Here is a 57,671-nt window from a genome sequence, read left to right on the forward strand (position 1 = left end):
ACTTCAGCATCGCCAGTGGATCGTAAAGCTAGCGTACTGAAATCATTCCCCGAATTAATGAGAATGATTGAACTTGCAGACAATTCAGCACTGTCTGCCGTTAATGCAGTACCTGCAGTCTGGCTTAATAAGCCCTCACTGGTAAGCATAAGAGAATTCACATCGACATTTCCAAGCGTGGTATCACCAGTGTCTCTTATCACCGCTGCGCCTGAGGATTGTAATGCCAACACGTCAAAGTCGTTGTCAACATTTTCCAGTGTAATTGAAGTGCCGGTCAGGCTCGCATTACTTATATCCAACGCGGTACCTGCTATTTGCGAAATTCCCGAACCCGAACTGGCAAAAAGGTTGTCCGCAACCATATTGCCTAGTCTGATTCGCCCCCCAGCAGTCAGCGATGCGTTGCCGGTTGACACCGCGGTTCCCTCTATCTGATCAATTGCACCACCACTCGATAAAGTCAGGTTTGCAACATTGGTATTGCCCAGATCAACGCGGTCAACATCATTGAGTGTCGCATTACCAGCAGAGTTAAGCGATAGGGAATCAAAATCGTTGTTATCATTGCCAAGCGTTATAGAACTTGCCGTGATATCTGTGTTGCCAGTGAGAACGGCGGTGCCATCTGACTGACTTAGCTCTCCCCCAATATCGACCATCAAATTAGCACTGCTAATGTTGTTAAGTACGAGTGACTCACTCGTATTGAGCATCAATGTCCCATTTTCTCCAGTTACTGATAAAGACGAAGGAAGAGAAATATCAGACCCTGAATACAATGAAATCATATCTGTAGCAGAGACATCGTTCGCGATTTCAATTCTGCCAAGAAGAGTGGTAATAGCTAACTCACTTCCTATATCAACTGCTCCATCTAGCGTGACCCTTCCGGAAGCATCCAATTCGGCAGCGTTGGCGGTTATACCTGAATCTGCACCCTGTAAAATTGACCCGCCAAGAACATTAATATCAAGTGAACCATTAGCGACATTTAGTTGAGTAAGATTGAGCGTATTGCTTGACGTAATCGACAATAACCCGCCACTTCCTGTTACCGTTAATGAAGCAGGAAGTGAAATACCTGCGCCGGAATTCAGGGTTAAGCTGTCGGCGACTGTCACGTCATTAATCAACCTTATATTTCCAGCCCCTGTGCTGATAGCAAGGCCTTGTTCAGCATTGAGTGTTCCATCAAGCGTTGCCCGGCCTGAAGCATTGAGTGTCATATTGGCAGCTGACAGCACAGACTCTGTTCCTTGAAGAATAGAGCCCCCCGTCACATTGATATCGAGCGCACCGCCGCCAGCACTGAGGTTTGAGTTGTTTACATTTAGCGTGTTTGATGAGGTGATGGATAAGGTCCCATCCTCACCTGTGACAGAAAGATTAGCCGGCAGCCCAATACGTTGAGCTGTGATACTCAGACTATTAGAGGTAGTCAGGTCGTCTATGATCCTTGCGGCACCCTGTGTAGCTTCAATAGAGATCGACTCTGACGCATTTATGCCATCGCCATCGCCTTTCCTTACTTCCACATCGCCAGACATACTGGTCAGCGCCAGGGAGTCAACCGTCACTGTATTACCCAGAAAAATTTTATTGTCCGCGGTAATTTGTAAAGATGACGCTTCAATAACGCCTTCATTATTGACTGCCAAGGCCGCAATATCTGCCGCTGCGCGTGAATCGATAACCGCAAGCAGAGACGACTGGTTGCGCGATTCGATTGTTCCTTGGTTATCTATCGTTGCATTGTCGTCGAGTGCTGAATTCTCAGTGACACCTATCTCAAACAGGCTGTCAGATAACTGAACCGTCGCTTCATTGCCACTAAAGAAATTTAGTTTTGCTACCGATACACCATCAGCTCCAATCCGCAAAGTTCCGGCATTACTTATGCCATTACCTATGAAGGTCAAATTTTTATCAACTAGAAACTCTACCTGGTCTGAATCGACAATTATGCTGCCCGCGTCATTACCATTTTCTAGCAACACTTGATCGCCATTAACCAGGTTTGTAGCGAATGTCTCTCTATCCATAGTGGCGTCTGGAGTGAGTGTGGATACAAAAATCCCTCCTACGTCAACCATCGCGCTTGAACCAAACACGACGCCATTATGGTTAAACAGGTACACATTTCCATTCGCCAGCAAATCACCAAAGATATAAGAAATGTTATTGCCAGTTACGAAGTTGAACGTTGCAGCATTATTATTTAGCGTCGTGCCGTCGCTCAAAAAATGATTGAACTGAACGGTGTTGCCCGTATCAATACTGAAGTCTTCCCAGTTAAGGATGGCAAGCTCCACTGTTTGATTAATGACCAAGCTGTTTGCAAATGAGTCATCGATATTAACACCATCAGGCACGACGAAATTCGCTTCCAATTCGGGAAGTGCCACCTGAGGGTTTGCCAATGCAATATTACTTGCTATCGCAGCTGCGAATACAACACCTACGCTTTTCGCGATGCGTGACTTAGGCGTTGATAGAACATTACTGTTAAGTTGATTCTGTGAAAGTCTCATAAAAATCTCCAATATCCTTTTTTTCAACGCCCTAGAAATTAATCCGAAGTGAAGCAAACACTTGCGGATCATCACGACCGACAGCTTCTCTACCGCCGGAATCTGAACCTAGCGTTTCCTCTCCATTATCCACCCCTGAAGCTTTGGCTACAGACATTGAGAATGTCAGGTAATCATCAAAGGTATAGTTAAACGCTAATCCATAGCCCCCGAGGTTGACATGGGAAACGTCAGGAATCTGTGAATTTCCATTATTATTGGCATAGCCATGATCATAGAAGAGGCCGGCAGAAAATCGGCTGGTGACTTGTAAGATCAAATCTGCCGAAGCGACGCTTGCAGAATCCGCAACATAGGCGCCTACAGGATAGGCTCTCACTGTAGTTGGACCGCCAAGCGAAAGCTGTTGCACTGGAACCAACACTGCGTCACTGTACTGTCCTTGAACACGCAATTTTGCTCGTAATGGCGCCGCTAGCCTGACGTCATACGTAAGGTCATAGACAAAACGAACTGGATTAGAATCTTGCGTACCTAAACGGGTTCGACGAACTTCAGGTTGAGTAGGGTCGTATCCTTCAGCGGTTGGGTCGTTGTTCGCATTTTTGTCCCATCCCAACAATGTTGGCAGTGCGACAAGAAGGCCGTCATTTACTTCCCATACCGCGCCAATTGAACCATAAAATACATCACCGGCCTCAGTGAACCTGGTAAATTGATATGAAAGATCGAATTCCGCTAACTCATCACGATTAAGCAGTATCGGGGTATTACCCTCTCTGTCGCCAACATATGATTCTGCGGTTATCGCACTGAAGCCGTAGGACCAGGTCCCCTGCAAGCGTCTGTTGACAGTTTGGTAATAGTTACCAAAAACTCGTGTTTTGGTGCTCTCACCGGTAAAACCCAGTCTGGCCAGTTCAATATCATCCACATCACCTAGTTCATAGTCTGATTTGAACCATTCTATCCCTAATCCATGTTTTAAATTGGGCGTCAATGCCTCCCAATTAAATCCGCCGATACAACACTGAGATGAACGATCATTTTCACCATCTGGTTTCTCATTAAATACGATATCGGTGATGAGCCTGTCTCTGCCTCCAAAGACATTATTAAATTGTGTTCTAAGACCCGCTCTAATTTTCCCAGCAAATTGAGAGCCGTAGTTATCAACAAACGCGAAACCTTCAACAGATTGCTCATCTGTCACTTCGAGAACAAGATTCGCCTCGCCGAGGGACGTACCAGGTCGGAATACACCGATAGATGACACGCCTGGGAGCTGGTTTTGAACTCTTAACAAGGCAGATTCGGCTGGTTCGCGCTGGATCACCTTGCCCTTTTGTTCCTCAAACACTACTTCAAAGTCATCAGCATCATACATTTTGCTGTTCAAGGATGTGACATCACCCAGTTTGCCCCGAAGCACTGCCAAGGTCACTTCACCACCACTGACCTGTTGCGCAGGAATAACGACGCGCGTCAATAGCTCCCCTCTATCACGAAACACCGCAGTCATTTTGTCTGCAAGTGCCTGCAAGCTCTCGAATGAAAAACGATTATTGCTTTTCGACTGCGCATCAGACGCTATCGATGACAGTTCTGAATCAGTTAGCGGCGCTTGCTCTGTTTCGGAAATGATTTCCGTGAATCTAAAACGATTAACAGTAATAGTTGCCGAGTCACCAGCGCTTTGTCGCTCACTCACTGCAGGAATATCGTAGTTCAGCGCTCTTTGCGATGCCTGCTGGGAAGTATATGCATCAGTTGCTTTGACTTGAGAAAGTGCTGCACCACTAAAGGTGGCAGAGGCAAGGATCGTTGAAACCAGTAAAGTGCATCTTTTGAAGTGTGTTCCGGGAAGTTTCATCACTATTCCATTGTTTATGAATTTAAAGGTTTTTTTGCATTTTGAGTTTAGGCCTTTTTTTAACCATTGTTCAAGAATTTAAGGTAGTAATTTAAAATTTCGTTAACATTTATGTAAATCAATGCGTTTCAGATGTAAAAATACACCAACAACATAAGAGACGTTTCAACGTTCTGTGTTAACTAACTGCCTAATGCACGCTATACTATCGCATTCGATATGATTGGATTGGAACTGAGGGCAAAGGCTTGACGCTATCGCTAACCTGGACACGTTTTAGAGATGGACAACCGCTATTTGAGCAGCGACAGTCTTTTTCAAGCAACGTTACCCTTGGAAGGGCATCTGACAACGGGTTTGTAGTACACGACCCAGAGAAATACTCATCACGTTACCACGCCCGCATTTTATTTGAGGGCGGCGCCTATGTGCTGGAAGACACCTCTGCAGCCGGCACACTGGTTAATGGACAGTATCATCTGTCGAATGGACAGCGCATAGAATTACAATCCGGTGACGAGATAGAAATCGGAGAGTGCATTATAACCGTTGAGTTTGCACAATCTAATCCAGCAACAGATTTCACGTCTCCTCAAACCACTTCAAGGCCGGACATTACTGAAACACCAGCAGCGACCATGTACCCATCTATGGGACATGCGCCTGCGCAAGCTCAGAGTGACGATGCCTTTGATATCGATGACTTTTTTGCCTCGGACGAACCCGCTAGCCCACAAGGCAACAGTGTAGGTAATTATACAGTAGGCGATGCATATCAACCCCCTACAGCCCAACCGAACCCGGTACACGAAGATATTGATGATATTTTTTCAGGTATCGCAGGCGGCGCTCAAGCAACGACAGCTCAACCCGCTGGGCAACCTCAGACATCGCGACACGTTATTGATCGCGGCGCATCTGCACAACATTCATCTGCGCAGAATCCTCACGACATTCATCAGGACACCGCAGCACTGAGAGCGTTTTTGGCTGAGTTAGGTCTTGAGCCTTCTCAGCTTATTGGCCAGTCAAAAACCGACGTGATGCGCATTGCGGGCATTGTATTACGTACACTGACAGAAGGCATGATGGGTGTACTCAGTGCCAGAGATTCGGTCAAAATCCAATTTGATATGGATCGCACGCAGATTAAAAACTCGAAGAATAACCCTCTGAAGTTCTCCTCATCACCTCAAGAGGCAATGAGTAAGATGTTGACCCAGGAGCCTGGATATATGGATCCGGTCACCTCTGCGCTTGAAGCGGTCAATGATGCCAAGGCCCATGAAATGGCCATGGTGAGCGGCTTAAATGCGGCAATCGAAAATACCATTGCCGCATTCGATCCAAAGAAACTGAAAAAGGAATTGGACTTAGGCTTTTCAATTAGCAAAAGTTCGAAACTATGGGAAGGATACTGTGAAAAGTACGAACGTATAGGTAAGAGCGTGCGGTCAAACTCGAACAATCTTTTCACAGAGCACTTTAGAGAGAGCTATCAGACACAGATCGAAATGCTTGCTAAAAATGGAAGAAACTACAAGGGCGACTAATTCTCCGTCGCCTTTTACTCACCACATACCGCGTCAATCGCTGATGAAATAGCATTTGCAGTATACATACCTGTATCAGCGAGCGAAGTTATCTTATCTCTGTTTTCAGAAAGCTGCCGAACCGCAAACTCTGGATAGCTTCGTTTTTTAAAAGACAGCTCTTCTTCTAACTGAGGGGGCTGAACACCCACCGCATCAAACAGCGGCATGCCGTTCTGTGCTATGACATCCTCATAATAAATAAGTGTAGCGTCACTGGAAGTAAACTTCTTACAAAACCATCGATAGATGGCCAATTGTCTATCTAAGACGTTTCCGATACTTTTCAATTGAGACGCTAGCGACTTATCTACCCGTTCACCCGCTGGTATATGGCCTTTATTTACGGGCAAATCAACTGTCCACCAGGACAGCAAGACATCAACCGGGTTTCTGACGAGAAAGACCATCGGTAGATGTGCAATTAATTGGGAAGACAACGCGGCAAAGAAGGCATTCTGTTTAACGACCAACGTAAAATCTTCATCAATTCGCTTGTCTATATTAATAGTACCACGCTCAACACGTGAACGACGAAGCCCTTCTTGGTACTGCTCTCCAACTGGATTATCAACGGACAAGCCTTGTGTAGCACCACTGTTTACCGTTTGTCCTGAGACTATATTCGAACGTAATTGATAAATCTCATCCAATACGTTTGAAAGCAGTTCTATTGGCTCACTAACAACTCTGTAATCACTCGGGTTAATTGGCTCGTGCAAGGCAACCGTATTGGCCGCCTGATTAAGCAGATGGCAGGATAATGTCGTACCAGAGCGAGGAATTCCGGACAGAAGAATTGTCTGTCCGGATTGTGCATGATTAGTTTTCATTCACGGTAAGAATATTGGTCACCGGCGGTGCGGGGTTGCCCAGCTCCAGTATTTGAACTGCAGCAGAGAGATCACCTCGTTTTGCATCAACAAAAATGCGGGCACTGACACGTGTTGGCACACCTTCATTAATAACAACCAGTTCGTCAGCATTGATTTTTAATGTACTGTTAGCGGGGATAACACCAGAGGCCTTAGGACCTTCAGAATATTCGCCCTGCACGGACTCTTCACTCAAGAAAACAGTACGGTATTCGATATCATACCCAGCATGATTAACCAGGATAATTCGCTGACGGTAGCCGTCGAAGCTGGTGATATATGGCAAATCAATTGATGCAGCATCGTATCGAATGGTGCCAAATAACGCATCTTCCAGAGTGATATCAACACCGAGATCTAATTGAAAAATGTTCCGGGTCAATGCGACATCGTTACTCTCAGCTCTTATACAAAACACAGGGTAGTCGCTTAAATCATCGATACTAACAGCTTTCTCACTCACCGCTTCATAACTGGCTATTATGACACCTTCAGAGCTACAGTTATTATCCACGCTTAAAAACGCATCAACCGTAGAAAAATCGCCCTTTATCGATGCTGTTGCCTGACTAGTATCTACATCAGGGATTAGGTCCCTGAAATCTGAGATGATACCGGAGTCACCGGGACGTCTGACATCGTCGTTAACCAATTGTGAGAGTAATACCTTTGCCATTGACGCCAATGTTTCTGTTGCATCACCTAACGCGAAAATACTCGGAGCACGAAAAGTCGGGTTAAAGCGCAAAAAGTTTTGCTCGAAGCCCGCAGTATGAGTGAATGCACGGGTATAGTTTTTCCCATTCGTAGGCACTACTTCAGCCAGTATATCAGTAGAGCGTGTGAGAATTGATCCTTCATTTACCGCATCAAATGCCCGGTCGTAGAGACGGTATTCAAGTTCAAGCGGTTCGCTAATATCTTCAATAAAAAAGCTATCTATATCTACTGTGACTTCGGTTGTGCCAGGTAGCAACACAATAGAATTTATTTCAATGATGGCGAATGTATCGTCAATATTGCCACCACTTACAAGGTAACTTCGGTAATCAGGGTTGGGTACAAGCCCGTCTGCTGTCAGAGATGATGCGAATCGACCATTTGTGAGATCAAAGCGAATGTATCGTGCATCTTCTGAAACAGAAAATCCGACTGGAAAGCGGATCTGTAATTCGTCGCTGGCGCTGGTAATTTGAAGCGCACCATCTTCGTCCAGATCTGTGCTTTCTATCGCCTCAAGTGCGTAACGTAAAGGCTCACTTTCATTTAGCTGGAAGGGGGCAGCGTTAGCCCATGAGCATATTGTAATCAGTATTAGCGCAAGAGTTCTCATTTTTATAGCTCTTATTATTTTTTATTACTCAAAAAAAAGCCCCTGCAGGCAGGGGCTTTACGATAAGAGTATTCGCTACTCTCAGCTATTAGTCGTGGTCAGTAACCACTGGATGACGGTAGCTAGTGATTGAGTTAGCGTTAAGTACAACAGTGTCGGTGCCACCATTTTCTAGGTTGATAGTCTGAGTCGCTGCAGAGATGCTGCCATCAGTACCTTCAACTTCGATAGTTGCAGAAACACGTGTACGACCAGTCAGATCCACCACGTCAACAGCGCGCAGTGCTACCATTTCACCGGCAGGAACAACACCAGTTGCACCAGCAAGCGGAGTGATAGTCGTTGCAGCTTCACCAACGAATGTCATGGTGTATGCCGCATCTGTAGTACCGCGGTTAATGATATAGATACGCTGGTTGTAGTCAGCGAACGTGGTCAGGTAAGGCACTTCGATAGTAGTGGTGTCATAAATGATTTCACCCATACCGTCGGTCAGCGCGTCATCAACCAATGTGATGTCATACTGGCTCTTCATGATTGTCTCGGTGCCGTCAACGGTCACACACAGGTACCAGTCCTGAGCAACGATTGCTGTGTCAGCAACTGCAGTCAGCGTAGCAGTATCCATAGCTGTGTTGATAGTTGGAGTCAATACAGTGCCTGAACCGTCACACGCAGCAGCGGTTTCGAATGTCCAAGTACCGAATGAGAAGTCACCAGTAAACACTACGTTCTGAGAGTCATCTAGGATGTCAGTATTGATTACTAACGTACCGTCCGGCTCGAAGAAGTTAGTTGCTGGAGTGAAGTCACTCGCATCAAGTGAACCAGTCGCACCAGTAGTAGTTGTTGCAACGCCAGTGTCAGGCTCAAACTGCGTGAAACCGGATGCAACAGTAGCAACCAATGTATTTTCATCAGTGAAGTTAGTGATGTTCGATGCGTTAAGAACAGTCAACAGGCCGTCGCCGCGAGTGTACAGAGAAGCGGTTTCGTTAACAGAATCCGCTGCTGTTTCGTACAGATTGTAGGTTACGTTAGAAACTGAACCTACGCTGTATGGAGCCATGCGGTATGTACCAGCGCTCAGGTCAACGCGATCTGTTGGCGCCAAGTCACCACCACCGCTTACTGCTGCCACTTCGAAGATAACGTAGTCGTCGCCAACTGCACCACCTTGTGAAATTGTTGCAGTGTAGTCAGTACCAACCACCAGAGCGGTACCAACCGAATCGGTCATCGTAAGAACTGGTACCGCGCCGAAAGTCGCACCGTCCAAGTCTACGCGTACGTACTTAGACGTACCTTCACCGATTGTAAAACCAAGCGCAGAGTTAACGTCGATGTCACTGCCACCAACGCCACTCAGGTTCGTCACGATCAGGTTTCCTGATACGATATCAGTCCCATCAATCGTTTCATTCGCGATTTGAATCGGACCGGTAGCACCGGTGTTCAGATTCACATCAGCGAGTGCTGCTTGAGTGAATGCAGCAGCTACCGCAGCCGCAATTATTTTTTTGTTTAACATTTAAAACTCCTGCAAGAGTAACTATAGTTTCTTGATTGTCATGGCACATTGCCACCAAGTCCTTGGTGACCACGCACCAGACTACCTGCAATAAGCTACATTAGAAGGTAGCGCAATTCAACTTTTTATTATGGTTTTATCAGTATTAACACGAACTTACCCGTGAACACTTCGCGAGATCTTTTAGCACGTCCATAGATGCTATGCAAGGATAGAGTAGATAAAGAGCTACGCGAATGCAAGTTAGAGGAAAATTATACGCGATTTGACGTCAATTAGCGGTTTTTAGGGGTCAATTAGAATACCTAATTACTATTGTGTATACGTTGGGAGCAAAGTGAATGGAGGGAGGTTTCCTTCACCTACTTTTACCATTACCTCGTTATTACTTATCGCTGACTCAATATTGATAGAAAAATAACTACCGTTAATTACGCCAAAATAAGGTTCAGGCACACCACTGAGGGATGGTTCCAATGCAAGAGCGTCATTCAGCGTCAATATAGCAAGCCCTCTCTCTCTTCGCTGCTGCATCTGTTCGTAAGAGTTTGGCCACAGTACTTTCCACAAAAAAAGAGGTACTGCGTTCAGGTTTAATGTTTGATCACGATTAATACTGCATTGCTTAGCCATTTCTGGATGCATTGCAACGATTTCTTGCCAACTGGCGACTTTATTAAGCTCGCTACAGGACTGCAGTAAAAAATTAGCAATGTAGCCCAAGTCTCCGCGTTCGTAAAAAACCTTTTCTGCCCCAACTGGCGATCGCCAGTCATCATCATCCCCGTAGTCAATTAGAGTATCTTTGAGCGTGCGCAGCTGCATATCTGTCAATCCCAGCCCTTGAAGCCACTTTAATACCCAGAAAGCACGACTGTTATTTACCGGAATGAGTCCTGATTGATTCTGCATGCTAAACGTTAGATTGTTTTCTTGAACTTCAGTTCCGTCCATCGGGAGTTCATCACCCACGACCCTGTGAACAAAAAAACCGTCGAGTCTCTCAGCACCCTTGGCAAGTTCACCGCGCGAAACTCCTGCAGGCGTAATTCGTTGGGTGGAAACCAGGTATATGAGTTCATTCAACTTGGCATCAATAGCGGCTTGCTGTTGTATATTACCTTTCGCTGTCTCAGCCAATGTCAGTCTTTCCTGCATCACTGCCGTGGTTGCACTGATAAGCAGGGTCAAGATGACCGCTATTACTAATACAGCAATAAGCACCATGCCTTGTTGTTTTTTCTTGGGCGCATGCATATTCAAAACTCGTACTGACCAAAGCGGGCTAATTCGGGAGGCACTTCTGCCTTCTCGGGCCTCAATACTTTCGCCAACGTCCACACTTCACCGCCAATGGCAACTATTCTTACAGCAGACGGCACTTTGCCCTGATTATCAGTAAACCTATTCGACCAACCTTTACCAGACGCCAGATATTCAAACTCGTAGCGGCCATCGAGCCGCATAATTTCGCGGATATCAGGATTCGTTTCAGTGCTGAACACCAGGCGTGTTTGACCGCCTGTTTGCTGTAACTGCCATTCGATTTTGTGTGGCACACCCAAATTATCGTCAGGGGATGACAAGCTGATAAAGGAAAAGCGGGTTGGCTCTCCTTCTACATAAACTCGATTGGGATGGTACAGCACCGCTTTACTTACACTTTCGCTAAACCAGTGCCGCGGCAGCGCCGATTGATTCATCAGCATATCGCGCGTACCTAGACGGGCGAAATTATCCCAGGTGGTAGATAGTCCCTGAGCCATCAATGCGCTGGCCAGACCGGTAATAACCAATACCACCAGCACTTCCACCAACGTGAACCCACGACTTTTCATAAGCCGAACTCCGACAGCTCCTGCGGAACATAGTTGGGGTCTCGCCATTGTCGGACCGTTTTGGTTTGGATATCGGTGATCAATGTATTCTGGTCATAGACGTTAATAGAGATATCGAACAAGGCCACTATCCAGGCCGGCTGTCTGCGATAATATTCATCGGTTGAAATGCGTGCCACATCTGCCCGCCACTCGAGTCGCAGATCATCTATCGTCATCTGCCCCTGACGCACGTCTTTGAGATTCACCAGAGCCAGTCTATTTTTGAATTGTTCGTATATACCGGGCATTGCCACACTGCGTTCAATGCTCGTCGTACTTTTCGTTGCTGTGCCAAACCACTCCCACACGGCAGTGAAGAATAACGACAATATGACCAGTGCGACCAGTGCTTCAATCAGCGTAAAGCCGCGTGAAAAATAGGGATTACGCATCAGCTGTCTAGTTGCTCAGCGAGCTCACAGAAAGGCGGGAGCACGTCGAGCCGTGCTGTGCCTGCACCTTGTTGAATGGACACTTCCCCGCCAAGACAATAACCGTTTTTCAATACTCGGACAGGCGTCACGATACTCACCCCGGTATTCTGCATGTCGAGTTGTTGTATAGAGGTGATGCGCACTTCACTGTTATTGAAATGGGCCTGCATAGGTAGCTGCATCAATTTACTTTGCAGCTCACGCTTGATAGCCGTTCTTTCGCGAGCATCAATCCACTGGAACAGGCCGGGCGCGGCGAGTGAGGCGGCGAGCCCGATGATGACCAGTACAACCAGAATCTCAACTAGCGTGAACCCGCTAACTGCCCTGCTGCGGCACATAACCTACGTCTGCGTTTAACTCATCCCCACCAGAGGTGCCATCGGCGCCCATGCTATACAGATAAAACCCCTGAGGAGCCTTGCTGTCTCTGCGATATTGGTAAGGATTATTCCACGGGTCCAGCGGAAGATCTTCATCCAGGTACGGGCCATCCCAGAACTGAGCATTACCTCCGGGAGGGCTCTGTAGATGGGAAAGCTCATTAGGATAAGAACCAACGTCCAATCGGTAGGTTTGTAATGCCATTTTGAGCATTTTTATCTGCGTTTCCGCCGTTCTGACTTTAGAACTGTCAACTTTGCCGAAAAACTGCGGCCCAACCAAACCAGCCAGCAAACCGAGTATAACCAGCACCACAAGTAGCTCTATCATGGTGAAACCACGATTTTTTTTGTAACCACGACCTGAATTCATAACGCTCCCAATTAATGATTAATCTTTTTAGATAGCAATATCTGTTGATGCGGTAATCGCCAGTACGATGCCGAGTATCATGATCCCTATCATCACACCGACAATGAGAATTGCGATAGGTTCAAGCAACGTCAACACCTGCTTCATACGCCTTTTGCACGCTGCATCATGCAGCTTGGAGACAGCATGTAGCATTTCAGCCAATTGTCCGGTTTTATCGCCAACCGCGATGAGGTTGAGCGAGGTAGGCGGAACCAGTCTGGCGCGCTCCATCGCATCGGTAAACGTCGATCCCGACTCGATATCGGCGATCATCGCCAGCCCGCGCTGTGTGCGAGTCCGGTACCCTGAACTGTGTGCAGCGAGTTTCAGCGCGGCGATAAGGTCAACCCGTGATGACAGCATTGCTGCACTCAGTGCTGACCAGCGTGCTGCGTCCTGCTCAGCCAGCCAGGGGCCAATCACCGGCAGCGACAGGGCAAACTCCATGGCTACCTTTCGAAACTGTTTGTTGGCGATGAGTCCGGCAACCAGACCGACTAACGCCAGCACAACGAGACCGACCCACTGCGGATTTTCATTCGCCATTTTACCGGCGGAGAGCACAACATATGCCAGCGTAGGCAACTCTTTACCTTCATCTAACATATGACTGAACTTTGGTACGACGGCGAAAAAGATGATCAACATGGCAACAATACCGCCGCCTATCAGCACCAAAGGATAAGTCAACGCGCTACGCACATCGCTTTTGACCGATTCCTCATACGACATTTGCTCAGCTGCGTTGGTCAGCGCCACATCAAGTCTTCCTGTGAGTTCACCGGCTTTCACCAGATGCGGCACATACTCCGGAAAAGGCAAATCACTTTCCCCCATTGCCTCGGATAATGACTCACCACCCTCTATACGACTGGTGATCGCCTTAAAGCCTTGCGCCAGTTTTGGATGCTCTTTATTTTGCGCCAGCGCTCTGGTTGCATCGATAAGCGACACACCAGATGAGGTCAGGGTTGCCAACTCCTGTATGGGCATGACCAAGTCGGACTCTTTGACTCTTCGTCCTTTCAGGCTTTGCGATTTTGGTGCAGTTAACGAAAAGACCTCAACACGCCGCTCCTTGAGGGTACGCATGGCATCTCCCTCGCTGACCGCCTCTATTTCACCCTGAATCACCTGCGACGTGCTCATATCGACGCCGTGATATTCAAACTTCACGATGACTCCTCATCGCTGCCTGCTACGCGCAGCACTTCCTCAACCGTCGTCAATCCTTTTGCCGCTTTTTTCAGGCCATCTTCCAACAGACTTCGATACCCCATACGTCGTGCTGCCTGGCGAATATCAGCGACTGGCGCCTGTTGGGTGATCAGTGAACGCAGTTCCCCGTCCACCGCAATCAGTTCGTAGATACCCATGCGCCCTCGATAGCCCTTACCATGGCAGTGATGGCAACCCACGGCTTTTTTCCATGTTCCCTGCGGGAGTTCCACATCAAGATACTCTGGCGCAGGTGCGTCTTCGGCACAGTGTCTACATAACTTTCTGACCAGCCGCTGTGCTTGCACCCCCTGAATAGTTGCGGCAATAAGATAAGGCTCGACGCCTATATCGGCCAAACGGGGAAACACTGAGCAGGCATCATTGGTGTGTAACGTCGATAGTACCAGGTGCCCTGTAAGTGATGACTGTACTGCGATATCCGCCGTTTCTTTATCTCGGATCTCACCGACCATGATGATATCCGGGTCCTGACGAAGAAAGGTACGTAATGCTTTTGCAAAGGTATAACCGATGTCCGCGCGAGCCTGAACCTGTGTGATACCGTCGAGCTTGAACTCAACCGGGTCTTCGACCGTCAGGATCTTTTCATCGCCCGTTTTCACATCACCAAGCAACGCATACAGGGTTGTAGATTTACCCGAACCGGTTGGCCCTGTGACCAACACAATACCATTGCTCAGTTTGCCCCAGTCTCGCATCAACTTTAGATGGTCATCTTCCATACCTAGCGATGCGAGTGATAAATCGTCGCGTTTTTTAGGTAGCAGTCGCATCACGATTGACTCGCCATGCACATCAGGCGCTGTGGATACACGCACATCAAACGCCTGATCGCCGGAGCCAGTCGAAAAGCGACCGTCTTGCGGTAAACGCCGCTCGGCAATATCCAATTGCGACATTAACTTAATGCGTGAGGCGATAGCAGGAAAACGAGTCATCGGCTGTTGCATGAATTCAACCATCTTGCCGTCAACCCGAAACCGCACCACCATATTTTTCGCGCCTGCTTCGATGTGAATGTCTGACGACTCACTTTGAATAGCGCGTTCGATAATACTATTAACCAGGTTGACGACCGGGGCTTCCTCGGCAAGTGCGGCAATATCCAGAGAATGCGAACCGAACAGATCAGACACTGCGCGCTCTCTGACGACATCATCGCTAACGGTGGCCGCCATAGCCGGTGTCAAAAGATGCAACGCCATGTTTTTTTCTGATGCTGCAGTTTGCATCACCGACAGCCCCAGATGGTCGAGAATATCCGCCACATAAACATGAAAGGTATCACCTTCCAACGCACAAAACAGTCCTCTGGTAATGCACCAATCGGCATTCAACCCGCAGTCTTCATATGTTTTCAGTACTTTGTCTGCGTGCGGACAGGCACTGACTTTGTCAATAAGTGGTATGCTGCAGGCCTGCGCCAGCATTTCAAATACAGTTTCCTCACCCAGCATACCAAGTCGGATGACTGCGCTATGCAGGGCACAATCCAGCTCTTTTGCGGTGTTCTCAATAACGTCCAACTGTTCTGGCACCAATCGTTGCGAGTCTGCCAGCCTGGTCATAAATTGCTGATTTAATGCGTCCCGATTTATCGCGTTATCCCCCACATCAGGTGAAATTTTTGCCTACATTATTACCGGCTTACTGAATAAAACATGAACGTGTTAACTCGATGATTAACCTCGTTAAAAGTTTCGGGTATATTACCGCACTAAATGACGAAGACGAAGTGAAAATAGGTTGGCGTCCACACACATTTCAACAGGGTATGCAGCGCTCGAACGGGCCAAGCGGTCGATTGAACGCCTTATCTGGCCGGATGAAGCGAAAATCGACACTCAGACCGAGACGTTCTTCATTTTCCGTCCGTTCCCAAAGGGGCTAAGTGCACAAAACAGGGATGACTGGGTGGCATTACAGGTTCGAACCAATGCGCCTTTCATTAACTGCAGCCACTACTGTTTTGTTAGCACACTGGGAGCACACATCTGGTATGCAACCAATACGCTAAATGGGCTCCCGGAAACCGCAGCTGTCAACAGCCAAAAGGATGGTGAGTGCTACATCAAAGGTCAAACGCAGTGCTATAGAACAAAATGGCAAAAAGGCGTTATGACTGAATGCACGCGGCTAGACACACTGCCGGAAAACGCCACGGCTGTGCATAGTGACAAGACGCTGCATAACGCCTGGGGGCTACAGCACAAGTTGGACGTCTTGATGCGCAAACCCACTTTTTGGACGAGTACTGTTGGCGTTGGTTTTGTCTGCGCGCTGTTATGGGCAACGGTAGGGCATATCACAATCACGATACAGTCTGCCAATACTGAGAGCGCCCGCAGCACGTTGGAGAACACCGTTGGAGAGTTGCTGGATAAACAGGCATCCTTGAGGCAATACCAACAGCAAGTCACTGAGTTGCAAAATTGGAAAGGTGCACAGGGCTTTTTCCCAGATGCTTATGGATTGATCGCGACCAGCCTGAATGAATACGGAAACTGGAATGCGAGACGCATCACCTGGCAGGACAAAACGCTGACCCTAGAAGTCCAGAAACCCAATCTTGATATCACGACGTTGGTCACCCAGCTAGAGAACACCGCGGGTATACAAAGCATTTCTATTCGACCGCATAATGAAGCCGATACCTGGGTGCTGGAGGCAACCTTCATATGACATCACTTTATGAAAAACTGCAGCACAGCAATCTTGGACGGGAGCTTAATGCCAATAAGCGTTTACAGTGGCTAATTGCTCTTGTCGCCATTTTGGTCATGTTGTCGTTTGGCAAGCGGGCCGTGGACTCGGTTGCACCTGCACAGAATGAACTGGCCATGGAACTCAACCTGTTGGCCAGATTACAACACTCTGCCGCCCAACCCTTTGATGATGAGCAACTGACCTCAGCGCAAATCCTCGCACAGCAAGCCAGACAGCGCATTGATGTAGCACCATCAGCCAGCACGGCTGAAGCACAAGCATTAGCGTTAACTGAGTTTACCTTTAAACCGCTTATTGAGCGCAGTCGCATTACCCTGCTTGGCTCACAGGAGCTAAATTTTGCCGGGCAGCGGTTTTTCCAGGTACGTATGGAAATGAATGGTCAGCTGGATGAATTGAGACTCATTGCGCTCCTCAAACTTATCGACAGAGACATGCCGGGCACCCGTCTCTCTTCGTTGCAATACGCCCCTAAAGCGTCGAACACCATCAATGCCGTTGTTGATATGCTGTTTGTCAGGAGCGGCGATGAATAAAATTGTACAAATTTTGCTGGTATTGTTTGTAGTGACTGCCATTACATCCGGTTTGAGTCATTTACAATCCGCCGACATCGACCCGAATGAGCGAAGCCAGGATGACCAGCAGCGCACAGCATTGGCACCTAATGACTGGGTTGCCGCGCTGGAAGCGCTGCCACAGTATAAGAAACCGGCTCCTCCACCAAGGAAGCCACAAAACACGGCGCAGCAAAATGCAAAGCCCAAGCCTCAACCAAAACCGCCCAGACAGCCTACCATTGACGATAGTGTGTTAATTGGCATCGTCTACGATCAGCCCAGACAGGCCATATTAGTCAATAAGAAAAAAGGTTCGCAGCCCTTCTATCTCAGCGAAGGTGAAGGATGGCTAACCGATTGGCGATTGGCGCAAATCCAGATAGATAGGTTGGTCTGGGTGAATGACATGAGCGGCGATAAACACATTCAGTTGATGTTCGGTAAATCATGAACGTTTTACATACTAGGAACGATATGCAGAAGCTATCACTACGAGTTAATTCAGCATCCAGTATCTGTCGGACACTGATGATAGGGTTAATGGTTAGCGGCCTTTCGAGCTGCGCAACCGTGTCAGATAAGCAGGACGCGAAAGAATTTAATGACGACACATTCTTTACGCCATTGCGAGCACCAAAAGATATCAGTAATGGCGAGCAAACGTTGATTGAAGGCGAAGAAGAGCAGCAGGTTTCAAGCGGACTGCAGATTATGGACGCCCCGCGCCTTACATTACCTGACACTGACGGCGACACCGGCAGTGTGTTTCGCCCGGTGTTGCAGGATAAGCCGGTTAGTCGTTTAAGCTTTAATAACCTCCCGGTCCCGGCTTTTATTAATGAAGTGTTTGGCAATCAATTAGGCATCAACTTCATCGTTGAGCCAGGTCTGCAAAATGCACCCGATTTAGTGACTATGCGCATCGATAATCGGGTTAACGCGGCTCAACTGTACGATTTAGCTGTTGCTACCTTAAGAAATTACGGCGTTACCACCAAAATCAGTGACAACGTGTTGCGTTTTGCGTTTGCGCCAGAGAGTCAGCGTACGGATATCCCCCTGCTTATCAGCGGCAGAGCATTGCCTGAAGTCCCCAGCAACAGCCGTCCTATTTTTTATATTTACCCACTTTCTGCGGTCACAACGCCTCAGGTAAGAGGCGTGCTGACGCAGATGTTCCCTCGCAATGAATTGCAAATTCAGGAAGAAATGAATAGCAACAGCCTGATTTTTATTGGGCCTCAGAATCTGGTTGCGCAGGCCGTTGCCGCTGCGAAGATGGTTGATATACCGAGCATGAAGGGCAGCTATTCGCGAGTATTGAGACCTTCTATTAGTTCAGTATCTGAACTGGCGACCAACCTTGAGCAGGTGCTGATAGCCGAAGGGTACTCCGTGCGTGGCGCACAGGGCGCCGCTGCCGTGCGCTTACTTCCTCTGGACTCCGTGGATCAATTAGTCGTATTTGCGCGCTCCAAAGAGGTGCTTGACCACGTGATTGGCTGGGCCAAAGTCATTGAAACTGAACGTCACAGTAAGGTAGAACAAGGTCTGTTCAGCTATCAGGTACAAAGCACACAGGCCCGACACGTAGTGGAGGTACTAAATAGTCTGGGCGTTGCCGATGTGGCATTTAGCTCAGGCGGTGACAGCGATAGTCAGGGCTCTGGTAATCGCCGCCCTGCACCAGCCAGAAGTGGCGGTGGTAATGGTAAAGGCCGTTATGCCGTTGATGAGCAGCTTAACACCATCCTGTTCAGTGGTTCGGGCAAAGACTGGCTGCAGGTATTGCCTGTTATTAAGAGTCTTGACCGGCCCGCGCCATCGGTATTGGTTGAAGTGATTTTGGCAGAAGTATCACTCAACGATGATGAAGCAAGCGGCGTTGAATGGCTGGCCAACTCTTCATTGGGACGCTTTGACGTGACTAGCACCACACAAGGCGGTCTCGGGCTGGGCGCGTCAGGCTTTAATCTGTTCCTTGATACTGCCGGACAAACCCGCGCCGCATTGAATCTGTTTTACAACAGTAACCGGGCGGAAATCCGTTCACGTCCACGATTAATGGTGAAAAGCGGCGGTGAAGCATCTATTGACGTAGGTGATGAAATTCCGATTATTACCTCAAATAGCCAGTCTACACAGAATACCAATGCGCCAGTGATCCAGAACATTTCCTATCGTCGCACCGGTGTAATCATGGAGATAAAACCCACCGTGCACGCGTCAGGGTTTGTGGATATTGAGATCAATCAGGAGCTCAGTGAAGCCACCGGCACCGAATCGAGCAGCATAGACTCACCCACCATATCGAATCGTCGTATCAGTACGACGGTAACACTGCGGGATGGAGGCTCTGTGTTACTTGGTGGATTAATAAGAGAGACCAAGGCAGACGGTACTCAGGGTGTGCCCTTATTAGGCAAGCTTCCGGGTGTGGGCAAACTGTTCAGCACAGATACAAATGAGTCACGACGCACTGAATTGATGGTCATGATCATTCCTTATGTATTAAGTTCACCATCTGAAGCCGAGGACCTGACTGAGGAATTGCGTCGTGCTCGCGCAGAATTCCTTAACAGTAATTTCTGATGTTAGTGTGCCAGTTTAAGCATCTCGCTTAATTGCTTATTAATTGCCCTGTCTGGTCTCTCAGACAGGGCCCATCTCTCTCGAATCACCCTCTTTTCTGATGCAAAGCGCTGCGCTTTAAGACGATTATTATCTTCGCCGCGGCTCAGACTTTCATGATGAATCAGGTGTGCTGAAGCACAATACACATTGATTTTTTCCAGTGCTTCCACTTTAAGACACAAGTCAACATCGTTAAATGCGACGGCCAGTGACGCTTCGTCGAATCCTCCCACCTCGTTAAAGAGTGATGTCTTTACCATCATGCAGGCAGCAGTGACAGCGTGAAACCGACGATTATGAATAAGGGAATGCATATATCCTTTGTGGTCTCCGGGCATCAGTTTGTGCCAGTGACTCGCCACAGCATTTTGGTCAATTACGACACCGGCATGTTGGATACGTCCATCTGGGTAAAATAACTTAGCCCCCACACAGCCGGTCTCTGAGCGACATGCCAGAGATAGCATATCAGTCAGCCAGCCCGGCGACAGGACCTCAGTATCATTGTTCAGAAACAACAGGTAATCACCACTAGCGTGCTCAACCGCGCGGTTGTTCATCGCCGAATAGTTGAACTCCCCATGGTAATCAATGACATGCACTCGAGCGTCCTGTTGCAGCAGTGTGAAATATTGCAGTGATTCGGCCTTAACTGAATCATGGTTAATAACGATCACTTCATAGTTTGTATATGAAGTGTGCGCAAACACTGAATCCAGACAACGTCTTAGGACCTCCGCTTCATCTCTAGTGGGTATGATGATACTAACGAGGGGCTGAGTGTCTGGCATTGACTGGCAAATCCCATAATTGTCGACATGACTTTCATTGTCGATAACACCATCATCGACAAGATGAAACCCGATATATTCCACATGTTGAATGCGCTCATCACGAAACTTTGGTTTAAAACTAAGTAGCAGGTTTTCAGGGCTGATAATTTCACTGTTTTTAAGCAAACTCAGGTCAAAGAAAACCGCTTCACGGATGTATTCAGTTCCAAGATAGAAGTCCAGATCCCACCCTGGTTTGAGTACCGGGTTTATTCGTTGGCCATCAACAGCCACTTCATCATGATCAAAGTAAATCACTTTCGCTGCGCTATTTATGTGCGCTGCGTCAGCCAGGTATAAGGCGGTAAAATTACCCAGTCGCGCCCCCGACGACAGCGTACAAAGCCAGGCACCTGATTTTGGCGTGTTCGAATCAACAATGGCCTGTAATTGTTTATGGGAAAGAAGGCGCAAACCTTTGTTTCGCAAATTGGAACTACGCTCTATCAACAGCCTAATTGACAACAGTGACTGCTCTTCCACTATGACATGGCATCCCTCGGGTAATGACGTCAACGTACTTTCAACGCGATAGTCAACATTGCGTAGCCACACATATAGCTCAATCATTCGACCATTAGAGGGAGGTGGTACCCTGCTTTTTTCTATCTGTCTAACCCATTGCTGATACGTATGATTACGAAAGTCACTATCGGTAAAAAACCGGATATCCGTGGCATGTTGCAGGTGTCGTCGATACCAGCCTAGCAAACTATCAGAACGCTTCAGACGCTGTCGTAGAGACAGAGGCATCAAGCGCACTATACGTCTAAGGAGAGAGATACCCTTATGCACTTAGCTATTTTTCCTATCGTTACTGACATCGTGCTTCGGGCTTGCTGTTTGGTTATAAAACATAGTGTTTAAGGATGACCTTTAGTATATTTAATTTTCGTTGTTATTTTCAGTGAGTTGAATTCTACAACTTTACAATGCAGTGATGCATTCAATCATCTAACGACCGCAAATCAAAATAATAAAACGGACACTGTCCGAGTATAAGACGTCAAGGGCAAACTATGACAACAACTACAACATCACACGACGCAAAAGCCGACGATACAGGCTTCTTTGGTCATCCCGCAGGCCTGAAAACCCTGTTTTATACGGAAATGTGGGAACGCATGAGCTATTACGGCATGCGTGCTCTGCTGGTCCTGTTCATGACAGCCAGCCTGCAGGAAGAAGGATTGGCCTTCACTGTAGCAACGGCCACTGCCATTTATGGTTTATACACCGGTGCGGTCTACTTTATGGGCCTGCCTGGCGGCTGGATGGCCGATCGCCTCATTGGGGGGCAGCGAGCAGTATGGTACGGCGGCATCATTATCATGTGTGGTCATATCGTATTGGCTATCCCCAGCACCAAGACATTTTTTATCGGCCTGATACTGGTCGTATTAGGGACAGGTCTGTTAAAACCCAACATCGGTGCGATGGTCGGCATGTTATACAGTCCTGAAGACAGCCGCCGTGATAGTGGCTATACGCTTTATTACATGGGGATTAACATCGGTTCAGTCATTGGATACACCGTCTGTGGCTGGCTGCAAGTCAATATGGGCTATCACTGGGCATTTGGCGCGGCGGCCGTTGGTATGGCGATAGGGTTGGTTCAGTATCATATTACTCGCCCCAAACTGCATGGTGCTGCCGCTGAGCCTACGGTGGCTCTTTCACCCAAAGCGGCCAGACTGAGCTGGACCGTTATCGTAGCCTTTTTAGTTGGCCTGGCCATTATCACCTATGCGATCAGCAGCGGTGCGCTGGTTATTGATGCAGTCGCATTGGCTAAATACGTTGCCATGTTCTTTACGTTTGTTTTTCTGGCCTACTATGCAGCCGTGTTTTGGTTTGGCAATCTGACTGGCAATGAGAAACGCCGTCTTGGTGCGCTGTTTCTGGTATGTATTGCCTCTATCTGCTTCTGGGCAGGATTTGAACAGGCCGGCTCTTCACTTAATTTATTTGGTCGCGACTATACAGACCGCATGCTAGGCACCTTCGAGATCCCACCAGCCTGGTTTCAGTCTGCCAATTCGTTCTTCATCATCATCTTATCGCCTTTCTTCGCTGCGCTGTGGATCAACCTGGGCAAGCGAATGATGGATCCTAGCTATGGCGTTAAATGTGCATTGGGCCTGATCATCATGGCAACCGGTTTTATTGTGATGTTCTTCGCTGCACAGCTTGCTGCCAGCGGTCTGAAGGTCGCCCCCTACTGGTTGGTAATGACCTATTTCCTGCACACCGTCGGAGAGCTTTGCCTGAGTCCTGTAGCCTTAAGTGCGGTCAGTAAACTGTCTCCCAAACGCTTTGCCGGTCAGATGATGGGCGTGTTTGTGTTGACTTATTCTATCGGTAATGTGGTTGCGGGACTGCTTGCGGGTAACTTTGACCCAAGCCGACTTGATGAGATGCCTGGCCTGTATTTACAGATCAGTCTGTTTACCATTGCGATTGGTATTGTCGTGGGTTTATTCACCTTCAGAACCAAACTCTGGGAAAAGCTCCCCGCTGACGATAAAAAAGAGCAAGCCGCGTAACTTTTTTAACGTCACTAATTCGCATACACTAACGCCCTCACTGTAGGGCGTTTTTTATGAAGTTTTATTTTTCCACCAAATCTATCCCGGGTATCGGGCATCTGCCGCTCACACAGCGAATGACCCATCTGGAACAGGCCGCCAAAAAGCTTAGCATTCCGGAAAAGACGCTACTCAATGTGTTGAAGCTGCTGGTAATTGTGCCAGTGTTCGCATTAGTGCTACGTGTAGGACAGGATTGGACTGTATTGCTTTGGGCTTTAGCCATATTCCTACTGTATCCACTGCTGGTAAAGCCGATGCAGTATTCCCTCAGTGCGAAATACCTCGAAGACGTTAATGAAGACGACAATCAGTAAAGGAAACACCATGTCTACCATTTTAGTTACAGGTGGCGCCGGATATATTGGCAGCCACACCGTTCTGCAGTTGCTGGAAACAGGCAACGAGGTTGTGGTGCTGGATAATTTAAGCAACGCCTCTCAGGAATCGCTAGTCAGAGTAGCAGAATTAACAGGCAGAGAAGCCATATTCGTAAAGGGTGATATCCGTGATGAGGCCTGTCTGGCATCGATTTTCAGCACCTATAACATTGACGCTGTTATTCATTTTGCCGGTCTTAAAGCGGTTGGGGAGTCGGTCGAGCAGCCTCTGCGCTACTACGAGAACAACGTGTTTGGCACGGTTCAGTTATGTAAGGCAATGGATAAGGCAAACGTAAAGTCACTGGTCTTCAGTTCGTCTGCCACCGTGTATGGCGATCCGGTCGCGTTGCCACTGCGTGAAGATATGCCCACCGGGCAGCCGACAAATCCGTACGGCCAGTCCAAATTAATGGTGGAACTTATTCTAAAAGACCTGCATCACGCTGATGCACAATGGAATATTGCCCTGCTACGCTATTTCAATCCCGTAGGCGCCCATCCCTCAGGCCGAATAGGCGAAGACCCGAATGGCATACCCAATAACCTGATGCCTTTTGTTTCGCAGGTGGCAACGGGAAAACGTGAGCAGTTAAACGTATGGGGCGACGACTACGATACGCCAGATGGAACCGGCGTAAGAGATTATATTCACGTAGAAGATTTAGCCGATGGCCATTTAAAAGCGCTGGACAAGCTCACTCACAATCCAGGCTTAGTGACCTACAATCTGGGTACGGGACAGGGTTACAGCGTATTGGATATGGTCAAAGCGTTTGAGCAGGAGTCGGGTAAAGCAGTGCCTTATACTATCGCACCTCGGCGTGCTGGTGATGTGGCCAGTTGCTATGCTGATGCAAGCAAAGCTGAGCGGGAATTGGGCTGGAAGGCCACGCGGGGTATTGTTGATATGTGTCGCGACGCCTGGCGCTGGCAGTCGCAAAACCCTGATGGCTACAAGCAGTGAAACGCAAATAAGAAACGGGAACCTGGGTTCCCGTTTCTTAATCGATGTCCTCTAAAAACTCTTCGAAAGCCGCTTCATCAAACTCTTCTTCCTCGTCACTGATTTCGCCGTCTTTTACTTTAAACTCAAGATTTTGGAAATAGGCACTTCGCACAAACGCGTACGCATCTGGCGAGTTACGCAATGCTGCGTCCTGTGATAACACAGCAGCGCGCGACTCGAGTGCGCCAATGGCTACCCTTGCAATGTTAAATGGCGTGTTCAGAATGGTTAACGGCCAGTAAAGGTTGTCGACGACATCGCCGCTAAAGCTGCGCACATCTGATGGTCCAAGAGCCGGTAGCATCACGTACGTACCTGTATCAGCCCCCCATACTCCCAGCACTTCGCCAAACGCCTCTTCCTGACGCTCAATTCCGATCGCACCAGCCACATCGAACAGCCCAAATACGCCAACCGTTGAATTCAATATAAAGCGAGCAAGGCTATCAAGTCCTTGTGATGGTTTACCCTGTAACATGTTATTAATGGTATTTGAGGGTTCGTTCAGGTTATCAATCGCATTTCGCAATCCGCTGCGCACAAAATCGGGCGTCACGGTGGTATAGCCTATGGTCAATGGTCTGAGAATATACTGATCGAGAATGTCATAGTTAATGTCCCACATTAAGCGGTTAACAGACTCTATTTTATCTCTGGGATCACCGCCCTCGTCAGCAAACTGTTGCTTATTCGCCTCGGCTTGCTGCTGAGCAGTGTGATTAGACGCACAGCCACTCGCTAACATCAATAGCAGCAATAAACTTCCTGTTCTGATAATACTCACAATATTTCCTCGTTTATGGTGATAGATTGCTGACTCACTTCTCCAATTATGACCTCGGCTTCAGCCATCCCTTGTAGCTCACCTGTCGCAATATCAACGTTTTGATCCATGGAGACGCGTGCAACAAGCCTGGCTCGCTGCAATTGTGATACGCGGAATGTTGGCATCATGGCATCTGCATCGGTCAGCAACACTGTTGTGGGCAGCGATCCAAGTGCTGTTTTCACCACCGCTGCGGGCATCCGCGCTTCACTCATGGCATCTTGAGCAAAAACAAATAACGTTGCCTGTGGCGGAAGTTTCTCCTTCAACGTGGCGTCAATATCGACCACCACTTCAAAACCTGTCTGTGGAGAGGCAGCATTGCCGTTTTCATCCGGATACAAGCGATTACGAAGTGATACCAACATAGGATCGCTTGCCGGTAGCTTATCTTTCACTTGGGCAAAGTATTGTCGTGCCACATCCAGATTGCCAGTCTCGACACTGGCCACAACCAACATTAACTTGGCGTTGTCATTTTCCGGATCAATATTCAGCAATGTATTCAGCACAGTGACGGCACGACGCTGTGAGGCCTTATCACCGGTCATCACCAACGCCTGACCAAGACTACCGAGCACACCGGTATTATTGGGTTGGATAGTCAGAGCTTTATCGAAAGCCTGAATGGTTTGCTCCATCTGCCTGACGGATAAATACAATCTTCCCAGCAACATCCATCCTGTTGCATCCTGCCTGCCCTGCCTCTCGTCGTCATGCAAACGCTTTCGCAGCGCCAGTGCAAAATCTTGAATATCAGACGGCTGAATAGACGGGTCTGGATTCATTACGATACGCTCGCTGAGCTCTGTCAGTCGATCCTGCGCGTTATGCAATGTTGCGAGACCTTCCAACTGATTTGAATACCAGTATACGCCGGCGCCGACTATCAGCGCTAACAAACCGCCAGAAGTTAGCACCAATGAGGGCGACGTGCTCGCTGCACGAGCATTGTTTTGTTCATCGACCAGCGCCAGCTTGAGCTCTTTGATCGCCTGCGCTTTATCCTCAGCGCTGATAAGCCCTTGCTGCTGTTCTTTTTCCAACTCGTCCAACCGCTGGCGCACAATCTGTGTATTGCTCATGACATCCTGTGACTGACGTCCACCTTGCCGTAACCACGGCAACGCCACAACAAGCAGCAGAGCGGCTAGCATGGCTACCGCCAACAACCAAAAAACCAACATTATTCTTTCTCCAACAGCTTGTCGGCCTTGGCGAGACGCTCAGCCTCATCGACCAATGGAGGTTGTGACTTCCTGCGCGCAATGACCAACGCAGCGAATAACACAAAGATCACAGGTAACGCCCACAGCCACACGGTTGCGGCAGTAACCGGGGGTTGATAGTAAACAAAATCCCCGTAGCGGTCTTTCATGTAGTCTATCACTTGCTCCCGGCTATAACCTTGTTTCAGCAGCTGCGCGACTTTGCGTCGCATATCATGAGCAATCATCGCATCAGAATCAGCAATATTCTGGTTCTGGCACATCGGACAGCGAAGTTCAGCAGTAAGGTCTAAAAACAGCATACGTTGTTGTGGGGTCTCAAACTGATAGTTATCTTCAGCCGCAAACGTTTGCAAACTTAAGGTCAACAACAAACCGCATAAACCCAATAACAGCATTAAGCGAATGTTCATGGCATACCTACCTGAATATCACTGCTGAGTTGCTGATACATGGGTGCGAATTTACTTCGCCACACGCGGGAATTAAGGTCGCCAATATGGTGAACACGAACGACCCCGTTGTGGTCAATCAAGAAGGTTTCAGGCGCGCCTGTGACGCCCAAATCAAGCGATAAATCGCGATACACGTCATAAATATTGAATTGATATGGATTGCCTAAATCGCTGAGCATGTCGGTGACTTCCTGCTGCACCTCAGACAGCGTTTTATCACCAAAATCCGGGTCCAGATCCTGGTCATAATATAAACCCACAATGCGCACACCCTGCTCGCGCAGCGATGTTAGATAAGGTAGCTCCACCGCGCAGGTCACACACCACACGCCCCACACGTTTAATAAGGTCACCTGACCATTAAACACATCCGGGGTATATGTAGTTTGCGGCGCCATCAAATCTGGTAAGGAAAAATCCGGAACCGGATTATCCAGCACCATCGATTGCCGCTCACGAGGATTGGAATACAAACCTTGATACAAAAACACGGCAATCAACATAAACAAGCCCAGCGGCAGAATAAAAAGGCCCAGCTTTTTCATTATGCTTGCCTCGCTTCAGTAGCGTGATCTGTAGGATGACGCTGAGATTTTGCCTGCTTGAGCGCCTTGGCCATGCGATAGCGTTTGTCGCACATTGAACACACACCGCCGATAGCCATAATGGCTGCTCCAAGCCAAATCCATACGACGAAAGGTTTATAATAAACGCGTACCGCCCAGGCACCATCATCCAGCGGTTCGCCTAGCGCAACAAACAGATCGCGAATGAGGGTTGAATGGATCCCCGCCTCCGTCATGGTGGTGCGCTGTACCGGATAGAAGCGTTTCTCAGGCTCCAAATGGGCAACAAATTCACCATTGCGGTAGACATCAAAAATGCCCCTGTCAGCAGAGTAGTTAGGGCCTTGCACGTCGACAACCTTATCAAACTGTATCTGATAGCCTGCTATGTCTATCTGGTCACCGGCGAGCATTCTGACATCACGCTCCTGTTCGTAATTGCTGACCAGGGTGATACCAATAAGACAGACGGCAAATCCCACGTGCCCAAGCACCATACCCCAGTGACTGGGCGTAAGCTTTCGCAATTTCACGAAAACAGGCTGCTCATCAGGCATTGCGTTCACCCGCTGCATGACTTCTTGCATCGTAGTGATGAAGATCCAAACGCTCATCACCAGACCCAATGCAGCCAAGTAAGTGGGACTTTCATAATTGAAATTCAGCAGCACGCCAGCAGATAAACTTAAGCCGAACGCAGTTAGCATATGCGCTTTCAGGTCACTGGCTTTCTGGCGTTTCCAACGGGTAAGCGGACCAATCCCTAAAAACAGTACAAACGGCACGATCAAATAGGTAAACATCTGATTAAAAAATGGCGCGCCGACAGAGATGGTCCCCATCCCTAATTCTTTATGTACCAGTGGTAACAGCGTGCCAAGCAGTACAACAATCGTCGCTGCACACAAGAAAATGTTATTGCCCATTAACATTACTTCGCGCGACATAAGCTCATAGCGTCCGGCACTGTGAAGCTGAGGGGCACGGATGGCGTAAAGGGTCAACGACCCCCCTATCACCACCAACAGGATAGCCAGAATGAACAGCCCCCTGGTCGGGTCAGATGCGAAGGAATGCACCGATACCAAAATACCGGAGCGTACCAGGAAGGTCCCCAGCAAACTGAGTGAAAAAGCCGCAATCGCCAGTAACACCGTCCATGACTTAAAGACTTTACGTTTCTCCGTGACTGCCAGACTGTGCATTAATGCAGTGCCTACCAGCCATGGCATAAATGACGCATTCTCGACAGGGTCCCAGAACCACCAGCCGCCCCAGCCCAATTCGTAATAGGCCCACCAACTGCCAAGCGCAATGCCTAAGGTTAAAAAACCCCAGGCAGCAATTGTCCAGGGTCTTGACCAGCGCGCCCAGGTTGAATCCAGCTGTCCGGAAATCAGGGCCGCAATAGCAAAAGCGAATGCCACTGAAAAACCAACATACCCCATGTAAAGCATAGGCGGATGAATGATCATGCCGAAATCCTGCAACAGTGGATTCAGGTCACGACCATCAACGGGATAAAACGGTAACAGCGATTCAAATGGGTTGGATGCCAGCAGCATAAACAGATAAAAGCCCATTGCCACTAAGCCTAGGATAGACACTACTCTGGCAACCATCTGTAAAGGGATCCCTTTGGAAAAGATGGCCACCGCCACTGTCCACACTGAGAATATCAGCACCCACAACAAAAACGAGCCTTCGTGACCTCCCCATACGGCGGTGATCTTATAGTAAATAGGCAGCTTGCTGTTGGAGTGATGAGCCACGTAGGCGACACTAAAATCATCTACTACAAAAGAATAGGTCAGACACAGGTAGGCAATCAGCGTAAACATAAAAAGCCCGATTGCCAGCGGTTTGGCCAGCAGCATCATATTTTGATGCTGGCGATGCGCACCCCACATGGGATACACCGCCATCAGAATAGACAGCACCAATGCAATGGTGAGTGATAGGTTACCTAGTTCCGGGATCACAATTAATAACTCGCGTCGCCAGGTTTAACATGTTTAATACCCTTAAGCTGCTCAGCCAGTTCGGGCGGCATGTACTCCTCGTCATGCTTGGCGAGTACTTCGTCAGCCACAATATGATTGGCGGCTTGTAATACACCTGTGGCGACAATGCCTTGCCCTTCACGAAACAAATCGGGCAGGATGCCGTTGTAGCTAACGGTCACAACGGGGCCGGTGTCCACCAAATCAAAACTGACTGCCAGACTTTCCTGATCGCGCTGAACCGTGCCCGGTACAACCAGACCACCGACGCGCAAGCGTTGACCGACCACTGGCACTGCGCCGTTTTTCCCATCGACGATTTCAGACGGCGTATAGAAAAGGTCAATATTCTGATTAAGCGCATAAAGCATGAGTCCTACTGCAGAGCCAATAACCAGCACCACTGCAGACACCGCTAATAAACGTTTTTGACGTCTTGGATTCATATTTACCTAACTTGATGATGTATTTGAATGCCTTGCATCGCGAATGCGCTGACGGCGTCCTTGTTCACGCTTAACCTGTTGCTCGAGATAGCGACGAGCCAGAACTGACTCGATTGCAATCGCTCCCATCGCAATCCCTGTGACAAGAAAGGAAGACCAAACGAAAAATGCATAGCCGCCCATATTCCAAAATGCGGCCCAACTGTCAAACTGCACGATGGTTGTCTCCCTGCTGCTGCGACTCGCTTAATAGTTTGATCACCCAGGGGCGATGAAGTTCGCGGCGAAGAATTTCATTTTTTAATCTGACCGCACTCACTGCGGCGATGAATAATGCGAAACCGACCAAGTTGATTAACAGAGGCCATAGCATTTCAGGTGCGATAGAAGGTTTCGCAAATTTGGTGATAGTGGCGCCCTGGTGCAGAGTATTCCACCACTCGACTGAATAATGAATGATCGGTAGATTAATCACGCCTACCAGCGCCATAACACCTGAAGCTTTGCCAGCCTGCTGTTTATCGTCAAACGATTTGTACAACGCGATGACGCCAAGATATAAAAACAATAAGATAAGCTGCGAGGTTAGACGGGCATCCCACACCCACCAGGTACCCCACATAGGCTTACCCCAGGCTGCACCAGTAAAAAGAGAAATGAACGTCATTACCGCGCCAACCGGCGCAATGGCGATCATCGTCATGAAGGCCGTACGCCACTGCCACACCAGTCCAACGAACGCCGCAATGGCCATCGCCAGATACGCCCCCATGCTCATCAGCGCGCTAGGAACATGAATATAGATGATCCGGAAAGAATCACCCTGCTGGTAGTCCGAAGGAGCAAACATGAGTCCCCACACTGTGCCGACAATCAATGTCAGTAGCGCTCCCCATACAAACCAGGGAAGCAACGTATTACACAGTGCGTAAGCTCGCTCAGTTTTAGCGTATGGATGTAACCACGACCACATCAGTTTTGACTCACTCGTAATGCATAGGCTATGGCGAAAGGTGCCAAACCAAGTGCGAACAACAACATGGCGCCAATAATAGCAAGTTGCGCCGTGTAGGGTAATTGCATCGCCGCCGAATCTACCGCCGACGTGGCAAAAATAAGTAACGGAATAAACATCGGCAACAACAGTAACGCCAATAATACGCCGCCCCGATTCAACCCTACCGTTAATCCTACGGCAATTGCACCAACAAGGCTCAAAAGCGGCGTGCCCAATATCAGTGTTGCCAATAATGCCCAGAACATAGGGACGGTAAGATTCAAAAACAAGGCGAGCAGTGGCAGCATCAGCAGCAGAGGCAAAATTGCCGTAAGCCAGTGAACGGCGACTTTAACCAATGCGACAAGGGGTAAGGGAATATCTGAGAGAATAAGCTGTTCCAGTGAGCCGTCGTGAAAATCGTCGCGGAATAGTCTGTCCATACCCAATAAGGACGAAAGTATTGCAGCAACCCAAATTACGCCTGGGCCGACCTTTTGCAGCGTTTCCGGTCCTGGACCGATACCTAAAGGAAACAACGTGATCACCAGGACAAAAAACATCAGAGGCTGCATTAACTCTGCGCGCTGCCGAAACGCTAGCGCCAAATCCCGCCTGAACATTGATACGATTGCTAAGCTCAAATTCTATACTCCAGCATGATTTCAGCATCGCAAACAATGTACGTTGGTGGCTGATGAGAGGTCATCAACACCGCCCCACCATCTTTAACGTGATGAGAGATTTTACGTTCCAATAATTCAACACCATGTGCATCTAGCGCAGTAAAAGGCTCATCTAGCACCCACAAAGAGGCGTGAGGTTTTAACCAAAGTCGCGATAATGCAACTCTGCGCAACTGTCCTGCCGACAACTGATTGCAAGGCACATCCTCCAGACCAACCAGGCCGAGTGTGGCCAGTACCTGCCAAACTTCCTGCTCTGAGACAGAAACGCCGTGCTGCTGGCACCAGTAAGAAAGATTTTCTGTGGCATTGAGGGTGCCGTTAATCCCTGGCTTATGTCCGAAGTAGATACTGTCAGCAGCAAATTCCGACCGCACCTGTTTTAGCGGCGTTCCACGGTACAGTACATCACCGCCATCTTGAGCTGATAATCCCACCAGAATACGCAGCAAACTGGTTTTCCCGGCGCCATTAGGACCGCGCAAATAGACGCATTCCCCGGCACGTAGTGACAGCGACAAATCCTCGAATAATACCCGGTCACGCTTGATACACGTCAGGGACTGACCTGACAAAACGGGGATTTCAGATGACAAAGGCTTCCCTTTATAACGGCTTACACAAAACGCGCTGCATATTAGCACAGCAAAGTGAGATCTGACATTGCTTGTAGGAATCGCTTAGCTTCCATATTTTTAGCAGACAATGCTCGACTCCGCGCTCACAGTGCCGATAATAACAGCATGGCCGAGATCCCAAGTTCACCTCAGTTGACGTTACAACAAGCGTTGCAAACGCTGGCGTCAGCTTCCAGTACGTCGCCACTGCAAAAAATGGCGGTGCAGGTCGTTGTGAATCATTTAAGCGGTAAACAGCTAGGATTGCGGATTGGCAATACTAAAATTGACCTCCCAATCAATTCTGGCGCAGATCTTACTTCGTTGCGAAGTACACAGTCATACCAGGGAGTGTTGACGGTTAGCTCACCGCCACCTCCACCCAATCCGTCACAACTTACAGCAAACGCCACGCAGAGTGGCATGCCTGCCAAAGTTATTTTGGAGCTTTTTGAAGCCACGCCTTCCTCTCGCCCGGTGCCACTTAATCAGCAGCAGATTGCATCGTTAATGCAGTACATCGCCAGTGCGTCTGATAATCCGGTTAAACAACTCTTACCATTGCGTACCGAAGCTAAAGTGGTAAGTGAAAGGATGCAGTCTGTATCCCTGCGCATTGAATCTGTTGCTGGAAAAGCGATTACGCCACCTGTTGATGTGACAGTAAAAACACCGTCAATGGCAGGTCGCACGAGTAAACCTGAGGGTAATGCCACGATTTCTGGTTCCTCATCATCCAATGCAATAAAGCCAACACCTACATCGTCTTACCCAGACCCGACTGTTCCGTCGCTAAGAAAGGGTGATATGGTGCAACTGATCATTCAATCCGCCAAAGGCCAATGGCAGCATCGTATTGTCAGCAAAGCAGAGACACCGCTTAAAGAAAGTAATCCAAAAGAACCAGGTAATGTCAGCAAAGACGGGAAAAGTAATGCAGACAAGCCGTTAAACACAAGCCTAGCCACCAGTAGGCCCGTGCAACTTGCACCACGTGATGTTGCCGCGATAATAGGCAAGGCTATGTCACATACGTCTCCCGCCAACCATGCGCAGATCACATTTCCCTTAAAAGATTTACCTCCAGCGTTAAAAAATGCATTTTACAACAATACGGCGTTTCAACGTTTGGTGAAACCAGAAAGCAATGTTGTCACCCTACAGCTCAGTCGGACGCCATCGCTTGTTACCTCAACGGCGAACAAAGTCGCGACGATTCCATTACCAGATAATAACGTCGCCAAGGTGCTCAATGCTGCAAATCTGTCGCTAGCATCCGGTAAAGCTGTTGCACCACCATCTATGAATACGCCCTTGATTACCCAGTATAATGCTGGTTTACTCGATAAAGTCAGCCTTAACTCAATCAATCATAAACCGCCTTCACAGGCAACCACGTCTGTCGAAGCATCCGCCGTTGGTTTACTGAAAAATGCGCTACAAAATCAGCAAGGGACAGACAAGATAGAGACACTGCAGCGTTTTTTAAAAGCTGAGCACGTGTCTGGTGCACAGTTATTGTCTCAAATTACAAACCTTCAGACGGCTACTGCAGACATGAATGTGTCCCGTGACGCCAGTCACATACTAAAAGATCTGGCCGAACTACTACCTAATCCACAAAAGGTCAGTGCCGATAGTATCCGAAGCCTATTGCAAACGCCCGGTTTGGTTACGTCACCGACACAGATATTACAGCCTTCAACTCCGAGTCAGTGGTTAAATGGTTTGTTGACGATGGTAAATATCGCATTGCAGAGCAGACAGTCTCGTGGGCAAGCTGACACCATTGAAAGACTGGCAACGCTATTGTCTTCAGCTAGCAAGCCAGAAAGTGTAGCTGGAACCAGCCGTCCAAATGTTGCTATAGATCTAGGCTCACAAGATCAGCGCGCTCAGTTAGTGCGAGCGCTGAGTCAGTTACTCAATGGACATCTGTCACATAAATTACGCAGTGCCGAGCAAGTTTCTCAAGGGGTAGAATCATTTTACTATGCTCTACCCCACTTCACCGGACAGAAATTCAAAGATGTAGAACTGCTGATAAAACGTGAGCCTGAAAAGGAGTCGGACAATAAGCGGTCAGGGAGTGAGCGTAAGTCATGGAATCTGACACTCAAATTATCCGTTGGTGAACTTGGTGAAATGCTAGCAAAAGCAACCGTTACTCAAGAACAGATAGAGCTTAATTTATACACAAGCAACACCGGGCTGCGAGATACGGCACTTAACTTTCTACCTATGTTAAAAAGGCGATTGGAACATCATGGTCTTGCTGTGGTAACTGCGCAATGTCAGCTCGGAAAAATTCCATCACACTTACAGCAACATCCCTATCAGATATTCGAGACATTAGCATGAGCGATAAGCCGCAAAAACCTAAAAGTGCAGTGGGTATCAAATACGATTCTGGCTCAGACAATGCGCCGACGATCATTGCCAAAGGATTTGGAGAGCTTGCTGAAGAGATCGTTGCCCTTGCCGATCAGCACGGTGTACTTATTCATGAAGATCCTTATTTAAGTGAGTTTCTAGCTCGTATGGACCTGGGACAGGAAATACCCGATTCCCTCTATCATGTTATCGCAGAGCTCATTGCGTTTTCTTATGTGCTACAGGGCAAGTTTCCAGACAGCTGGAATAACATGCATAAACATGTTGATGACAACGTTTAATAGTAAGTACAGACACATAAAAAAGCCCACCTGCTGACAATCCAGTGGTGGGCTAAGAAGCCGGCTAGGGAATAGGTCGGCTATGTGCTAAATAGCGAATAGACGTTGCTACTTAAAGTGGTGACTCAGCTTCCGCTGGCGCGTCATCTTGCGCTTTCTTGGTAAGCAGCAGTTCTGCGCGTATCTTCTGTTCCAGGTCTTGAGCAATTTCTGGATTATCTTTCAGATACTTCACTACATTTGCTTTACCCTGACCAATACGATCACCGTTATAGCTGTACCAGGCGCCTGCTTTTTCGACTAATTTTTGTTTAACGCCAAGGTCGATAAGTTCGGCTTCTTTACTGATACCAGCGCCATACATGATTTGGAACTCAGCCTGTTTAAACGGAGGTGCCACCTTATTCTTAACAACCTTAACCCGAGTCTCGTTACCTACCACTTCGTCGCCTTCCTTTATCGAACCAATACGACGAATATCGAGACGAACTGAAGAGTAGAATTTCAGTGCGTTACCACCGGTTGTGGTTTCTGGCGAGCCGAACATCACGCCAATTTTCATGCGGATCTGGTTGATAAAGACACACAGCGTGTTAGAACGCTTCACGTTGGCGGTCAGTTTACGCAGAGCCTGTGACATCAGACGCGCCTGCAGTCCGACGTGAGAGTCACCCATTTCACCCTCAATTTCCGCTTTAGGCGTCAAGGCTGCAACCGAGTCAACAATAACCACATCGACCGCACCGGAGCGCACCAGCATGTCACAAATTTCCAGCGCCTGCTCACCGGTATCTGGCTGAGATACCAATAATTCATCGATATTCACACCGAGCTTTTCGGCATAGACCGGATCCAATGCGTGTTCTGCGTCAACGAACGCACAGGTCTTTCTAGCACGCTGCGCTTCAGCGATAACCTGCAGGGTTAAGGTTGTTTTACCTGATGATTCCGGACCATAAATTTCCACAATACGACCGCATGGCAAACCACCGATTCCCAACGCAATATCAATCGTTAACGAGCCTGTAGATATAGCCTCAACGTCCATTGCCTGGTTGTCACCCAGACGCATAATTGACCCTTTACCGAATTGCTTTTCGATTTGCCCTAATGCGGCAGACAGAGCGCGGGATTTGTTTTCGTCCATCTCGGAACCTCTTGATACGTTTTTTGCCAATTTTGCTAACCGGGGTTAACCAGACCACAACTTAGCGCTGGTTAGTTGTCTAATGTGATGTGAAGTATACTGTATAATTATACAGTTACAAGTACAGTTTTTCTGATTTCGGATTTTAATCGCGATGATTAGTAGAGACCAGCGTCAAGAAGGGATCACACTCAAAAGATGTTGTAGCGCAAAGCGAATAGTCTGTTCGCGAACCAGGTGCCGGTCACCATCAAAATGCTGTTTGAGCGTCGTGAGTGTACCATCGACCTGGAAACCAAACCATACTGTGCCAACCGGTTTATCATCACTGCCGCCATCTGGTCCGGCAACACCACTCACCGCGACGCCAACCTCTGCATTAGCGGCTTGGCAGACACCGCTGACCATTTTTTCGACAGTGTGTTTAGAGACTGCCCCGTGAGTTTGCAAAATGTGCGGGGAGACAGACAGCAGATTTTGCTTGGCATCATTACTGTAGGTCACGAACGCCTGCCGGAACCATTGTGAACTTCCAGAGCGACTTGTGATCGCGTATGCTATGCCTCCGCCGGTACAGGATTCAGCAGTAGTGACTGTCCATCCTTTGGCGCAGAGCTTGTCGCCCAACAGTGACGCCAGCTCGATAATGTCATTCGATAACATCGTTAATCATCATAACTAAAAACACAATTATGCCGTCGAACCAAAAGGCCGGGCAAGTCAGCCAATCAGAAAATTTATCTCAGCATACGCCAATGATGCGCCAGTATCTGGCAATTAAAGCGGAGCATCCCGACATCCTGCTGTTTTATCGGATGGGCGACTTTTACGAATTATTTTATGACGATGCAAAACGCGCTGCACAGCTGTTGGATATTTCCCTAACCGCAAGAGGAAAATCTGGCGGGGATCCGATCCCCATGGCCGGTGTTCCCTATCATGCCGTAGAGAATTATCTTGCCCGTCTGGTCAAACTTGGAGAATCCGTGGCGATTTGTGAGCAGGTTGGCGACCCGGCAACCAGTAAAGGCCCCGTGGAACGCAAGGTGCAGCGTATCATTACACCGGGTACGGTTACCGATGAGGCACTGCTGGAAGAACGACAAGATAATTTACTTGCCGCTATCTACTGTGAAAATTCCAAATTTGGATACGCGACACTGGATCTTACCAGCGGTCGTTTTTTTGTCAGTCAGCTGGATTCCGAGACAGCGTTAAGCGCAGAGCTGCAAAGAACGCAGCCCGCAGAATTACTCTATCCAGATGACTTTAGCAACCACTCGCTCATTGAGCGCTGTGAGGGGTTGCGTCGTCGTCCCCCTTGGGAATTCGAGCGAGATACCTGCACTCGTTTGCTATGTCAGCAGTTCGGGACCCAGGATCTTTCCGGCTTTGGTATTGATGCCAACTCTCTTGGACTTTGTGCTGCTGGCTGCGTCCTACAGTATGTCAAAGACACTCAGCGTTCTTCATTACCGCATATCCGCTCGATTAAGCAACATCGATTAAATGACAGCGTCATTCTGGATGCAGCGACACGCCGTAATCTGGAATTAACGCAGAATTTACAAGGCGGAACAGATAATACGCTGGCGGCCGTGTTGGATAATACCAGCACGGCAATGGGCAGTAGATTACTGAAGCGCTGGTTACATCGCCCTATCACCGACAGACAGCAGTTGTTAGCAAGACAGCAAATGATAGGTGCTCTGCAGCAATCAGACTATCCGGAAGTACAAAGGCTATTAAAACAAATTGGCGACATTGAACGGGTCTTCGCCCGTCTGGCTCTGCGCTCTGCAAGACCCAGAGACTTCGCCAGAATGCGCGAAGCATTCACCCTGCTACCCGATATCCTCACGCATTTATCTGCTCTGAACTGCTTCGAACTGGCCGGGCTGGCCAGCCAGATAGGTCAGTTTCCCGAACTGGCGACATTGTTACAAAATGCCGTCATCGACAACCCTCCGGTAGTGATACGCGATGGCGGTGTGATCGCACCGGGCTACAGCGAGGAGCTCGACGAGCTTCGCGCGCTGTCCAAAGGCGCAACTGACTATGTCGACCAGTTAGAACTGCGCGAGCGAGAGCGTACAGGTATTCCAACACTTAAAGTCGGTTTTAATAAAGTACACGGATTTTACATCGAAGTTAGCCGCAGCTATTCAGCGCAGGTACCAGCAGACTATGTGCGCCGACAAACGCTTAAAAACAATGAACGTTTCATCCTGCCCGAATTAAAGGACTATGAAGACAAAGTACTGACCAGTCAATCGCGCGCTCTGGCGCTGGAAAAGAAACTGTTCGACGAACTGTTTGATTTACTCCTGCCGTCATTAGCGCAACTGGTAGCCAGCGCAGAAGCATTGGCGACACTGGATGTATTAACCAATTTGGCAGAGCGAGCAGAAACACTCAACTTGCATTGTCCGACGCTAACGGATGAAGTGGGGATCCATTACGACCAGGGACGCCACCTTGTGGTAGAGGCTATGTCCAAAACACCGTTTATCGCCAACCCGCTGGCGATGGATGAAAGTCGTCGCATGTTGATCATTACCGGTCCAAACATGGGCGGTAAATCAACCTATATGCGACAAACTGCGTTGATCACACTACTGGCCTACATTGGCAGCTATGTGCCTGCTGAGCGGGCCAGTATTGGCCCAATAGACCGCATATTCACTCGCATAGGTGCATCTGACGACCTGGCCTCAGGACGCTCCACCTTTATGGTAGAGATGACCGAGACAGCCAACATCCTCAACAATGCCACACCACAGAGTTTGGTGTTGATGGATGAAATCGGTCGTGGTACCAGTACTTATGATGGACTGTCATTGGCCTGGGCCTGTGCAGAATATCTGGCCACTCGACTGCATTCACTCACGTTATTTGCTACGCACTATTTTGAAATGACTGCGATGGCGCAACAACACACCACGCTGTGTAACGTGCATCTTGACGCCGTCGAATACGGCGATGAAATTCGTTTTATGCATGCAGTACAGGAAGGCGCAGCAAACCGCAGTTTCGGCTTGCAGGTAGCACAGCTGGCAGGCGTACCTAAAGTTGTCATTAGCGCCGCCAAGAAAAAGCTCGTTATGCTTGAAAACAATACATCCACGACGCCCGTTGACGACGTCAACAATGAACAAATAGACATGTTGGAAGAGCTTGACGAATTGCGTCAGGCGGTGGATAACCTTCAACCTGACGATATGACTCCCAAGCAGGCGCTGGCCGCGCTTTACCAGCTGAAAGACTTGCTGTAGTTAATTTTCCTGGGCGTTTTGCAGATGGCGGTTTAGGGCCGCCTCTATGCTTGTCGCTGTGACCGGCTTGACCAGAAATCCTACTGCTCCCTTATCCAGAGCGTTGCGGATATTGACCTCCGAACTGCTGCCTGAACACATAATGATTTTACTGGAGGGACTGGCCTTCAGTAACGACTCCAGTAAATCGATACCGTTCACTCCGAGCAGGTTGATGTCCAGTAAGATCATGTCATAGTGCGTGCTTGCGACCCTTTGCATTGTCTGCTCAGCGTCTGATGCCGTATCAACATGATGATAGCCCAGCCTTTGCAACAACGTACGAATGAACGTCGTAATCGCATCAACGTCATCAACCACCAAAATTTTATGCGCTTTTTTCATAACTACCAGCGAGCTGCATCACACCTATATCATCGAAATCGATGACCAGTCGCATTATTTATCACAACTTATTTGCCCACACCAGTGAAAGGTTAATTGTCTAGAAGGTCTGCATTCAGTATACTATTGCGCCGTCTAGAGCCAATTTCTGCATTGGTCTTAGCACCCGTATCTGTTCAAACCCTAAGCCTTAGGTTTCACATGACAAAATATATTTTCGTCACAGGTGGTGTTGTATCATCACTCGGGAAAGGTATTGCTGCCGCTTCTCTTGCCGCTATCCTCGAAGCACGTGGTCTGAAGGTCACCATGCTTAAGCTGGACCCTTACATCAACGTTGACCCGGGCACCATGAGCCCGATTCAGCACGGTGAAGTTTTTGTCACCGATGACGGCGCAGAGACAGACCTGGACCTGGGGCACTATGAACGCTTTATCCGCACCCGGATGACCAAGGGCAACAACTTTACTACCGGGCGTGTTTACGAAGAAGTACTCAAGCGTGAACGACGCGGCGATTATCTTGGCGCGACGATTCAGGTCATTCCACATATCACCAATGAAATAAAGCGCCGCGTTCTGGAAGGCGCAGAAGGCGCAGATATCGCCATTGTTGAAATTGGCGGTACGGTAGGTGACATTGAATCACAGCCATTCCTCGAAGCCATTCGTCAGTTAGGCACCGAGTTGGGCCGGGACCGTTCAATGTTTATGCATCTGACGCTGGTACCCTACATGGCGGCATCAGGTGAAATCAAAACTAAACCTACGCAACACTCCGTCAAAGAACTGCGATCTATCGGTATTCAGCCTGACATTCTGGTGTGTCGCTCGGAAAAAGCGTTACCCACGAATGAGCGAAACAAGATTGCCTTGTTTACTAACGTGGCAGACAAAGCGGTCATTTCACTTAAAGATGTTGACAGCATTTATCGCATTCCGGCAGCACTGAAAGCCCAGGGAATGGACCAACTGGTCGTAGAGCGGTTCAAACTGGAGTGTCCGGAGGCAGACTTAACCGAATGGGAGCAGGTGCTTTACGCCGAATCCAATCCTACTGGCGAAGTCACCATTGGCATGGTAGGTAAATACGTCGAGCTGCCGGATGCCTATAAATCGGTCAACGAAGCATTGAAACATGCCGGACTCAAGAACCGTCTCTCTGTTAACATCCGCTACATCGATTCTCAGGATATCGAAAGCAAGGGAGAGGGGCTGCTTGAAGAGCTTGACGCGATTCTGGTGCCGGGTGGCTTCGGTGAACGCGGAATTGAAGGTAAAATCCAGGCGGTCAAATATGCCCGTGAAAATAATATCCCCTATCTGGGCATTTGTCTGGGCATGCAGGTCGCATTTATTGAGTACGCGCGCAACGTCGCCGGTATGCAAGGCGCCAACAGCACCGAATTCGACCCTGACTCTCCTTTCCCGGTGGTAGGCCTTATCACCGAGTGGGAAGACGCCAGCGGCAGTAAAGAAACCCGCACAGAAGAATCGGATTTGGGCGGTACCATGCGACTTGGCAGTCAGCTCTGCCATCTTATTGAAGGCACCAAGGTACACGCCACCTACGGTGATGTAGAAATATATGAACGTCACCGTCATCGTTATGAAGTGAACAACAATTTGCGCGACCAGGTAGAAAAAGCTGGCCTGGTGGTCAGTGGCCTGTCCACTGATAAAAAGCTGGTAGAAGTGATTGAACTACCGGATCATCCATGGTTTATAGCAGGTCAGTTTCACCCGGAATTCACTTCAACACCGCGGGATGGGCACCCTCTGTTCACTGGATTTGTGCGCGCAGCGGGTGAATATCATAAGAGCAACAATTAAGCATCTGTCCTGCACTGACACTACGCGACCGTTATTTTAGGCCGCGCCAACTGGCGCGGCATCAAACAGAAACTTAGAAGGCAAACATTATGGCAAAGATCACTCGTATTATTGGTCGTGAAATACTCGACTCCCGTGGGAACCCTACCGTAGAAGCAGACGTCATTCTTGATACCGGCGTAATGGGCCGAGCCTGCGCGCCATCTGGCGCCTCGACTGGCTCTAGAGAGGCCCTTGAGTTAAGAGACGGAGACAAACAGCGTTACCTCGGTAAAGGCGTCCAAAAAGCAGTCGCGGCTGTAAATGACAAAATCCAGCAGGCGCTGTTAGGTATGGAAGCGGGTGAGCAGGCGGCGATTGATCGTGTCATGATCGAACTTGACGGCACAGAGAACAAAGAAAATCTGGGTGCCAACGCCATCCTGGCGGTATCTCTTGCCGTCGCCAAAGCCGCTGCCAACGATAAAAAAATCCCTCTGTACCAGCATATTGCAGACTTGAACGGCACACCGGGACAATATTCAATGCCGGTGCCCATGATGAACATTATCAACGGCGGTGAACATGCCGACAACAATGTCGATATACAAGAGTTCATGGTCCAGCCAGTCGGTGCATCAAGCTTCAAAGAAGCGTTGCGCATGGGCGCTGAAATCTTCCATAGCCTGAAAAAAGTACTCAGTGCTAAAGGCCTGAATACTGCGGTAGGTGATGAGGGTGGCTTTGCGCCGAACTTGAGCTCCAACGAAGAGGCGCTTGAAGTGATCGTCGAAGCAGTGCAGAAAGCGGGTTATGAAATGGATAAAGACATTACCCTGGCATTGGACTGTGCGGCCTCTGAGTTTTATAAAGATGGCAAGTATGACCTTAAAGGCGAAGGCAAGGTGTTTGACTCCGAAGGCTTTGGTGACTTTTTGGCTGAGCTGGCAGACAAATATCCGATTGTTTCTATCGAAGACGGCCTGGATGAAAGTGACTGGGACGGTTGGGCCAGCCTGACAAATAAAATCGGTGACCGCGTGCAGTTGGTCGGTGACGACCTCTTCGTCACCAATACCAAGATCCTAAAGCGCGGTATTGATAACGGCATTGGTAATTCAATCCTGATCAAGTTTAACCAGATAGGCTCACTTACTGAGACCCTTGAGGCGATCAGAATGGCTAAAGATGCGGGCTTTACTGCCGTTATTTCACACCGCAGTGGTGAAACAGAAGACGCCACCATTGCCGACCTCGCCGTGGGCACTGCAGCAGGCCAGATAAAAACCGGCTCATTATGTCGTTCAGACCGTGTTGCCAAGTATAATCAGCTGCTGCGTATTGAAGAGCAGTTGGCCAGCAAGGCAACCTATAAGGGTCGTCAGGAAATAAAAGGGCAATAAAACGCTGGCGGGCTCTTTAAGAGCCCGTTATGCTCGCACTATGCGCGATCTCATGTCTCAACAGCAAGTCGATATTTTTGCCGATGACGGGCAGATGCTGCGGTTTGCTGAACTCTGTAACGCGCTTTATGAGCGTGAGTTACTGACATTAGCGAATGCCTCAACATCCAGTGCCGAGCGCCTTAAAAGACGCCTTAGTGGTCTTTCCTACCACATAAAACGCGCCGCTGAATATTTACTACATCACAATGCGCCCTTGCAGGTTGATATTCACAACGGCAGCTGGCAGGCCAAACAGGCCGCCAACTGTCCCGGTTTAAAAGACGGCAGTGAAAAAACCCGGGAATGGTTTCAGCGTTATGCAAAAATGGGGATGCCTGTCGTCATCTATAAACAGGAGTTGGGCGAATCCGCCCTGCTGCTGGACTCCATTGATCGTATTGACACCGACAACGACCGTGTACACGTCAACCAATACGGCTGGTTTTACATGGATGGACGCGATGCTGACAGCGAGAAGCGTGGACCCCACAGTGAATACAGGCTATTGAAGCCATCCAAAAGTGTCTTTACCGGCGCCTGCTGCGGACACTGCTGGAACCATCGTGGACGGACGTCGCCGCGAGCCTTGAGCCTGCGCGAGCTGTTGCTTTCCACTACGGTCAACTGGAAGAATTTTCGTTGATTTAAAGAACGATATTCTTTTCCGATATAAAGACCCGGGTAAACATAGGTTGACGCACGCGGTTTAAAGGCGTTTAATGCAATGAACCAGCAAGCTTAGAATTAATTATGCGTACGATGCTTATTACTCTACTCCTCCTTATGGCAGCAAGACTGCACGGTTAGGTTGTAAGCAACGAGCAACCAGACACAAAAACCCGTGCCCAGCACGGGTTTTTTCGTTTAGGGAGATGAAAAAATGTCTGATTACGTAAAGATTTTCGATACCACGTTACGTGATGGTGAACAGGCTTTGCCAGCCAGTCTGACCGTCAAAGAGAAGCTGCAAATAGCGCTGGCTCTGGAGCGTCTTGGCGTAGACATAATAGAGGCGGGGTTCCCAGTATCGTCTCCGGGAGATTTCAATTCCGTGCGCACCATTGCATCCGAGGTAAAAAATGCCATCGTTTGCGGACTTTCAAGAGCGGTGGACGCTGATATTGATGCCTGCGGGGAAGCCCTTGGTGTGGCACAACAATTCCGTATTCATACGTTTATAGCGACCTCTGATATTCACGTGAATGCCAAATTACGCAAAAGTCAGGACGATATTGTCGAGATGGCAGTGGCGGCGGTTAAACGTGCGCGCCGCTACACTGATGATGTCGAGTTCTCCTGTGAGGATGCAGGACGTACTCACATCGATTATCTGTGTCGCATGGTGGAAGCCGCCATCAATGCCGGGGCCACTACCGTTAACATCCCCGATACCGTCGGTTACACAACACCCACCGAGTTCGGCGGTATTATCAAGAATCTGTTCAATCGCGTACCCAATATCGACAAAGCCACCATTTCAGTACACTGTCACAACGACCTGGGACTGGCTGTGGCTAACTCACTGGCTGCCGCAGAAAATGGTGCCAGACAGGTAGAATGTACCGTCAACGGCATCGGTGAACGGGCTGGCAACAGCTCACTGGAAGAAATTGCCATGATCCTGAAGACCCGGGAGCAATTGCTGGGCCTGTCATGCGGTATTAATAGTGAGGAAATTTCCCGCACATCGAAATTGGTCAGCCAGCTGTGTAATATGCCGGTGCAAGCCAATAAAGCTATTGTCGGCGCCAATGCATTTAGCCACTCATCAGGCATCCATCAGGATGGCGTGTTAAAAGCGCAGAATACCTACGAAATCATGACGCCAGAGAGTGTTGGTATCAATAAGAACAACCTTAATCTGACATCCAGATCGGGACGTCATGTGATCAAACACCGTCTTCTGGAACTGGGATACAAAGAGTCAGATTTTGATCTGGAAACCGTCTATCAATCATTTCTTAAGCTGGCAGATAAAAAAGGTCAGGTGTTCGATTATGACCTTGAAGCGTTGCTGTTTTTCTCACAGCAAAAACATGAACATGCACACTATGTTTTAAAATATCTGCATGCCAATTCTGGTAAGGAAATCATTCCCAGTGCAACGGTGACGTTACAGGTTGGTGACGAGGAATTTACCGAGTCAGCAATAGGCAACGGCCCCGTTGATGCTGCCTACAATGCAATACAAAGGGTGTTGGGTCACAAGGAAGTCGAAATCGTCGATTTCTCACTTGATTCTACCGGAGAGGGCGCAGATTCTCTGGCACAGGTAAGTGTTATTGCAGAATATAAAGGTCGCCGCTTCCACGGCATTGGCCTGGCGACAGATATCGTAGAATCAGGCGTTAAAGCGCTGATCTATGTGTTAAATAATACCTATCTGGCGGACCAGATAGACTTACAAAAACAACAAGTACGAATTGCAGGAGTATAAAGGTAGTGAGTACACATAACATTGCGGTGCTGGCGGGCGATGGAATTGGCCCCGAAGTCATGGCCGAAGCAAAAAAGGTACTTGATGTCGTCCAACAACGATTCGATTTGAGTCTTCATCTGACGGAGTATCCGGTCGGTGGTTTTGCCATTGACCATCATGGCGAAGCGTTACCTGCGGCTACCCTAAAAGGATGTGAGCAGGCTGATGCCATTTTGTTTGGCTCAATCGGTGGCCCTAAATGGGATGCGTTGCCGCTGGAGAAGCGTCCCGAGCGCGCTGCATTGCTGACGCTGCGTAGCCATTTTGACCTCTTCAGCAATCTGCGACCTGCTCGCATCTATCCAGGCCTTGAGTCTCTCTCACCACTTCGCACAGACATATCACGAGCCGGCTTCGATGTGCTGGTGGTGCGGGAGTTAACCAGTGGTATCTATTTCGGTCAACCTAAAGGATTAGAAGGCGAAGGCGAGCAACAAAACGCGTTTGATACTATGCGATATTCAAAAGCAGAGATCCGGCGCATTGCTATCAGTGCGTTTGAAGCAGCAAGCCTGCGCAGGGGCAAAGTCACCTCGGTCGACAAGGCCAATGTATTGGTCACCAGTCGACTGTGGCGAGAAGTCACTGAAGAGGTCGCTAAAGACTATCCTCACGTCGAGCTTGAACATATCTATATTGACAACGCCACGATGCAACTTATCCGTGAACCGGGCCAGTTTGATGTGCTACTTTGCTCAAACCTGTTCGGCGACATCATTTCAGATGAATGTGCCATGTTGACCGGTTCAATGGGGCTGTTACCCTCCGCCAGTATCAATCAGGCCGGATTTGGCCTGTATGAGCCAGCGGGCGGCTCTGCACCAGATATCGCGGGCAAAGGCGTGGCGAACCCCATAGCGCAAATTCTCTCGGCAGCCATGTTATTGCGTTACAGTCTGAATCAGCACGCCGCGGCAGACTGCATTGAGCAGGCCGTGATCAAAACGCTTGCCGATGACGTATATACCGGTGAACTTTTGCCCCCAGAAAAACGACACCTCGCTAAATCCACCAGCGAAGTGGGTGATGCTATTGCCAGTCACGCCGCCTCCAGCGGCTCAGAGTCTTAACAATTAAGGAACGCGTATACATGGCAAAAACGTTATATGAAAAGGTCTGGCAGGCTCATGTCATAGACCAGATAGGTGAAGACAGCCTGATTTATATCGACCGTCATCTTATTCATGAGGTCACCTCACCTCAGGCGTTTGCTGGTCTGGATGAAAAGAATCGCAAAGTGCGTCGCCCAGACCGCACGATTGCTACCATGGACCACAGCATTTCAACCCGCTCCCTGGCACTGGATGCCTGTGGTCCTGCCAATCAGCTTCAGCTCAATACGCTGGCGCAAAACTGTCAGAAACATGGCATTGAACTCTACCCTGTTGGCCATCAAAAGCAGGGCATTGTGCATGTCATGGGGCCGGAACTGGGACTGATACAACCGGGCATGACAGTGGTGTGCGGTGACTCGCACACAGCGACCCACGGCGCTTTTGGTGCATTGGCGTTTGGTATTGGCACCTCACAGGTCGAACATGTACTGGCTACCCAGACACTCAAGCAAAGCAAAGCTAAAAGTATGAAGGTGGAGGTGTCGGGATCCCTGGCCGTTGGCATCACCGCCAAAGACATTATTCTCGCCATCATTGGTAAAATTGGCCATGCAGGTGCCACTGGGCATGTCATTGAGTATTGTGGTGAAGCTATTCGCGGGTTGTCCATGGAGCAGCGCATGACCATCTGCAACATGAGCATCGAAGCTGGCGCCAAAGCAGGCATGATCGCACCGGATGACACCACGTTTGCGTACATCAAAGGTCGGGAACTGGCCCCCAGTGGTAATGACTGGGACAGCGCACTTGCCTATTGGAAAACCTTATACAGTGATGAAGACGCCGTATTCGACACGGTTGTCACATTGCATGCCGACGATATTTCTCCGCAGGTGACCTGGGGCACGAACCCGGGCCAAGTGGTAGGAGTGGGTCAGCCGATACCTGCTCCTGACAGCTTTAACGACCCTGTCGCTCGGAGCTCTGCACAGAAGGCCTTGAAATATATGGATCTTGAAGCTGGCCAAATCCTCTCTGAGGTTGCCATCAACAATGTCTTTATCGGGTCCTGCACGAACGGGCGAATTGAAGATCTTCGTGCGGCAGCAAGCATTGCTAAACAAGGTAAAGTAGCAGATAACGTCACCGCCATCGTTGTACCGGGTTCTGTCGCGGTTAAAGCGCAGGCCGAGGCGGAAGGACTGGATAAAATCTTTATCGAGTCAGGATTTGAATGGCGCCTGCCAGGCTGTTCTATGTGTCTGGGTATGAATGATGACATTCTCAAACCAGGCGATCGCTGTGCATCTACCAGCAATCGAAACTTCGAAGGCCGGCAGGGCCGCGGAGCACGCACCCACCTGGTCAGCCCCGCGATGGCAGCCGCTGCTGCTTTAAAAGGCCGCTTAGCCGATGTACGGGATTTTCAGGAGTAAAATATGACAGGTATTACTACAATAAGCGGCAACGCCGCGCCATTGAATCAGGCAAATGTCGATACCGATCAGATTGTCCCGAAGCAATTTTTAACTGGTGTGACACGCACAGGCTATGGCAAACATTTGTTTCATGATTGGCGTTATCTTGATGAACATGAATCGGTACCCAATCCTGAATTTACGCTAAACCAGCCGCAATATCAGGGTGCTAGTATTTTGTTAGCGCGCGAGAATTTTGGCTGCGGTTCAAGTCGAGAGCATGCGCCCTGGGCACTTGGTGATTTTGGTTTCAAAGTGATCATTGCTACAAGTCTGGCGGATATTTTCTATGGCAACTGTATTAACAACCAGATTTTGCCGATCAGTCTACCAAGCGAGCAAATGGACGTGCTGTTTGCCGCGGTTGAGTCCAAACCAGATACCGTAATAGAAGTTGATTTACCGGCACAAACTGTGAGCGTAGACGGACAGAGTTTCTCCTTTGACATCGCGGAGCATCACAAGCTCAACCTGATTAAGGGCTTGGACGCTATCGGGCAAACGTTGGAACTGGACGCTAAAATCAGCGAATACGAGGCCAAACAGCCTGCCTGGGCATAATGGTCCAAGCGTGCGCCAACGACACCATGTGTTGGCGCACATTTATGACGATTCCTGTCTCTCATATTTAAAAATTTCTGATATTCTAAATATATTCATTTATTGACTGGTGGTGCGGTAGTTGATGTTAAAAACTATCCCGATTGAAGAACTGACACCCGGCATGTTCGTTACTCAGGTTGTCGAGCAGAAGGGTCGACTGAAGATGCGTTCCCGCGGTCTGGTAAAAACGCAGGCCACCATCGATACGCTGCGCAGCAAAGGGATCCTGACTTTAGAAGTCGATTTGTCGCGCAGTAAAACCACCTACTCACCTCAGAACAACGATGTCGAGAAAGCAGCCGCCGAAACCGAGAAACGCCCGCAAAAACCGAAAAAGTCTGAGTCCGAGGCATTATCCGACGCTAACGATTTGTATTTGCAGGCTGTAAATATACAGGGCGATTTTATTAATCGAGTGAAGCAGGGACAACCTGCTGATATTTCTCCGTTGGTTGGATTAAGCCACCAGGTTATAGACTCCGTGTTCGACAACCCCAATGCACTGAGTTGCCTGACGCTGATTAAAAATGCCGACCAATATTTACTCGAACACTCATTAAATTGCTCAATACTCATGGCCATGTTCGCCAACAGCCTTGGTTACGATAAGGCGCAAGTAGAAGAGCTAGGTTTAGCTGGTTTGCTTATGGACGTTGGCATGGCGACCATACCCGACGATATCATCAAGGCCCGCGGCAAACTCTCCAAAGCCGATTGGGAACTGATCAAAACTCACGTCGACACGGGCGTTGAATTGCTGGAGCAGACCGATGATATTTCCGATATCGTGCTGGACGTGGTGCAAAACCATCATGAACGCGTGGACGGTTCGGGCTACCCCTCGGGAAAGTCAGGAGAAGAGATATCTACCTTTGCACGTATGGCCGCGATCGTCGATTGCTACGATGCGATGACGTCGACGCGTCACCATCAAGAAAGTATGTCAGCCACCGCGGCGCTAAAGAAATTACTCAAAGATCCGCAGCTAGATAAGGAATTGGTACAGGCCTTCATTAAGTGTATCGGCGTGCATCCTGTTGGTTCACTGGTCCGCTTGAAAAGCGATAAGCTGGCGATTGTCAGTCAGGCAAATAAAAATAATCCACTTAAACCCGTGGTCATGGTGTTTTACAGCGTACGCTCACAGACCCATCGACAGATCACCCGTCTTGATTTAGCCAAGGTTGATGACGACATTGTGGCTGCGGTGAGGCCAGAAGAATTCAAGCTAAATCTTAATAAGTTTTTCCGCGACGTATTTTTAAACGCTATGCCCTGAAGCGTCGTTACCAATCGCTCAGGGCCGCCATGCGAAATGCTTCGCCTTCGAATGACAGCACGACATGCTGAGGTTCAATCTCGACAAGTTGCAGGTTGTCATTCAGCCAGTCTCCCTCGACCAGGCGGATACCGTTTACCCTGACCCATCTGTCTGAGGGGTTTGACGCATACATATGCGCATTAAAACTCATTGACGGTAAACGCGTCAGGAGCCTGACCGGAAGCTGATCGACACGCGGGATATCATCATTATTACGCACTGTGACCGGCGCACTTTCCCGAGGCTCTTCATCCAATTCGGCAACCGCCTGATTAAAACGTCGTAACAGCTCTTGTGATATTGCCGGCTCAGCTTCAGGCTGCGCGTTTAAAATCGTGCCCTCTTCCTCATCTGAGTTGTCCACAAACTCTCTCTCAGTAGGCTCGCTGACAACCTCTGACGTCTCGGTCTGTGGAGCCGTATTTGCTATCACTGTTGTAGGCGGTTCAGTTGACGCATCAATCGATTTGCTCTCATTTGACGCGGGTAGCTGCTGCGACTGGTTTACCACATTTGCTGGTGCCGATAACATCGCCAAATAGCTGGACCAATTTGCCGCAACCCAGCCCACGGCAAAGCCGCCGAAAACAACGATAACAGCGCTAAGTGATTTTTTGCCGTAATGCTGCCAAACAGATGGCAATCCCTGCACAGACGGCAAGAATAAACTGCGATTAAACTGATCGGATAAACTGTGGTCAATTGCGTTACCAGATCCGTGCTCAACCCGTTTATTACCGGTAAGTAACTGTCTGGTATGGGACACTGGCGACGCCGCGGCGTCAATTTCAACAGTCTGTGCAGGATCAATCTCGACTTCCAGCACTCCCATCTCTGCCAGACCACGGACCATATCCTGGCTGGTGACAAGGCCGGACTTGCGAATTTTCACAGGCCCATTCTGCTCGGTAATGCCAATGATCACCATGCCAGCTTGCAGGTTATCGATACTGATCCGCTCAGGCATACCAACTCCCTGTCATAAATCCCATCAATGCAGCAATGGCAAACATGGCAGCCAATGTCAGTGCCCAACGATTTCCCTGACGCTGTGCGACCACATCTTCACCGAGAATCTGATTTGCTGCTGCAATAAAAATATGACGTTTCACCACCGCATCCTGTCGGGTAAAGGTCAACGTCAGGGCCCGATCACATAATAAATTGATCACCCTGGGGATACCGCCCGATATCTGATACACCGCTGCCATTGCTGAGGCGCTAAACACGCTGCCATCGCCATTGGCAACACTCAACCGATGCGCAATGTAGGACTTCACCTCCGACGCAGTAAGCGGCAGCAGGTGATAACGTGCAGTAATGCGCTGTGCCAGCTGTCTGAGCTCCTGACGTTTTAACAGCTGCTGCAACTCTGGCTGTCCAATCAGCACGACTTTTAATAATTTTTCGCGATTCGTTTCCAGATTAGTCAGCAAGCGCAGTTGTTCCAGTACCTCAGGCAGCAGATGTTGCGCTTCATCGATGATCAGTACGGTATTCATACCGGCATCATGATTGGCTGCCAGCTTGGACAAGATCAGATCGGTGAAATATTTCAGACTGGCTCTTTGCTCATCATACTCTAGCCCGAGCTCGTCACATATTGTCGCGAGTAACTCCATCGCCGATAGCGTCGGATTGAGGATCATCGCAATCTGCGTATTGTCGGGGAGCTGTTGCAACAATTTACGTGATACCGTCGTTTTGCCGGTGCCGACTTCGCCGGTCAGCATCACAAAGCCGCCGCTTTCTCGCAAACCAAATGTCAGGTGCGCCAGCGCTTCTTTGTGCCGCGGGCTCATGTATAGGTAATCTGGATTTGGCGCAATTGAAAACGGGTTGTCTGAAAGTCCGAAATAATTGAGATACATAGTCACTATGGATTGCTAACGCGACAGCTAAACTACCCAGTTCGTTTGATGAAGTCAAAGCCAATCAGGTCCGCCGGAGAGGAAAATGTACAACACGCATGAATCGCTCCTGTGAGTATGCCAAAATACTGAAACGACAGTGAAGCAGACTAATCGAACCGCATGAAAATTTACCTGGTGGGCGGCGCAGTGCGCGATGAATTATTGGGCCGTCCCGTCCATGAGAGAGACTATGTGGTCGTCGGCGCCACACCGGAACAGATGCTCGAGAAGGGCTTTACTCAGGTAGGTAAAGATTTTCCGGTGTTTCTGCACCCTAAAACGAAAGAGGAGTATGCTCTCGCCCGCACAGAGCGAAAAACTGGCAGCGGGTATACGGGGTTCGAATGTAATAGTGCGCCAACGGTCACGCTGGAGCAGGATTTGATGCGTCGCGATCTCACCGTCAATGCAATGGCAAAAGACGAAAACGGCCAGCTTATCGACCCTTATAATGGTCAGCAGGATTTGCAAAATCGCGTGTTGCGTCATGTCTCCGACGCCTTTGTTGAAGACCCACTGCGGGTGCTTCGCGTGGCACGCTTTGCTTCGCGTTACTATAGCTATGGCTTCTCCATTGCCAATGAGACCCTGGAGCTCATGCGTACTATCAGCCAATCGGGAGAACTTGAGCATCTGAGTGCAGAGCGAGTCTGGAAAGAGACCGAGCGCAGTCTGCAACAGGACACCCCGCAGGTATATTTTGAAACGTTGCGGGCCTGTGGAGCGTTGCGCTTTTGGTTTAATGAAGTTGATGTGCTTTGGGGAATTTCCAACCCGGCCAAGTGGCACCCGGAAGTAGATACTGGCATTCACACCATGATGGTGTTGGAGCAGGCGGCTAAATTATCAGATGACGTGAGTGTTCGATTTGCCGCCCTGGTGCATGATGTAGGAAAGTCATTAACAGACGCTGACCAGTGGCCGTCTCACCATGGCCACGAAAAGCTCGGACTTACCTCAATCAATACACTCTGCGACAGGTTAAAAGTGCCAAACGCCTGTCGGGAACTAGCCTTGCTAGTTGGTGAGTTTCATAGTCACGTACATGGCGCATTTCAGCTTACTGCTAAAACCGTTTTAAAGGTGCTGAATAAATGCGATGCATGGCGAAAACCAGAGAGGTTTGAAGCCCTGCTACTGGCATGTACGGCCGACGCGAAAGGTCGCAAGCAATTTGAAAACAGTAATTATCCACAAGCAGACTATTTCAGAGCGGCGTGGCAAGCAGCAGCGAATGTCAGCGTAAAAGATATCGTCGCTCAGGGGTATCAGGGACAGCAAATCCGTGATGAGCTGGAACGCCAGCGAATTGCCGCCATTGAAAACATTCGGGACACACAGTCGAGCTAAGGTTGTATTTCAGTCGCAGTGCTGTCTTGAGTGCTTTATAATGCTTTGGTTTACATCATACCGAATATTACATGTTTGATTCCCTGGATCTCGACGCAAAACTCACCCGTGCCCTTGCTGATATGGGCTATAAAAAACCTACTGGCATCCAGCAGGAGGCCATTCCGGTTGCGCTTGAAGGCAGAGATGTACTGGCGCAAGCACCAACGGGTACAGGTAAAACAGCTGCATTTTTATTACCTGCCGCACAGTATCTACTTGATTACCCAAGACGAGACCCGGGATCTGCTCGCGTAATTATACTTACACCGACTCGCGAGCTAGCGCTACAGGTATACGAACAGGCCAAGGCCATCACTGCGCATACAGACCTTACTTGCGGCGTCATCACTGGCGGGATTAATTACGGTACGGACAAAGAGACCTTAAGCAAAAGTCTGGACATTCTTGTCGCCACACCCGGCCGTCTGTTTGAGCACATTGAAAAAGAAAGTTTCAGCTGTCAGGAAATTGAGGTACTGATCCTGGATGAAGCCGACCGTATGCTGGATATGGGCTTTGCCAATATCGTCCATCAAATTTCAGCAGAAGCCAGATGGCGTAAACAGAGTATGTTGTTTTCTGCAACGCTGGAAGGCAGTGGCATTAATACCTTTGCAAGAGACATTCTCAAAGACCCTGTGCCGGTCAGTGCCAGTGCAACACGCAAAGAGCAGGGTAAAATTATCCAATATGTACATTTAGCAGATGACTATGAGCACAAGCTTGCCCTGCTGATCCACCTGTTAAATGAGCCAGAACAGCGCACCATTGTTTTTGTAAAAACCCGCGAGCGTCTGGCAACCCTCAAGCAGTCGCTACAATCCCATGATATTCCAGTGTGCTGGTTACAGGGTGAAATGCCTCAGGACAAACGAATCGCAGCCCTCGCAAGATTTAAAAGCGGTGAAGTGCCCATTCTGCTTGCAACCGATGTTGCCGCTCGCGGCATTGATGTAGAGAAAATTACTCACGTCATCAATTTTGACTTGCCGCGTACAGCCGACGTCTATGTTCACCGTATCGGGCGAACCGGTCGAGCGGGCAACAAAGGTACTGCCATTTCTTTGGTCGAAGCTCACGATATGGTCGTACTGGGTAAAATAGAACGATACATCAGTCAACCATTGAAGCGTCGTGTAATAGACGGCTTACGTCCGAAGCATAAAGAAGCCAAAGTTGGCAAGAAAGTGAAGAAGAAAAAAGCGTCGACGAGTGCCAAAAAGCCAGCCAAAAAAGCCAAGCAGCGACGCAGCCAAAAGGACTAGGGTATGTTTGAAAAAATTGTCCTCGCCACTGGTAACCCCGGCAAAGTAAAAGAGTTTGCCGGTCTGTTGGCAGAATTCAGCATTGACGTCGTGCCGCAAAAAGCGCTTGGCGTTGATGACGCTGAAGAAACTGGCAGTACCTTTGTCGAAAACGCCATCATCAAAGCGCGACATGCTTGCCGCGTTACAAGTCTGCCCGCTATTGCTGATGATTCAGGGCTTGCCGTTGCTGCGCTAAAAGGTGCACCTGGCGTATATTCCAGTCGCTATGCTGGCGAATCCGCAAGCGATGATGACAACATTGAAAAATTGCTTGGGGCATTGGCGTCAACACCGGTACAGCATCGCGCTGCCAGATTTATCTGTGTGTTGGTATTTATGCGCCACGCTGACGATCCAACCCCCTTGATTTGTCAGGGCGAGTGGCACGGCGAAATTGCCCTTAAACGACATGGAGACGGTGGTTTCGGCTATGACCCGGTGTTTTATGTCCCATCTCAAAAGTGCACAGCGGCACAGTTGGATAAACAGACTAAAAATGCCATCAGTCATCGCGGACAGGCGCTGAAATCCTTGCTCGATAGGCTCAGCAGCGCCCTGAACTAGTATGCCTCCACTGAGTCTGTATGTGCACATCCCCTGGTGTGTGCAAAAGTGTCCCTACTGTGACTTCAACTCACATGGATTGAAGCAACGCTTGCCAGAGCAGGAATACGTCGCACACCTGCTCGATGATCTGGCCATTGATGCCAGCAGAGTCAATGATCGGGAGGTCAGCACTATCTTTATCGGCGGCGGTACGCCGAGCCTATTTTCAGCCGATGCGATCGCCAGTTTATTAAGCGGCATCAGGTCGCGGGTGAATCTGGCCAATGATGCAGAGATCACCCTGGAGGCCAATCCTGGCACAGTTGAAACCGAGCGCTTTAATGCCTTTCAGCAGGCTGGTGTGAATCGCATATCGATTGGCGTGCAAAGCTTTCAATCCGCGCAGCTGCAGGCATTGGGACGCATCCATGATGGTCAGCAGGCCAAGCGTGCGGCGGGCTACGCCCATCAAGCAAGGCTGCGCAGTTTCAATGTAGATCTGATGCATGGTCTGCCACAGCAAAACGTTGAGAGCGCATTGCAGGACCTGAGTACGGCAATTGAACAATTGCCCCCTCACCTTTCCTGGTATCAATTAACCATTGAGCCCAACACGCAGTTTGCTTCTCGTCCACCGGTGCTGCCCGACGATGACATTTTGTGGGACATCCAGTCACAAGGCCATACATTGCTGACAGAGGCTGGATACACCCAGTATGAAATCTCCGCCTATAGTCTCCCTGGCCATCAATGTCAGCATAATCTTAATTATTGGCGTTTTGGCGATTATCTTGGGATTGGCTGTGGCGCACACGGGAAAATCACCGATCAGCACAATGGTAGCATCACTCGTACCGTAAAAGTAAAACATCCCCGGGGCTATATGGATATTGGCAAAGCGTACTTGAGTGACTGTACAACTGTGTCTGAGCAGGACCTACCGTTTGAATTTTTTATGAATCGATTCAGACTGCTTGAACCCTGCCCCGTTGATGATTACGAGCGCTTAACCGGTTCTCCCCTTCCCTCCGAGGTAAAAGTGTCGTTAGGAAAAGCTCAGCAGCAGGGATTGATTAGCTGCTCTACTACGCATTGGCAAGTCACGCAGACGGGACACCGTTATCTGAACAATTTATTAGGACTGTTCGTGTAACCCACGCTTTGCAACATTGCCGTGATCAATTAGTATCGTTTAAAAGCAACGCTAATTAACGTTAAGACCACATAACTGGGGCATTCGCTATCACACTTTTGCGGCACACTTTTAAATTATTTGCTGTCAGTGTTTGGTCACTGAGCACGCTTGTGCCTGTTGTAGCACAACAGTCGGACCTGCAAATTTATTTATATACCTACCATAAAAAGCCGCCCTTTGTTGTCAATGAGGAACGCCAGGAAGGGCTGTACTACGACATGGCTAAACTGTTAACCAGGAAAACAGATAACGCTGTATTTCGTACTATTTTTCTGCCCCGCAAGCGACTTGATCTCATGCTCAAAGAGCGAACACTGGATGGTGTTGTGGTTGGCGTTAACCCGAAATGGTTTAAAGATCCTGACGAAACACGCTACCTGTGGCTACCGACAATGTTTACCGACCGCGATGAGTTCGTGTCGCTAAAATCCAGTCCGTTTGAATTCACTGGTATCGAGTCACTCTACGGTAAGTCTTTCGCTGGTGTATTGGGCTTCTACTACTTTGGTGTGAATGAGGCAGTGGCAGAAGAGCGTGTGCCGCGTATCGATACCATTGGTGAACGTCAGGTATTGGAGCTGATTGAAAAAGGTCGGGCGGATGTCGGCATCGTCAGCCAGTCGGTATTTGCTTATTTACAACGCAAAGATGAACTGCCCGATATCTACCATCTTTCAGAGCGTCCGCACGATGAATTTGCCCGTCGAGCATTCACCTTAAAAAGACATCAGGATCTATATCAAGTCATGTTAGAAGCGACAGAGACTCTCAAAGATGATCCTGCCTGGCAGCAGTTACTCGCGAAGTATCGTTGAACAACAAGCCAGTTCCTAGTCCATTGTAGCTAAACCTGCGTATACTACATCGTTAAAAGCATCCTCTACACGCTATGTATAAACGCAAACTGTTTTATTTCGGCCTCACGACGGCATTCATTCTTATTGTTGCGCTGTTGTGTACAGCAATTTCGGCCCATTTGACAAGGCAAAATCTTCG

53 protein-coding genes (1 of these 53 running past the window's edge) are annotated in these 57,671 nt (G+C 48.9%); 25 read left to right on the forward strand and 28 right to left on the reverse strand.

The features are described 5' to 3' along the window. Both G441_RS0114535 and G441_RS0114540 read right to left on the reverse strand, forming a co-directional pair. On the reverse strand, positions 1-2,534 hold a 2,534-nt coding region (locus G441_RS0114535; protein ID WP_026377029.1), incomplete at its 3' end, for a beta strand repeat-containing protein. Positions 2,535-2,565: 31 nt separating this feature from the next. Continuing rightward, positions 2,566-4,407 (reverse strand): ShlB/FhaC/HecB family hemolysin secretion/activation protein, encoded by a 1,842-nt coding sequence (locus tag G441_RS0114540; protein WP_026377030.1) that lies wholly within the window; start codon positions 4,405-4,407, stop codon positions 2,566-2,568. 248 nt (positions 4,408-4,655) lie between these two features. Between G441_RS0114540 and tagH the strand changes: the two genes are divergently transcribed. After that, positions 4,656-5,960, forward strand: a complete 1,305-nt coding sequence (gene tagH, locus G441_RS0114545) for a type VI secretion system-associated FHA domain protein TagH (protein WP_026377031.1) — start codon at positions 4,656-4,658, stop codon at positions 5,958-5,960. 14 nt (positions 5,961-5,974) lie between these two features. On the opposite strand, the gene G441_RS0114550 is transcribed toward tagH, so the two are convergent. The 10 genes from G441_RS0114550 to G441_RS18795 form a co-directional block, all read right to left on the reverse strand. Next, a complete protein-coding gene (locus G441_RS0114550) occupies positions 5,975-6,832 on the reverse strand; it encodes a sulfotransferase domain-containing protein (RefSeq protein ID WP_026377032.1) in 858 nt (285 codons plus the stop codon). After that, complete coding sequence (locus tag G441_RS0114555; protein WP_026377033.1) at positions 6,822-8,207, reverse strand: hypothetical protein; 1,386 nt, start codon at positions 8,205-8,207, stop codon at positions 6,822-6,824. The genes G441_RS0114550 and G441_RS0114555 overlap by 11 nt, the downstream gene beginning before the upstream one ends. Positions 8,208-8,295: 88 nt before the next feature. Continuing rightward, positions 8,296-9,738 (reverse strand): hypothetical protein, encoded by a 1,443-nt coding sequence (locus G441_RS0114560; RefSeq protein WP_026377034.1) that lies wholly within the window; start codon positions 9,736-9,738, stop codon positions 8,296-8,298. A gap of 312 nt (positions 9,739-10,050) precedes the next feature. Beyond that, positions 10,051-10,995 (reverse strand): type II secretion system protein GspK, encoded by a 945-nt coding sequence (locus tag G441_RS0114565; RefSeq protein WP_026377035.1) that lies wholly within the window; start codon positions 10,993-10,995, stop codon positions 10,051-10,053. 2 nt (positions 10,996-10,997) lie between these two features. Next, positions 10,998-11,576: a prepilin-type N-terminal cleavage/methylation domain-containing protein gene (locus G441_RS0114570; protein ID WP_026377036.1), complete on the reverse strand. Its 579-nt coding sequence runs from the start codon at positions 11,574-11,576 to the stop codon at positions 10,998-11,000. Further along, complete coding sequence (locus G441_RS0114575) at positions 11,573-12,010, reverse strand: prepilin-type N-terminal cleavage/methylation domain-containing protein (protein WP_026377037.1); 438 nt, start codon at positions 12,008-12,010, stop codon at positions 11,573-11,575. Before G441_RS0114575 ends, G441_RS0114570 begins: the two co-directional genes overlap by 4 nt. Next, positions 12,010-12,393 (reverse strand): type II secretion system protein, encoded by a 384-nt coding sequence (locus G441_RS0114580; protein ID WP_026377038.1) that lies wholly within the window; start codon positions 12,391-12,393, stop codon positions 12,010-12,012. Before G441_RS0114580 ends, G441_RS0114575 begins: the two co-directional genes overlap by 1 nt. Further along, positions 12,371-12,808 (reverse strand): type II secretion system major pseudopilin GspG, encoded by a 438-nt coding sequence (gene gspG, locus G441_RS0114585; protein WP_026377039.1) that lies wholly within the window; start codon positions 12,806-12,808, stop codon positions 12,371-12,373. Before gspG ends, G441_RS0114580 begins: the two co-directional genes overlap by 23 nt. A gap of 27 nt (positions 12,809-12,835) precedes the next feature. Then, entirely contained in the window at positions 12,836-14,026 is a 1,191-nt protein-coding gene (locus G441_RS0114590) for a type II secretion system F family protein (RefSeq protein ID WP_026377040.1), read from the reverse strand. After that, positions 14,023-15,660, reverse strand: a complete 1,638-nt coding sequence (locus G441_RS18795) for a GspE/PulE family protein (RefSeq protein ID WP_034475276.1) — start codon at positions 15,658-15,660, stop codon at positions 14,023-14,025. The genes G441_RS0114590 and G441_RS18795 overlap by 4 nt, the downstream gene beginning before the upstream one ends. Positions 15,661-15,838: 178 nt before the next feature. Between G441_RS18795 and G441_RS0114600 the strand changes: the two genes are divergently transcribed. Genes G441_RS0114600 through G441_RS0114615 form a run of 4 tightly spaced genes read left to right on the forward strand, consistent with a single transcriptional unit; the run spans position 15,839 to position 19,971 of the window. After that, entirely contained in the window at positions 15,839-16,774 is a 936-nt protein-coding gene (locus tag G441_RS0114600) for a hypothetical protein (RefSeq protein WP_026377041.1), read from the forward strand. After that, positions 16,771-17,355, forward strand: a complete 585-nt coding sequence (locus tag G441_RS0114605) for a hypothetical protein (RefSeq protein ID WP_026377042.1) — start codon at positions 16,771-16,773, stop codon at positions 17,353-17,355. The genes G441_RS0114600 and G441_RS0114605 overlap by 4 nt, the downstream gene beginning before the upstream one ends. Then, positions 17,348-17,830, forward strand: coding sequence for a hypothetical protein (locus G441_RS0114610; protein ID WP_026377043.1), 483 nt, complete (start codon positions 17,348-17,350; stop codon positions 17,828-17,830). Before G441_RS0114605 ends, G441_RS0114610 begins: the two co-directional genes overlap by 8 nt. Positions 17,831-17,853: 23 nt before the next feature. Continuing rightward, positions 17,854-19,971, forward strand: a complete 2,118-nt coding sequence (locus G441_RS0114615; protein WP_084407392.1) for a secretin N-terminal domain-containing protein — start codon at positions 17,854-17,856, stop codon at positions 19,969-19,971. Between the two features lie 2 nt (positions 19,972-19,973). Here the strand turns inward: G441_RS0114615 and G441_RS19385 are convergent, their stop codons facing one another. Next, entirely contained in the window at positions 19,974-21,599 is a 1,626-nt protein-coding gene (locus G441_RS19385; protein ID WP_084407393.1) for a glycosyltransferase family 2 protein, read from the reverse strand. Positions 21,600-21,865: 266 nt separating this feature from the next. Between G441_RS19385 and G441_RS0114625 the strand changes: the two genes are divergently transcribed. Genes G441_RS0114625 through galE form a run of 3 tightly spaced genes read left to right on the forward strand, consistent with a single transcriptional unit; the run spans position 21,866 to position 24,781 of the window. Further along, positions 21,866-23,392, forward strand: coding sequence for a peptide MFS transporter (locus tag G441_RS0114625; protein ID WP_026377045.1), 1,527 nt, complete (start codon positions 21,866-21,868; stop codon positions 23,390-23,392). A 56-nt stretch (positions 23,393-23,448) separates the two neighbouring features. After that, positions 23,449-23,751, forward strand: a complete 303-nt coding sequence (locus G441_RS0114630; protein WP_026377046.1) for a DUF6170 family protein — start codon at positions 23,449-23,451, stop codon at positions 23,749-23,751. Positions 23,752-23,761: 10 nt separating this feature from the next. Next, entirely contained in the window at positions 23,762-24,781 is a 1,020-nt protein-coding gene (gene galE / locus G441_RS0114635; RefSeq protein ID WP_026377047.1) for a UDP-glucose 4-epimerase GalE, read from the forward strand. A 37-nt stretch (positions 24,782-24,818) separates the two neighbouring features. Here galE and G441_RS0114640 read toward each other — a convergent pair whose 3' ends face one another. Genes G441_RS0114640 through ccmA form a run of 10 tightly spaced genes read right to left on the reverse strand, consistent with a single transcriptional unit; the run spans position 24,819 to position 32,627 of the window. Further along, a complete protein-coding gene (locus G441_RS0114640; protein WP_026377048.1) occupies positions 24,819-25,607 on the reverse strand; it encodes an MlaA family lipoprotein in 789 nt (262 codons plus the stop codon). Further along, positions 25,604-26,836 carry a c-type cytochrome biogenesis protein CcmI gene (ccmI, locus tag G441_RS0114645; RefSeq protein WP_034475278.1) on the reverse strand — a complete coding sequence of 411 codons (1,233 nt, stop codon included), beginning with the start codon at positions 26,834-26,836 and terminating at the stop codon, positions 25,604-25,606. Before ccmI ends, G441_RS0114640 begins: the two co-directional genes overlap by 4 nt. Then, positions 26,836-27,291, reverse strand: coding sequence for a cytochrome c-type biogenesis protein (locus G441_RS0114650; RefSeq protein WP_034475279.1), 456 nt, complete (start codon positions 27,289-27,291; stop codon positions 26,836-26,838). Before G441_RS0114650 ends, ccmI begins: the two co-directional genes overlap by 1 nt. Continuing rightward, on the reverse strand, positions 27,288-27,878 hold the full coding sequence (locus G441_RS0114655) for a DsbE family thiol:disulfide interchange protein (protein WP_026377051.1): 591 nt from the start codon (positions 27,876-27,878) through the stop codon (positions 27,288-27,290). The genes G441_RS0114650 and G441_RS0114655 overlap by 4 nt, the downstream gene beginning before the upstream one ends. Next, entirely contained in the window at positions 27,878-29,881 is a 2,004-nt protein-coding gene (locus tag G441_RS0114660; protein ID WP_026377052.1) for a heme lyase CcmF/NrfE family subunit, read from the reverse strand. Before G441_RS0114660 ends, G441_RS0114655 begins: the two co-directional genes overlap by 1 nt. Before the next feature lie 2 nt (positions 29,882-29,883). Then, on the reverse strand, positions 29,884-30,348 hold the full coding sequence (gene ccmE, locus G441_RS0114665; protein ID WP_026377053.1) for a cytochrome c maturation protein CcmE: 465 nt from the start codon (positions 30,346-30,348) through the stop codon (positions 29,884-29,886). A gap of 6 nt (positions 30,349-30,354) precedes the next feature. Further along, positions 30,355-30,564: a heme exporter protein CcmD gene (ccmD, locus tag G441_RS0114670; RefSeq protein WP_026377054.1), complete on the reverse strand. Its 210-nt coding sequence runs from the start codon at positions 30,562-30,564 to the stop codon at positions 30,355-30,357. After that, positions 30,554-31,321 (reverse strand): heme ABC transporter permease, encoded by a 768-nt coding sequence (locus tag G441_RS0114675; protein WP_026377055.1) that lies wholly within the window; start codon positions 31,319-31,321, stop codon positions 30,554-30,556. Before G441_RS0114675 ends, ccmD begins: the two co-directional genes overlap by 11 nt. After that, on the reverse strand, positions 31,321-31,968 hold the full coding sequence (gene ccmB / locus G441_RS0114680) for a heme exporter protein CcmB (RefSeq protein ID WP_034475281.1): 648 nt from the start codon (positions 31,966-31,968) through the stop codon (positions 31,321-31,323). Before ccmB ends, G441_RS0114675 begins: the two co-directional genes overlap by 1 nt. 17 nt (positions 31,969-31,985) lie before the next feature. Then, complete coding sequence (gene ccmA, locus G441_RS0114685; RefSeq protein WP_240485149.1) at positions 31,986-32,627, reverse strand: cytochrome c biogenesis heme-transporting ATPase CcmA; 642 nt, start codon at positions 32,625-32,627, stop codon at positions 31,986-31,988. 147 nt (positions 32,628-32,774) lie between these two features. Between ccmA and fliK the strand changes: the two genes are divergently transcribed. Continuing rightward, a complete protein-coding gene (gene fliK / locus G441_RS0114690; protein WP_026377058.1) occupies positions 32,775-35,009 on the forward strand; it encodes a flagellar hook-length control protein FliK in 2,235 nt (744 codons plus the stop codon). Next, entirely contained in the window at positions 35,006-35,323 is a 318-nt protein-coding gene (locus G441_RS0114695) for an EscU/YscU/HrcU family type III secretion system export apparatus switch protein (protein WP_026377059.1), read from the forward strand. Before fliK ends, G441_RS0114695 begins: the two co-directional genes overlap by 4 nt. A 112-nt stretch (positions 35,324-35,435) precedes the next feature. On the opposite strand, the gene recA is transcribed toward G441_RS0114695, so the two are convergent. After that, positions 35,436-36,470 (reverse strand): recombinase RecA, encoded by a 1,035-nt coding sequence (gene recA / locus G441_RS0114700; RefSeq protein ID WP_026377060.1) that lies wholly within the window; start codon positions 36,468-36,470, stop codon positions 35,436-35,438. A 174-nt stretch (positions 36,471-36,644) separates the two neighbouring features. Continuing rightward, the gene (locus G441_RS0114705) at positions 36,645-37,133 is read right to left on the reverse strand and encodes a CinA family protein (RefSeq protein WP_026377061.1); all 489 of its coding nucleotides are present in this window, start codon (positions 37,131-37,133) and stop codon (positions 36,645-36,647) included. Positions 37,134-37,162: 29 nt separating this feature from the next. On the opposite strand from G441_RS0114705, the gene mutS reads away from it, so the two are divergent. Further along, entirely contained in the window at positions 37,163-39,745 is a 2,583-nt protein-coding gene (mutS, locus tag G441_RS0114710) for a DNA mismatch repair protein MutS (RefSeq protein ID WP_026377062.1), read from the forward strand. Here mutS and G441_RS0114715 read toward each other — a convergent pair whose 3' ends face one another. Further along, positions 39,746-40,129 (reverse strand): response regulator, encoded by a 384-nt coding sequence (locus G441_RS0114715; RefSeq protein ID WP_026377063.1) that lies wholly within the window; start codon positions 40,127-40,129, stop codon positions 39,746-39,748. It lies immediately after the preceding gene. A 201-nt stretch (positions 40,130-40,330) separates the two neighbouring features. Here G441_RS0114715 and G441_RS0114720 point away from each other — a divergent pair, with 201 nt between their 5' ends. From G441_RS0114720 to G441_RS0114755, 8 genes are all read left to right on the forward strand, one after another. Further along, on the forward strand, positions 40,331-41,962 hold the full coding sequence (locus tag G441_RS0114720; RefSeq protein ID WP_026377064.1) for a CTP synthase: 1,632 nt from the start codon (positions 40,331-40,333) through the stop codon (positions 41,960-41,962). 89 nt (positions 41,963-42,051) lie between these two features. Then, entirely contained in the window at positions 42,052-43,344 is a 1,293-nt protein-coding gene (gene eno / locus G441_RS0114725; protein ID WP_026377065.1) for a phosphopyruvate hydratase, read from the forward strand. Positions 43,345-43,396: 52 nt separating this feature from the next. Beyond that, positions 43,397-44,029, forward strand: a complete 633-nt coding sequence (locus tag G441_RS0114730) for a hypothetical protein (RefSeq protein WP_240485150.1) — start codon at positions 43,397-43,399, stop codon at positions 44,027-44,029. A 237-nt stretch (positions 44,030-44,266) separates the two neighbouring features. Then, the gene (gene leuA / locus G441_RS0114735) at positions 44,267-45,823 is read left to right on the forward strand and encodes a 2-isopropylmalate synthase (protein WP_026377067.1); all 1,557 of its coding nucleotides are present in this window, start codon (positions 44,267-44,269) and stop codon (positions 45,821-45,823) included. Positions 45,824-45,828: 5 nt separating this feature from the next. Beyond that, a complete protein-coding gene (leuB, locus tag G441_RS0114740; RefSeq protein WP_026377068.1) occupies positions 45,829-46,935 on the forward strand; it encodes a 3-isopropylmalate dehydrogenase in 1,107 nt (368 codons plus the stop codon). Between the two features lie 20 nt (positions 46,936-46,955). Further along, a complete protein-coding gene (leuC, locus tag G441_RS0114745; protein ID WP_026377069.1) occupies positions 46,956-48,356 on the forward strand; it encodes a 3-isopropylmalate dehydratase large subunit in 1,401 nt (466 codons plus the stop codon). A gap of 3 nt (positions 48,357-48,359) precedes the next feature. Further along, positions 48,360-48,959 (forward strand): 3-isopropylmalate dehydratase small subunit, encoded by a 600-nt coding sequence (leuD, locus tag G441_RS0114750; protein WP_026377070.1) that lies wholly within the window; start codon positions 48,360-48,362, stop codon positions 48,957-48,959. A gap of 124 nt (positions 48,960-49,083) precedes the next feature. Beyond that, positions 49,084-50,280, forward strand: coding sequence for a cyclic di-GMP phosphodiesterase (locus tag G441_RS0114755; RefSeq protein WP_026377071.1), 1,197 nt, complete (start codon positions 49,084-49,086; stop codon positions 50,278-50,280). Positions 50,281-50,287: 7 nt separating this feature from the next. Here the strand turns inward: G441_RS0114755 and G441_RS0114760 are convergent, their stop codons facing one another. Both G441_RS0114760 and G441_RS0114765 read right to left on the reverse strand, forming a co-directional pair. After that, positions 50,288-51,289: a general secretion pathway protein GspB gene (locus G441_RS0114760; RefSeq protein WP_026377072.1), complete on the reverse strand. Its 1,002-nt coding sequence runs from the start codon at positions 51,287-51,289 to the stop codon at positions 50,288-50,290. Continuing rightward, positions 51,282-52,193, reverse strand: a complete 912-nt coding sequence (locus tag G441_RS0114765; RefSeq protein ID WP_026377073.1) for an ExeA family protein — start codon at positions 52,191-52,193, stop codon at positions 51,282-51,284. The genes G441_RS0114760 and G441_RS0114765 overlap by 8 nt, the downstream gene beginning before the upstream one ends. A gap of 162 nt (positions 52,194-52,355) precedes the next feature. On the opposite strand from G441_RS0114765, the gene G441_RS0114770 reads away from it, so the two are divergent. The 6 genes from G441_RS0114770 to G441_RS0114795 all read left to right on the forward strand — a co-directional run. Next, positions 52,356-53,585 carry a multifunctional CCA addition/repair protein gene (locus G441_RS0114770; protein WP_026377074.1) on the forward strand — a complete coding sequence of 410 codons (1,230 nt, stop codon included), beginning with the start codon at positions 52,356-52,358 and terminating at the stop codon, positions 53,583-53,585. A 71-nt stretch (positions 53,586-53,656) separates the two neighbouring features. After that, positions 53,657-54,892, forward strand: a complete 1,236-nt coding sequence (srmB, locus tag G441_RS0114775; RefSeq protein ID WP_026377075.1) for an ATP-dependent RNA helicase SrmB — start codon at positions 53,657-53,659, stop codon at positions 54,890-54,892. A gap of 3 nt (positions 54,893-54,895) precedes the next feature. Beyond that, positions 54,896-55,498, forward strand: a complete 603-nt coding sequence (gene rdgB, locus G441_RS0114780; RefSeq protein WP_026377076.1) for an RdgB/HAM1 family non-canonical purine NTP pyrophosphatase — start codon at positions 54,896-54,898, stop codon at positions 55,496-55,498. Position 55,499: 1 nt separating this feature from the next. Then, the gene (gene hemW / locus G441_RS0114785) at positions 55,500-56,633 is read left to right on the forward strand and encodes a radical SAM family heme chaperone HemW (protein WP_026377077.1); all 1,134 of its coding nucleotides are present in this window, start codon (positions 55,500-55,502) and stop codon (positions 56,631-56,633) included. A 152-nt stretch (positions 56,634-56,785) separates the two neighbouring features. After that, positions 56,786-57,490, forward strand: a complete 705-nt coding sequence (locus G441_RS0114790; protein WP_169726089.1) for a substrate-binding periplasmic protein — start codon at positions 56,786-56,788, stop codon at positions 57,488-57,490. A 74-nt stretch (positions 57,491-57,564) separates the two neighbouring features. Further along, positions 57,565-57,671, forward strand: the 5' end (the start) of a protein-coding gene (locus tag G441_RS0114795; RefSeq protein ID WP_026377079.1) for a sensor histidine kinase. The gene runs 1,444 nt beyond the window's last position; the window shows 107 of its 1,551 coding nt (coding positions 1-107); the start codon lies at positions 57,565-57,567; its stop codon lies off the right edge, out of view.

Origin of the sequence: Aestuariibacter salexigens DSM 15300 (genome assembly GCF_000429145.1) — a bacterium.
GTDB lineage: Bacteria > Pseudomonadota > Gammaproteobacteria > Enterobacterales > Alteromonadaceae > Aestuariibacter > Aestuariibacter salexigens.

Coding starts and splice junctions, on each gene's coding strand:
- G441_RS0114540 (WP_026377030.1), bottom strand. CDS start 4,407: ATGAAACTTCCCGGAACACACTTCAAAAGATGCACTTTACTGGTTTCA.
- G441_RS0114550 (WP_026377032.1), bottom strand. CDS start 6,832: ATGAAAACTAATCATGCACAATCCGGACAGACAATTCTTCTGTCCGGA.
- G441_RS0114555 (WP_026377033.1), bottom strand. CDS start 8,207: ATGAGAACTCTTGCGCTAATACTGATTACAATATGCTCATGGGCTAAC.
- G441_RS0114560 (WP_026377034.1), bottom strand. CDS start 9,738: ATGTTAAACAAAAAAATAATTGCGGCTGCGGTAGCTGCTGCATTCACT.
- G441_RS0114565 (WP_026377035.1), bottom strand. CDS start 10,995: ATGCATGCGCCCAAGAAAAAACAACAAGGCATGGTGCTTATTGCTGTA.
- G441_RS0114570 (WP_026377036.1), bottom strand. CDS start 11,576: ATGAAAAGTCGTGGGTTCACGTTGGTGGAAGTGCTGGTGGTATTGGTT.
- G441_RS0114575 (WP_026377037.1), bottom strand. CDS start 12,010: ATGCGTAATCCCTATTTTTCACGCGGCTTTACGCTGATTGAAGCACTG.
- G441_RS0114580 (WP_026377038.1), bottom strand. CDS start 12,393: ATGTGCCGCAGCAGGGCAGTTAGCGGGTTCACGCTAGTTGAGATTCTG.
- gspG (WP_026377039.1), bottom strand. CDS start 12,808: ATGAATTCAGGTCGTGGTTACAAAAAAAATCGTGGTTTCACCATGATA.
- G441_RS18795 (WP_034475276.1), bottom strand. CDS start 15,660: ATGACCAGGCTGGCAGACTCGCAACGATTGGTGCCAGAACAGTTGGAC.
- G441_RS0114605 (WP_026377042.1), top strand. CDS start 16,771: ATGACATCACTTTATGAAAAACTGCAGCACAGCAATCTTGGACGGGAG.
- G441_RS0114610 (WP_026377043.1), top strand. CDS start 17,348: ATGAATAAAATTGTACAAATTTTGCTGGTATTGTTTGTAGTGACTGCC.
- G441_RS0114615 (WP_084407392.1), top strand. CDS start 17,854: ATGCAGAAGCTATCACTACGAGTTAATTCAGCATCCAGTATCTGTCGG.
- G441_RS19385 (WP_084407393.1), bottom strand. CDS start 21,599: ATGCCTCTGTCTCTACGACAGCGTCTGAAGCGTTCTGATAGTTTGCTA.
- G441_RS0114625 (WP_026377045.1), top strand. CDS start 21,866: ATGACAACAACTACAACATCACACGACGCAAAAGCCGACGATACAGGC.
- G441_RS0114630 (WP_026377046.1), top strand. CDS start 23,449: ATGAAGTTTTATTTTTCCACCAAATCTATCCCGGGTATCGGGCATCTG.
- galE (WP_026377047.1), top strand. CDS start 23,762: ATGTCTACCATTTTAGTTACAGGTGGCGCCGGATATATTGGCAGCCAC.
- ccmI (WP_034475278.1), bottom strand. CDS start 26,836: ATGTTGGTTTTTTGGTTGTTGGCGGTAGCCATGCTAGCCGCTCTGCTG.
- G441_RS0114650 (WP_034475279.1), bottom strand. CDS start 27,291: ATGAACATTCGCTTAATGCTGTTATTGGGTTTATGCGGTTTGTTGTTG.
- G441_RS0114655 (WP_026377051.1), bottom strand. CDS start 27,878: ATGAAAAAGCTGGGCCTTTTTATTCTGCCGCTGGGCTTGTTTATGTTG.
- ccmE (WP_026377053.1), bottom strand. CDS start 30,348: ATGAATCCAAGACGTCAAAAACGTTTATTAGCGGTGTCTGCAGTGGTG.
- G441_RS0114675 (WP_026377055.1), bottom strand. CDS start 31,321: ATGTGGTCGTGGTTACATCCATACGCTAAAACTGAGCGAGCTTACGCA.
- ccmB (WP_034475281.1), bottom strand. CDS start 31,968: ATGTTCAGGCGGGATTTGGCGCTAGCGTTTCGGCAGCGCGCAGAGTTA.
- fliK (WP_026377058.1), top strand. CDS start 32,775: ATGGCCGAGATCCCAAGTTCACCTCAGTTGACGTTACAACAAGCGTTG.
- G441_RS0114695 (WP_026377059.1), top strand. CDS start 35,006: ATGAGCGATAAGCCGCAAAAACCTAAAAGTGCAGTGGGTATCAAATAC.
- recA (WP_026377060.1), bottom strand. CDS start 36,470: ATGGACGAAAACAAATCCCGCGCTCTGTCTGCCGCATTAGGGCAAATC.
- G441_RS0114705 (WP_026377061.1), bottom strand. CDS start 37,133: ATGTTATCGAATGACATTATCGAGCTGGCGTCACTGTTGGGCGACAAG.
- mutS (WP_026377062.1), top strand. CDS start 37,163: ATGCCGTCGAACCAAAAGGCCGGGCAAGTCAGCCAATCAGAAAATTTA.
- G441_RS0114715 (WP_026377063.1), bottom strand. CDS start 40,129: ATGAAAAAAGCGCATAAAATTTTGGTGGTTGATGACGTTGATGCGATT.
- G441_RS0114720 (WP_026377064.1), top strand. CDS start 40,331: ATGACAAAATATATTTTCGTCACAGGTGGTGTTGTATCATCACTCGGG.
- eno (WP_026377065.1), top strand. CDS start 42,052: ATGGCAAAGATCACTCGTATTATTGGTCGTGAAATACTCGACTCCCGT.
- G441_RS0114730 (WP_240485150.1), top strand. CDS start 43,397: ATGTCTCAACAGCAAGTCGATATTTTTGCCGATGACGGGCAGATGCTG.
- leuA (WP_026377067.1), top strand. CDS start 44,267: ATGTCTGATTACGTAAAGATTTTCGATACCACGTTACGTGATGGTGAA.
- leuC (WP_026377069.1), top strand. CDS start 46,956: ATGGCAAAAACGTTATATGAAAAGGTCTGGCAGGCTCATGTCATAGAC.
- leuD (WP_026377070.1), top strand. CDS start 48,360: ATGACAGGTATTACTACAATAAGCGGCAACGCCGCGCCATTGAATCAG.
- G441_RS0114755 (WP_026377071.1), top strand. CDS start 49,084: ATGTTAAAAACTATCCCGATTGAAGAACTGACACCCGGCATGTTCGTT.
- G441_RS0114760 (WP_026377072.1), bottom strand. CDS start 51,289: ATGCCTGAGCGGATCAGTATCGATAACCTGCAAGCTGGCATGGTGATC.
- G441_RS0114765 (WP_026377073.1), bottom strand. CDS start 52,193: ATGTATCTCAATTATTTCGGACTTTCAGACAACCCGTTTTCAATTGCG.
- G441_RS0114770 (WP_026377074.1), top strand. CDS start 52,356: ATGAAAATTTACCTGGTGGGCGGCGCAGTGCGCGATGAATTATTGGGC.
- srmB (WP_026377075.1), top strand. CDS start 53,657: ATGTTTGATTCCCTGGATCTCGACGCAAAACTCACCCGTGCCCTTGCT.
- rdgB (WP_026377076.1), top strand. CDS start 54,896: ATGTTTGAAAAAATTGTCCTCGCCACTGGTAACCCCGGCAAAGTAAAA.
- hemW (WP_026377077.1), top strand. CDS start 55,500: ATGCCTCCACTGAGTCTGTATGTGCACATCCCCTGGTGTGTGCAAAAG.